Below are 48986 nucleotides of genomic sequence, written 5' to 3'. Positions count from 1 at the left end.
TGACCCCCGCCATCGAGCGCCGCATCAAAGCCGCTCTTACACATGGAGCGAGCCGCCAAAGGACGAGGCAACATCATCGTCGTCGCAGCCACTCCCGCTAACACAGGTGTTTTGATGACAGTTCCGGCAACGACCACAGCAGCAGGTACACCGTGACCGAGGCCGTCACGGTGGCCAGGACCGCTTGCGGATTCACCACTCCCCGCAGTGCCTCCGCCGTCTCCTCCCACACCGAGTCCATCGCCAACGCCAGGGCCAGCGCATACCTCCCGTCACTTCCAAGCAGCGGCCCCTCCTCCAACAACGAAAGGCAGTCCCGCCCCTGCTTCTTTCGCTCGCACCACCGCCCATAGGCGCGCGTCAGCTCCGCCGACGCATCGTCCAGCAGGTGCAGCTCCCGCGCTTCCGCCTCTCCCAGGGGACGGATCCGATGCGTGCGTGCTTCGTACCCGAACACGCCGCTGCGTTCCGGCATGCCGAACAACGCCCGCGCATCCCGCAGCGGATGCGCGAACGGACGGACCTCCCGCGCGAGCTCCGCAACAGCCCTCTTGAACTCGCCCTGCGTCAGCTCCGCGTCCTCCAGCGGAGCCTCCTCCCCCCGGGGCGTCACGACGACCGGGTCCGCGCGCCCCGTGTCCAGACGCACGACCCGGACGGACGCGCAGCCCGTCAGGAGGACCAGCAACAGCAGGCACTGCCACCCACGACGCAAGCCTACGGGCACTTCACCACGCCACCATCCGTCGCCGCCGCGGCCACGCGGGCGCACGCGGCCTGCACGGTGGCCGTGTCCTTCAAGTCACGCGCGAGCCTCGCGGTGGACAACTGCAGCTCCATGTCCTTCGCATGCCCCGGCTCCGAGCCCAGGCTCGTCAGGATGCGCAGGGCGTCCTGCTTGCGCCCCATCACCGTGAGCAGGTCCGCCAGCTCCTGCATCTCCCCCACGTCCGCGCCCGACACCGTCTCCAGGGCCTTCTGCAGCTCCCCTTCCGCCGCCACGCGGTCGTCCGTCGCCAGGTGCGCTCTCGCGAGCGCCACGTGCACGATGGCGCGGTCCTTCACCTTCAGCGATTCGCCGTAGGCCTTCAGCGCCTCTTCACGCTTGCCCAGCTTGAGCTGGATCTCCGCCACCAGCTCCCACAGCGTTGGATCCTTCGGCGACTTCTTCGCGGCCTCGTCGTACGCCGCCGCCGCCTCCGGCAACCGGCCCGCGCGCACCTCCGCGTCTCCCAGCGCCGTCAGCACCTCCGGCGTGCGCACGCCCTGCCCCGTCACCTTGCGCAACAGCCCGAGCACCTCGTCCTGCCGCCCCTGCTTCGTCAGTACGTCCACCGCCCGCACCAGCAGGTCGGCCTTCGACGCGTCCGGAGCGGCCTCGGCCGCCTGCGTGAAGTCGCGCACCGCCTCGTCGTGGTCGCCTCGCTCCTCGGCCAGCTCTCCCAGCTGCTCCAGCGCGTTGAAGTCCTTCGGATGCAGCGCCAGCGCCTTCTGCAGCGACTGCCGCGCTTCGTCCTTCTTGCCCAGCTGCGCCTGGATGAACCCCAGCCGGCTCCAGTTGGTGGAGCGCTTCGCATCCAACCGCAGCGCCACCTCGAACTCCTTCGCGGCCTCCTCCAGCCGGCTCATCGACAGGAGCACCTCACCCCTCGCGGCGGGCAGGCGCGGATCCGCGGGCGCCAGCGTCTTCATCTCGTCGAAGGACTTGAGCGCGGCGTCGAAGTTGCCCTTGAGGTACTCGGAGTTGCCCTGGAGGTAGAGCCCTTCCGCCTGGTCCTTCGGATCGAGCTTCGGCGTTTCGGTGCAGGCCCCGGAGGCCAGCAGGGCAATGAGCGGCAGGGCACGCAGACGCGAGGACATGAGAGGCTCCGGAAGACTCAGAAGTGATACGCGATGCCGGCGTTGACATCGAAGTTGAGGCCGTCGCCCGCGCCGTCGTCCGCGAGCCCCAGCACCGCCTGCGCGATGTTCGTTCCCAGCTCCAGCTGGAAGCCCACGTGGCCCGCCAGCAGGTACTCCAACCCCACGAATCCCACGACGGACGGCAGCGGGCCCGTACTCTGGAAGATGCCGTAGTCGCCGAACGACAACTGCACGCCCAGGCCGAAGCCCCAGTACGGCCGCAGGTCCTTCTCCAGGCGGTGATAGTGCCGCGCCCCCACGATGCTGGGCAGCACGTTGAGCTCGCCCTCTTCGTCGCCGCCGGCATGCACCCAGGTGAAGCCGACCTGCACGAAGCCCTGCCATTCCGGGTGGAACCAGTAGCCCATCTCCAGGTCCAGGCCCGGATTCAAGGACGACAGCTTGTCGATGAAGCTGTTGTTGAAGCGCAGCCCCAGCGTCAGCCCGCCCCCCGGCGACGACGCGACCGCGCCGCCCAGGAGCGGCCGGGCCGGAACGACCTCACCGGGCGACTCCAGCGCGATGCTCAACTCGTCGGACACGGCGACGACCGCGCGCAGGAGCTCGCCGTCCTCGGAGGCCTCCGTGCGTGGCCGCGCGAGCGTGCGGCCATCCCGCGTGTCCACGAGGCTCGCGTCGAGGAGGTACTGCCCCCCGAAGCGATCCAACCGGCCCGTGAGGACGTAGCGCGCGCCCGTCAGCGAGGACAGCTCCTGGACGCACTCGCCCTTCTCACAAGGGGCGCTGCCCACCAGCTCCTGCTGGCGCTCAGCGCCGACCCGCTGCTGGAGGTCCCGCTGGGACAGCACGCGCAGCCGGGGCGACTCCGCGAGCCGGCCCGAGATGAGCAACGTGATGCCCTGCGCGGCATCCCTCCCCGCCGCGTTGGCGGCCAGAGGCAGCACCGCCACCGTGAGCGGCTCGGCGACGGCCGCCCCCTCCTGGGCGAAGACAGGCGACGACAGCGCTACGAGGCACGAGATGAAGAGCCGGGGGAGGCGGGACACGGCCGACACTCTACCCTCCTCCCGGCCCGCGCCCAGGCCTTCCGTGGCCGCTTCCCTGCCCGCTCACCCCTGATGGTTGAGCTTCGCCGCCAGGGAACGCACCACGACGCGCGGGCTGACCCGCACCGAGAAGGCCGCCAGCCAGTTGAGCACGCCGTGGATGGAGACCACCCGCCCCTTCATCATCGCCGCGTAGGCATGGCCCGCGACCTCGGGCGCCTCCGCCACGCCCGGCCGATTGAACAGGCGAGACTCCGCGTTGCCGGCGCGCCCGGCGAACTCCGTCTTCGTGGCGCCCGGGCAGTGGCAGGTCACCGTCACGCCCGTGCCCTCCAGCTCGACCGCGAGCGCCTCCGTGAACGACAGCACGAACGCCTTCGTCGCGTAGTACGTGGCCATGTACGGCCCCGGCAGGAAGCCCGCGGTGGACGCGATGTTGAGGATGCGCCCCTGCTTGCGCTCGCGCATGGGCCGCGCGAACAGGTGCGTGAGCTTGAGCAGCGCAGCGCAGTTGACCTCCACCATCTCCGCCTCGCGCCCCAGGTCCTGCTCCAGGAACGGCCCGGAGGAACCGAACCCCGCGTTGTTCACAAGGAAGTCCACCGCGAGCCCCAGCTCCTGCACGCGCGCGAAGAGCTGCTCTGGCGCGGAGGGCTGTCCCAGGTCCGCAGGCAGCACGTGCGCCTTCACACCGTGCGCCTGCTCCAGTCTGCGGGCCAGTTCCTCCAGCTTCGCCACGCCGCGCGCGACGAGGATGACGTCGTGCCCGTCCTTCGCGAACTGCTCCGCGAACTGCACTCCGAGCCCCGCTGACGCGCCGGTGATGAGCGCCACTTTCCGCGACATGGTGATGCCTCCCGGCGCGCCGATATAGCAGCACTACGCGAGCAGAAGGCCCGGGCCCGCGCACAAAGCGGTTGCCCCTGGGGATCCACGGCCATATTCGGAAGAGGACCCCGAGGACGTGGAGCCCGGCATGGAGCGGATGGACACCCTCGAAGCGCTGCTCGCACGCGGACGGACGGAGGACATAGCGCTCGGTGCGCCCGGCAGGCAGGGCATGACGTACGGCGCGCTGCGGGACCTCACCGCGAAGGTCCGCGAGCAATTGAATGCGTGGGGCCTGGGACAGGGAGACCGCGTCGCGCTGGTGCTCCCCAACGGGCCGGAGATGGCGGCGGCCTTCCTCGCCGTGGCCAGCGCCGCGACGACCGCGCCGCTCAATCCCGCCTACCGCGCGGATGAGCTCACGTTCTACCTGGACGACCTCAAGGCCAGTGCCCTCATCGTGCTCGAAGGAGCGGAGGGACCGGCCCGCGAGGTCGCGCGGGCACGCGACCTCCCGCTCATCGAACTGCGTCCGACACAGGAGGGGCCCGCGGGGCACTTCACGCTCGTGGCCGGGCAGCCCTTCTCGGGCACGGCGCATCGCACCGGCCCCGCCAGCGCGGACGACGTCGCGCTGGTGCTGCACACGTCGGGCACGACCGCGCGGCCCAAGCAGGTGCCACTGACACACGCGAATCTCCGCGCCTCCGCGCGGCACATCGGCGCGCAGCTGGGGCTGGGGCCCACGGATGCGTGCCTCAACATCATGCCGCTGTTCCACATCCACGGGCTCGTGGCGGCGGTGCTGTCCAGCCTGGGCGCCGGAGGCCGCGTGGTGTGCACGCCCGGCTTCAACGCCCTGCGCTTCTTCTCCTGGTTCGAGGAGGTCCGCCCCACCTGGTACACGGCCGTGCCCACCATGCATCAGGCGCTGCTGGAGCGCGCCCACCGCAACGCGGACAGCCTGAAGGACCACCGCCTGCGCTTCATCCGGTCCTCCTCCGCGTCGCTGCCGCCGCAGGTGATGGAGGAACTGGAGCGCGTCTTCGGCGTGCCCGTCATCGAGAGCTACGGCATGACGGAGGCCGCGCACCAGATGGCCTCCAACCCGCTGCCGCCGCGTCCCCGGTACGCGGGCTCAGTAGGGCTCGCCGCCGGACCGGAGGTCGCCATCATGGACGACGCGGGCACGCTGCTGCCCTCGGGCGCGACTGGCGAAGTGGTCATCCGGGGCCCCAACGTCATGTCCGGCTATGTGAACAACCCCGACGCCAACGCACGCGCCTTCACCCACGGGTGGTTCCGCACGGGCGACCAGGGGACGCTCGACGCGCAGGGCTACCTGCGGCTCACCGGACGGCTGAAGGAGCTGATCAATCGCGGCGGGGAGAAGGTGAGCCCGCTGGAGGTGGACACCGTGTTGTTGGATCATCCCGCCGCGCAGCAGGCCGTGACCTTCGCCCTGCCCCACCCGAAGCTCGGCGAGGACGTGGCCGCCGCCGTCGTCCTTCGTGAGGGCCACACGACCACCGAGCGCGAGCTGCGCGACTTCGTGGCCTCACGCGTGGCGGACTTCAAGGTGCCCCGCCGCATCGTCTTCCTCACGGAGCTGCCCAAGGGCCCCACTGGCAAGGTGCAGCGCATCGGGCTCGCGCAGCGGCTGGGGCTCACGTCATGAGGATCGCCATCTTCGGCGCGGGCGCCATCGGCGGCTTCCTGGGCGTCAAGCTGCTCCAGGCCGGCGCGGACGTCACCTTCATCGCGCGAGGCGCCCACCTGGACGCGATGCGCGCCCACGGCGTCACGCTCACCAGCGGCGGCGAGACGGTCACCGTGCGCCCGCATTGCACGGAGTCGCCCGACGACGCGGGCCCGCAGGACTACGTCTTCCTCACGCTCAAGGCCCACGCCCTGCCCGCCGCCGCGCCTCAAATCGCCCGGCTGCTGGGCCCGGAGACGGCGCTCGTCACCGGCATCAACGGCGTGCCCTACTGGTACTTCCACGGGCTCGAAGGCCCGTACGAGGGCCGCCACGTCGAGAGCGTGGACCCCGGCGGCGTGATCCTGCGCACCCTGCCTCCCGAGCGCGTCATCGCCACCGTGGTGTACCCGGCCGCGGAGGTCGTCTCCCCCGGCGTCATCGTGCACACGTACAACGACCGCGTGACGCTGGGCGAACCCGACGGCAGCAAGAGCCCGCGCGTGCAGGCCCTGTCGCAGCTCATGATGAAGGCCGGACTCAAGTCCCCCGTGCGCCCCCGCATCCGCGATGAAATCTGGGTGAAGCTCTGGGGCAACCTCGCCTTCAACCCGCTGTCCGTGCTCACCGGCGCGACGCTCGACGTCCTCGCCCGCCAGCCGGACCTGCGCGCCGTGGCCCGCACGATGATGCTGGAGGCGCAGGCGGTGGCGGAGACGCTGGGCACGCGCTTCCTCATCGACGTGGATCAGCGCATCCAGGGCGCGGCCCAGGTCGGCGCGCACAAGACGTCCATGCTCCAGGACCTGGAGCGCGGGCGGCCCATGGAGATCGACGCGCTGCTGGGCGCCGTCGTGGAATTGGGCCAGCTCACCGGCAAGCCCATGCCCACCTGCGAGAACATCCTCGCCCTGGTGCGCGAGCGCGCCCGACACGCCGGTGGCTATCCGCCGCGCGCGACGCCACCCGCTCCCGAAGCAACCTAGTCGGACGCGGACGGCATCACGCCCAGGTACTCCAGCGGATCCGCCGGCTTGCCGTCCACGCGCACTTCAAAGTGCACGTGCGGGCCGGACGTGCGGCCGGACTCACCCACCGTGGCGATGACCTGCCCGCGCCGGACCTTCTGCCCCGTCTTCACGCGCAGGTCGCGGTTGTGCGCGTAGAGCGTGATCAGCGGCGACGCGTGCTCCACGATGACGATGAGGCCGTAGCCCTTCTGCTCGCCCGCGTAGAGGACCGTGCCCTCCTGCGCCGTCTTGATGGGCGTGCCCGCGGGCGCCGCCAGGTCGATGCCGTCGTGCGGCTCCTTGCCCTTCTTGCCGAAGCGGCCATACAGCACGCCCCTCAACGGCCAGTCGAGCATCCCCTGCGTCGCGAGCCTCGGACGCGACGGCGCGCCCGGACGCCCCGACACCACGCGCGCACGCGGCGGATCCTCGCGGCGCGACACCGCCGGCACCGAGCGGCGCGGCGTGGACACCGGCGCCTGCCCCGGCTTCGAGAGCACCAGCTCCGGCTCCTCGTCGGACAGCGGCCCCGGGTCGCCGTACTTCGGAGGCTCGCTGCCCGGAATCAGCAACTCCTTGCCCACCGCCAGCTCGCGCGGATCCTTGATGCCGTTGGCCTGGGCCAGCTCGTCCACCGTGATGCCGTACGTCTTGGCGATGCGGTACATCGTCTCGCCCGCCGCCACGCGGTGGCGCACCGCCACCAGCTCCGGCTCCTCGTGCGTGGGCCTCAGCGCGAAGGACAGCGGCTTGCCGTTGCTCGTCGACTCGGGCCGCACGCCGGCCGTGTCCAGCTGGGAGGAGGAAGCGGCCTGGGTGCCCACGCAGCCGCTGAACAGCGCGGCCGCGAGCAACACCCAGAGCGCCCTGCCCGCTCGGCTGGAGCCGCCCGGCCCCAACCTCAGGCACCGCCGCCCGAACCGTGCCGCTTGAAGCCCTGCAGGTTCCACCCCGAGAGCTCGGGGATGCGACCGTGGTCGGTCATCTCGAAGTGCAGCGGCGTCACCGACACGCGCTTCTCGTCGATGACGGTGTTGCAGTCGCTGCCCGGGATGTCGTCGTGCGCGTACTCCGTGCCGCCAATCCAGTAGTACTTGCGGCCGCGCGGGTCCTCCTTCTCCACGACGTTGCTGCCGTAGGAGTGACGCCCCTGCTTGGTGATGACGTAGCCGTCCGGCTCCACGCCGCCAGGGATGTTCACGTTGAGGAGCATCCGGGGCGGCAGGGGCCGCGACAGCGCCTCCGTCACCAGCGCCCGCGCGAAGCGGCCCGCCGGCCCGAAGTCGAACGGCCCCCGCGTCACCAGGCTGAACGCGATGGCCGGGACGCCCAGGAACGCGGCCTCCATGGCCGCCGCCACCGTCCCGGAGTACATGATGTCGTCCGCCAGGTTCGCGCCGTGATTGATGCCGGAGACCATGAGCTGGGGACGATTGTCCTTCAGCAAGTGGTTCACCGCCAGATACGAGCAATCCGTGGGGGTGCCGTCCACGGCGAACCACCGCTCGCGCACCTCCTTGATGCGCAGCGGCCGGTGCAGGCTGATGGCATGGGAGGCGGCGCTCTGCTCGCGGTCAGGCGCCACCACCCACACCTCGCCCAGGGGGCTCACCGCCTCCACCAACGTCTGCAGCCCTTCGGAGAAGTAGCCGTCGTCGTTGGAGACGAGGATGCGGGGGCGCGAAGTGCTCACGGTCACTGCTTCTTCGCGAGCGAGCGGAAGGCGGTGCGGCCCGCGTACCGCGCACCGGCGCCCAGCTCCTCTTCGATGCGCAGGAGCTGGTTGTACTTGGCCACGCGGTCGGAGCGCGACGCCGAGCCCGTCTTGATCTGCCCGCAGTCCAGCGCCACCGCCAGGTCCGCGATGGTGGTGTCCTCGGACTCGCCGGAGCGGTGGCTCATGATGGACGTCATGCCCGCCTTGTGCGCCATGCGCACCGCGTCGAACGTCTCCGTGAGCGAACCAATCTGGTTCACCTTCACCAGGATGGAGTTCGCCGTGCCCGTCTCGATGCCCCTGGACAGCCGCTCCACGTTGGTGACGAAGAGGTCGTCACCCACCAGCTGCACCTTGTCACCCAGCGCGTCGGTGAGCTTCTTCCAGCCCTCCCAGTCATCCTCCGCCATGCCGTCTTCGATGGAGATGATGGGGTACTTCTGGGACAGGCCCCGGTAGTACTCCAGCAGGCCCTGCGAGTCGTACTCCTTGCCCTCGCCCTTGAGCTTGTACTTCTTGGAGCCCTTGTCGAAGAACTCGCTCGCGGCGACGTCCAGCGCCAGGAACAGCTGCTCGCCCGCCTTGAAGCCCGCGGCGTCGATGGCCTCCATGATGAGCTTGAGCGCCTCTTCGTTGGCCGGCAGGTCCGGGGCGTAGCCGCCCTCGTCGCCCACGCCCGTGGCCAGCTTGCGGCCCTTGAGGATCTTCTTGAGCGCGTGGAACACCTCCGCGCCCCAGCGCAGGCCCTCCGCGAACGTCGTCGCGCCGGCGGGCACCACCATGAACTCCTGCACGTCCACGCGGGTGTCCGCGTGCGCGCCGCCGTTGAGAATGTTCATCAGCGGCACGGGCAGCGTGCGCGCCTGCAGACCGCCCACGTAGCGGTACAGCGGCAGGCCGTGCGCGTCAGCGGCGGCGCGCGCGGTGGCCATGGAGACGGCGAGGATGGAGTTGGCGCCCAGCTTGGACTTGGTGGACGTGCCGTCCAGCTCGATCATCCGCTGGTCCACGGCCACCTGGTCCACGGCGTCCATGCCGATGAGCGCCGGCCCGATGGTGTCGCGCACGTGGTCCACGGCCTTCTTCACGCCCTTGCCCAGGTAGCGGCCCTTGTCGCCGTCACGCAGCTCGTGCGCCTCGTGCTCGCCGGTGGAGGCGCCAGAGGGCACCGTCGCGCGGCCACGCGAGCCGCCCACGAGCAGCACCTCGGCCTCCACGGTCGGATTGCCACGGGAATCGAGCACTTCACGCGCCAGGATTTGAGCGATCTCGGTCATAGGGCGCCGGTTCTACGAAGCACGGGCGGAACGGGCAAGCACGCTCGCACTGGCCGCCTGCTACAGTGTCCAGCCGCCGAATGCCTCCTCCTCCCAAGCGCCGCGTCACGGGCCCCGACCCACTGCCCGGCCAGCGCGCCCGGGGCGCCCTCCTGGGCCTCGCCATCGGCAACGCCCTGGCCGTCCCCACCGCGGGCAGGCCCTTCTACGCACCAGCCTTCCCCCAGCTCGCCGAGGGGCCGTACCAGGGCATGCACGGAGGCGGCCCGCACGACCTGCGCAAGGGGCAGGTGACGGAGCCCACCCAGCTCGCGGTGGCGCTGGCCCTGAGCCTGCGGGACATGAAGCGCTACGACGCGGGGGACGCCCTCAAGCGCTACCGGGCCTGGCAGTCGCACGCCATCTCCGTCAGCGGGCCCATGAAGGAGCTGTTCCAGGAGTGTGACGCGAGCCTCCCGCCCCAGCTGAAGGACGCCGGCAAGCGCGTGTGGCAGAAGAACCTCCGGCGGCTGGCCCCCGCGGGCGCCCTCCCGCGCGTGGTGCCCCTGGGCGTGCACCTGGCGAGGGACTCCTTCGCCCTGGCGAAGGCGGCGCTGGAGGACACCGCCCTCACCCACTTCGACCCACGCAGCCAGCTGGCGGGCGCGGGGCTGTGCGCCGCCATCGCCAAGGCGGTGACGGGCGGACCGAACCTGAAGGCCGCGGACCTGCTGCCCGCCGCGGAGGTGGGCATCTCCCTGGCGGCCGCCGCCCTGGGAAAGCTGGAGAAGGACTACGTCCAGGAGGTGGCCTTCGCCGCGAAGCTCCTGCGTGAGGACCTGGCCCTGGCGGCCCAGGACGACCCGCAGCTCTATGGCCCAGAGCTGCACATGCACCGGCCCGGCAATAACGCGGTGCGTGCAGCGTTCCGGCTGGCCTTCTGGGAGCTGCTCCACGTCCCCACCGCAGAGGCGGCGCTCCTGGACGTCGTCCACCGGGGCGGCGACACGGAGGTCCACGGCTCCGTCACCGGGGCGCTGGTGGGCGCCTTCCACGGCGAGGGCGCGCTGCCAGAGGAATGGCGCCAGAAGGTCCTCCTGGCCCTCCAGCCCTACAACCCCCTCCAGAAGGGAACGGTGCTGTGGGAGGTGTACCACCCCCGGCACCTGCTGCTGCTGGCGCCGGGGTGAGGAGGCCCGCAAGTGCGAAGCCCGCGGGGGCTGTCCGTTGAGGGACAGCCCGGCCGCGGGCTCCGGGACACGCCGTGGCGCAGGGGCCACGGGTGGGATGGGTCATCAACCGAGCAGGTCGATGACGACGACGCCTCGTGACGGCTTCTCTTCCTCGGTGTCCGTCCTCCGGTGGGGACGGTCATCGGGTGCAGGCAGTGGGAGCTCCACCACCGGCCGCTCGTAATCCTCGCGGCGGAGCCGCTCGCGGCGCTTGATTTCTTCAATGATGAAAGCGTCGAGCATGGGTTCGGTTTCTCCCTCAGCCTACGTACCCCGATGTACGCCCGCCGTCCCGCCCCCTTACCACTTCCACATCTCTTTGATGCAAATTAAGAACCCCGGTTTCTTTCTGGGGATGGCACCCTGATTCCGCATGGCTGCTCGTCCACCTCCCGACATCCGGGACACAGCAACCGTGCCACGGATGTCAGGGAAGTGTCCGTGGACGTTCAAAATTCGCCTGATCCTAATGCGTTCGCCGCGCGCCGCAACACGACTCATTTCAGGTGGCCCCCCTCCGCTCGCGTGGCACGGCTCCAGCCGAAAAGGGCCCGCCCGCCCCCCTGCTCCCTTGCACGGCATGGGCCGTGTGGGATGACAGGCAGGCGGGCGGAAAACTGACGCGGGTCGTCAGTGGTGACGAAAGCCGTCGACGAAAGCCGTCAGGGGGCTTCCGCGCGGCGCTTGAAGGCCTCCAGCATCTTGGGGAGCTGGGTTTCCGTCAGGGTGTTGATGATGGCCTTGGGGATGAGGGCGCCCAGGGCCATCTCCACGTTGTAGGTCGCGCGCGTCTTGCCCTCGCCCTCGGGCTCCAGCGTCCAGCTGCCCTTGTTGTCCTTCATCACCTCGCCCTCGACGAAGGTCCAGGACATGCGCTTGGGGCGCTCCTCGGTGACGCGGATGGTGTAGCGGATGCGCTTCACCACATCGACCTCGTAGTGCACCTGGACGGTGTTCCCCTGGCGCTGGGAGGTGGAGACCTTCTTCACCTCCGGGAGGAACTCCGCGTAGCGGTCGTAGTTGGTGATGATGTCGAAGACCTTCTCGACGGGGGCGTTGATGGTGATGGTGCGCGTGGCGCCGGCCATGGCGGTGTCTCCGAAGGAGTGAAGGACGGACGAGGCTGACGGACAGCTTACGGCGCGTAGCCCGGCTTCTTGTCGAACTTGTGGTTGGACTGGATGAAGCGGACGGTGCCCGTCTTGCTGCGCATGACGACGGAGTGCGTCTCACAGCCGCCGCCGAAGAAGCGCACGCCCTTGAGGAAGTCGCCGCTCGTCACGCCCGTGGCGGCGAACATCACCTCGCCGCGGGCCAGCTCCTCCGCGGTGTAGATCTTGTGGATGTCGGTGATGCCCATCTTCCTGGCGCGGTCGATTTCCCCCTGGTTGCGAGGCACCAGCCGCCCCTGCAGGTCGCCGCCCGTGGCGCGGATGGCGGCCGCGGCGATGACGCCTTCCGGCGCGCCGCCAATGCCCATGAGCACGTCCACGCCGGAGCCCTCGAAGCAGGTGGCGATGGCGCCCGCCACGTCACCGTCCTCGATGAGGCGCACGCGCGCGCCCGCGGCGCGGACCTCCTTGATGAGGTCGGCGTGGCGCTCGCGGTCCAGAATCATGACCGTGAGGTCCTCCACGTAGAGCTTCATGCGCTCCGCGATGGCGCGCAGGTTCTCCGTGGGGGACTTCGTCAGGTCGATGGCGCCCCTGGCGCGCGGGCCCACGGCGAGCTTCTCCATGTACGTGTCGGGCGCGTTGAGCAGGCCGCCCTGGCTGGACATGGCCACGACGGAGATGGAGCCCGGGCGGCCGTAGGCGCACAGGTTGGTGCCCTCCAGCGGGTCCAGGGCGATGTCCACCGCGGGGGCGCCGTCGTCGCGGCGGCCGACCTTCTCACCGATGTAGAGCATGGGCGCCTCGTCGCGCTCGCCCTCACCGATGACGACCGTGCCGTCGATGTTCAGCGCGTCGAAGGCGCGGCGCATCGCGTCCACGGCGGCCTGGTCGGACTCGTCCTTGTTGCCGCGGCCCATGAGCCGGGCGGAGGCGATGGCCGCCATCTCGGTGACGCGCACGACCTCCATTGCCAGGTTGCGATCCATTGTCGGGTGCTCCTCGTTCGGGAATTCGGGAAGGGAAAAAGTCAGGTGTCGGAGTCGTCCGCGGCCTTCAGGCGGGCGATGGCTTCGGGCAGCCGCTGGGGTTTGCCGTCACGCCCCACGCAGGCGTGCATGGTGCGGCCGGTGCACAGCAGCGTGGGGGAGTCACCGTCGCGCAGCAACTCGTAGGTGAACACGAGTGACGCGCGGCGCAACTCTCCCAGGGTGGCGCGGATGAGGAGCATGTCGTCATAGCGCGCGGAGGCCTTGTAGTGGGCGCTGGCCTCCACCACGGGCAGCAAGAGCCCGGTGCTCTCCAGTTCGCGGTAGCTGCCTCCGTGGGCACGGAAGAACTCACTGCGGGCGAACTCGAAGTAGCGGAAGTAGTTCGCGTAGTAGACGACCCCCATCTGATCCGTGTCGCCGTAGATGACGCGCAGCCGTGCCTCGACCATTGAGGCGGCCATATCAGGGCGGGGTGACGTGTCCAAGCGGTGGGCGCGCATGTTGGTTGCTTCTGTTCATCCGGCCGGAGAGGCTGCCGCACCATGTCGCGCCTGATTGCCGCCCTCCTCGTCCTGTTCGCCCTGCCCGCCTCCGCCAAGGCCCCGAAGCTCACGCTGTTCATCAGCGTGGACGCCATGGGCAGCGACGTCCTGTTGAGAAACCGTCCGCGCCTGACGGGGGGCCTGGGCCGGCTGCTCTCCACGGGCGCGTACTACCCCTACGCCCGGTATGCCTACGCGGAGGCCCGGACGGCGCCAGGGCACGCCACGCTGGCCACGGGCGCGAACCCCTGGCGCCACGGCATCGTGGACAACGACATCTACGACCGCGCGGCCGGACAGGCGGTGCAGGTCTACACGGACCCGACGCATCCGGTGCTGAATGGGGAGACGCCTCCCGGGTCGGACACCAGCCCGGTGAACCTGATGGCGGAGACGCTGGCGGACCGGCTGCGCGTGTCCACGCAGGGCCGGGGCAAGGTGGTGGCGCTGTCGTACAAGTCGCGGGCGGCCATTCCGCTGGCCGGGCGCCAGGGCCAGGCCTGGTGGTTCGACGAGGCGACGGGCCGGATGGTGACGAGCACCTGGTACGCGAAGGCGGAGCCCACGTGGATGCAGGCGTTCAACGCGCGCAAGCTGCCGGACGCGGCGTTCAGCAAGACGTGGGAGCTGTTGCGTCCGCGCGCCGAGTACGTGGGCGAGGACGACCGCCCCATGGAGCCGGAGGCCTACGGCATGGGGCGTGTGTTCCCACACGTGTTGAAGGGCGGGCAGCAGGCGCCCGGGCCGGCGTCGTACCGGGCGTTCGCGGTGTCGGGGTTCTCGCATGACCTGCTGGTGCAGGCGGCGAAGGCGGCGCTGGAGGGCGAGGGCCTGGGCAAGGACGACGTGCCGGACATCCTCGCGGTGAGCTTCAGCGGCACGGACGCGGTGTTCCACGCGTTCGGGCCGTACTCGTGGGAGATGCAGGACACGATGCTGCGGTTGGACGTGGCGATGGGGGAGCTCATCGCCGCAGCCGAGCGCGCGGCGGGGGGCAAGGCGAACCTGGTCATCGCGTTGTCGGCGGACCACGGCGGCGCGGAGATTCCGGAGGCGTGGGCGCAGGCGGGCGTGCCGGCCGCGCGGCTCAACCCGGTGGAGGCGGCGAAGGGCCTGGCGCAGGAGCTGAAGGCGAAGTTCAGCGTGGACGTGACGGTGAAGCTGTTGGAGCTGGACGTGTACCTGGGCGGCAAGGCGCTGGAGTCCGGCCAGGTGGACGCGGTGGCGGTGCGGCGCGCGGCGGCGGTGTGGCTGGCGAAGCAGCCCTATGCCGTCTGGGCGGTGGCGAAGGACGACCTGGACACGGCGCCGGACCAGGGAGGGCTCATGGCGGCGATGCGCCGTGGCTACTACCCGGTGCGCAGCGGCGACGTGCTGTTCATGGCGAAGCCGTTCCAGGTCGTCAGCGACTACCCGCGCGGCACGAACCACGGCACGCCGTACTCGTACGACACGCAGGTGCCGGTGGTGTTCGCGGGCAAGGGCGTGAAGCCGGGGCTGTACCTGGAGGAGATCAACCCCGTGGACGTGGCCCCTACCCTGTCCGCGATTCTGGAGATGGGCATGCCCGCGTCGGCGGAGGGCAAGCCGCGCGTGGAGGCGTTGGGAAGATAATAGGGTCGCAAGAGCCGACCATTTGAGTCGGGGGGGCTCTACGCTTGGCAATATTGGGCGCGATCGTCTGAACGCCACCTTGCCTCAAGCCCGAGCCCTGCGGTTAGCCAAGATACCGGAGACGTCGCGCCGCGGCCCCACTGGCGTCGGCGCATTCAGACCGAACTCTTGAGCGTCGTGGACGTGCGGCGCCTTGTCTTCCTCGACGAGGCCTTCTGCAATACATCCATGGCACGCGAGTATGGCTCGGCCCCGGGCGCCCGAGGAATTCGCCCAAGAGGCCGCTGGACGCCCCTGACGCGGGTGGGTGCCATCCGTGTCAACTGTCTGCCCAGGCGCACGGCGCACCGAGGGGCCAATAACGGCCGCCTCTCGTGCGCTTCGTGCTCCAGTAGCCGTGCCCCTGGATTCACCCGGGAAACGTCGTGGTGCTGATGGCCCTGCGCTCATCTTCGCAGTCCCGGCCCCCACAGAGGGGGCTGTGCGCCGAATTGATGCCTGGAGGCACAAGACAAGCAGCACACACGACATGACGCAGCGAATTCAGCTCATTTCGGTAGTCAGCACCGATGAGTTGAAGACATCCGGATGCTTGCTCGTCCAGTAAACAAACCCGCCATGCGCCGTCTCCAGGAAGACAGCCACCTCAAACGCCTTTGCCTCCCTTCCAACGCGAAGGGCCTCCTCCAACATCTCGCCTTCATAAACCTTCAACCATCGCCCCCCTCGCTGCTCTTTCCTGGATACATAGAACCGATACCCTCTTTGGCGTGCCAACTCAGCATCAGTCAACATGAAATGACACCTCAATGCGAGAGATTCCCATCAGGAGCAACGTTGATATATTTCACCTTTCCAAGCCAGTCCCTGAAATGAGCCCTACCAGCCGCGGAAAGCTGAACATCCCATTCAAATTTAAACCCTCTTGATGGATCTCCATGGTATGGGCCTTTGACCCACTCATTACCGTGCCGATCAAGGTATCCCCCTCCTGGTCCCCTTGGCAGCGGGTTTCCAGGGCGGTAGCCCTCAGGGGGCCGGTAACGTAAATGTCCGTCCCGGGGAGTGGTCCGTCGTCCGCCAGGCAAACCCGCATCCCTCAAGCGAGATCGGATGCTTGGTACTGTCTTCGTCAAGTAGGTTCGAAACGCGCCAGCGCCAGGCAGAGCGATTCCCGACAAGGAACCCCCAAATGTCCGCGCAGAGCCGGCCAGTTCAACCTCTATCGAGGCAGCTCCAAGACCTCTCCCTCCCCCAGCCCCCCCCTTTGCACTACCTGAAGCCAAGAGAATGGTTTGAACAGCATAAACAGACGCATAGAAACCGTGTGCGCCAGCCGCATAACTGTCCCCGGAGTCATACGCCGCACTGGCAAGCCACCCTTCCTCCATCGCCTTTCCCGCAGGGTTGAACGTATCAACCAATCCCCCTAGAACGCCGTGCTCCTTGGTGCTGGCCCTCAACTGATGCAACGTGTCGATAGACCGAAGCGCGGACTCATAAGGGTTAAAAGGGCCCGTGAGTGAAGACACGTAGGCGGCCGGCAAGTCCGCCAGCATCGCCCCAGCAGCGTTTGCCGCACCGTCAATCCAGCTCCCGGTTGGGGTGCTGACGCGCGATGACGCATCACCGCCGCTTCCGCCATAGAGATTGGAGATAGGCGAAATCCGATTCGCCTGATAATAGTATCGCGAACCATTGGGAGTCGTGGAGGGCTTCGTGCTCTCCCCTGTATTGACAGAACCAGTTCCTCCGCCGCCACGGGAACTCCCGTAATTCCAATCCACGGAGTCATAATGGCCTGGGATGGGATTGGGATTGAGCCCTCCTCCCGCCATGCCACCTCCGCCCAAAATCGTCCTGAAGATACTCAAGCCCGTACCGAACACGCTAAAGCCCGTTGGGTCGGTATTGGCGAAAGGGTTGTTCAGGCCGAAGCGATACCGATTGAGCGAACCCGTTGCGACAGGGTCAGGCGTCAAGAACGATCCAAAGCCTGGATCGTAAAGCCGCCCGCCCATGTCAACCAGACCGGTTTCCTCATCCACGGGGTGCCCCTGGAAGGACCTCCCCAGCAGAGGCGCAGCGGCCATGACCTGGGCAAGGTCCTCCGGGGTCTGCCGTGTTCCAAACGGAGCGAACTTCAGGCGTTCAATGACGTACCCCTCGGCATCGGTCACGACGGACGGCGTGCCCAGGAGGTCTGAATGCACGTAGGAGACGCGCTCACTCACGAGTGTCCCATCCGCATTCTCTTGCCAGTGAATCTGAGCGACAAGGCCCCCTTCTGCATTCACGTTGAACGTGTGCTCCACCACGTCTGAAACGCGCTTGCGTTCGTAGATGCCGCGAAGGCTCAAGACCTCGTCGCCGTTGGCCTGTGTCTTCAAGACCCGGCGCTGAGCACCGTCGTACTTGAAGGACGTCGTCTCCTGGTTCAAGGCAATCTGCTTTGGCAGATCAAACGCCGAATACTGCACGGTGCGGCCAAGCCCATCATCCACCTGGTTCCCCACAGCGTCGTATTGCAGGAACCGGGTCACCCCCTTTTGCGTCCGACTGTTGGGGGCATGCGACTGCGGCCCACTGTAGGTGAACGAACTGGTGAATCCAGGCCCGGCGGAAATCTGATGGGACTCCAGATTCCCGATTGAGTCATAATGGAACTCCTGCCTGGAAATGGCACCATTCTGGGTCACCTGCCAATGCGTCAGCCGGTCGAGTTCGTCGTAGTTGAAATCCTCGGACGTCCCCGCGATCAGGTCGTGGCGCTCCTTCAAATTGCCATCGGGCGCAAAACCGAATGACATTCGCTGGACAGGAACCACTCCGGTGGCCTCCATGAACCGAAGCGTGCCGACCTTGTCGAAGATACGTTGCGTGACAACGCCATTTCCTGACATTTCACGCTTGATCTGGCCAAGAGAATTGCTCTCCAGGACCTTCCAATACTCCGTCCCCGTCAGCGGATTCCGGATGGAAGCCAGACTCCCCGAACCGTCATAGGTCTTCTGGACCACCAGCCTGCTGGGATTCTCCACGGGACCGGCTTCGGGATACGCGAAGGTCAACGGCCTTCCGTAATCGTCATATGAAACATCTGTCGCGAAGCGCCGGCCGGAGATGGTCCAGGCGGTCTCCGAGGGCCGTCCCAACACGTCGTAGGCGAACTCCGTCAGCACGCCATCCGGACTCGTCACCGTGGCCAGGCGCCCCAGGCCTTGTGGCCCAGGCGAAGTGTCCCAGGTGTAGGTCGTCGTCCCATCCGGGGACACAACATTCAACGGTCGGCCAAAATCATCTCGCTGAATGTCCGTTACGCCCAGCGCGTCGGTCCGATGAACAACTTCGTCGAAGGCGTTGAATCTCACCGAGGTGCGTCCCTGATCCGCGTCCACCAAGGCGGTTTGCCTGCCCAGGGAGTCGTACTCCAGGGTCGTCAAATTGCCTTTTGGATCCCAGACCCGGGCAAGCCCACCCAGCGCGTTGTACTGGAACGTCGTGGTGTGGAGCACACCACCAGGCAGCACGTTCGCGGTCGAGGCCACCTGACCCAAACCATTGTAGTGGACTCGGGTGTGCCTTCCACCCTCGTCCACGGAGTCCGCCTGAAGGATCGAATAGTTCCAGGTCCTGAAGCGCCCATCCAAGTGCGTCAGCTTGACCGGCCGCCCAAGCCCATCCGTATCTAGATACGTGTACGCGGGGGGTTCATTCGCCGTGTGCGGCTGGCTGACGCGCCAGACCTTGCCGTCTGCCTTATATTCCGTCTGGACATAGACATACTCGGGCTGCGGTCCAGCTCGAACCCACCGTTCAAGGAGAGGGCGCCCCAGGGCATCCATCTCAATCTGGCTCTCCGACCCGCCTCCCACCAGGGAAGAGATGATCCAACCCCCTTCGGCACCAGCCCTGCGCTGGTACGAGGTCGATTGATCGCCCAATCCCGGGACGTCCACCCGTCGTCCTCTGCCGAAGCCGTCATAACTGAAGGTCGTTTCCCCTCCGGTGTTATCACGCGCGCTTAACAGGCTACCCAACCCAGAATGGTACAGGGACTCCCTGCGAATGGCTCCCTCTTGCTCCCATTCCGGGAAGATGGAATCCGGCGGTGCATACCCGAGCGTCCGCCTCCTGATGGAACCCGACAGGCCGGACAATTCTATTGCGGTAGGCAGCCCCAGCTCATTGTAGAAGAATTGCGTTGTCAGCCGTTCCGACGCTGCGCCCTCTGGAGAGCGGATGATCCGCTCTACAAGTCCAGTCAATGGATGAGTATGATACTCAACCGCTTGACTGACGGTCCCCAGTGAATTGGACCACTGGCTGTCGACCCGCTGCGGACGGGAGACCAGCCACCGGCCTGTATCTGGCGGCTCATAGAGATGCTGGACCACGCTGGATGAACCCTCGTTTAGAGTCACACCCCAGAGCTTGTTAGACTGAGTCGAAGTCGGATTCCCGTAGGCATCGAATTCTTGCTCATTGACCACCACCTGGAAACAAATCTGGCTTCCGTACTGCAGATTCCGGTCGCAAGTCTCTCCAGTCGAGACAACCTTCTCCAGATTAATTAGAGGTCCCGAACGAAAGGCATAATTCCACGTCTGCCGTTCAATCCGAACGATTCCATCCAATGGTGTCTCGACAAGCACGGAAGCAGGCAGCGCCGCACGTCCCGGCGCACCGCGGGAAACGGAGGACGTCGTCCGGCTTCCTGTATTTTCGTCTGTGACAATCCGCTCGCCGAAGCCCAGCCACCCTCGTCCTTTCGCAACGAGGCTGCCTGCATACTGATAGTTCAGGGCATAAGCTGGCAATGCACCTACGCCTCCAAAAGCCCGTTTGACGACCCAGATGCCGCGATGCATGGGGGTTGTGTCGGGAATGGGCAATGCAGGCTCCGTGGGAGTGTAGACGATCCGGTCTCCCACGTGGCTGTACTCGAACGAACTATAGGCAGCGCCATTTCGGACAGACACCAAGAGCGGTTGCTGTGCCCCCTTGGAAACATCCACCTCCACGCTAGAGCCGCTGCAAGAATAGAAATCCGGAACGCCATCTCCGTTCACATCCGCCTGATTCTCGATGCGCCGGATGGTTCCAATTGGATACAACGCATCGGTTGGGAGCGGCACACTCCTGACGAACCAGTCAGACCAAGCATCACCCGTCTGCCAAAGCGCATAGAGACCGAACCCAGTGCGGAGTTCAGCCCGGCCATCTGCATTCAGATCGGTCACCAGAAGGCGTCCTTCTGAATCGAAGCCATTCAAGGTCGAAGCGCAAACAGGCTCTTCGTATCCATTCCCCGTGTTGATCGCGTAACAGGTCTTCTCCCTGACCCCATTACCATTCATCGGCGGGATTGGGTGGGTGATGAGATAGTCTTGCAGGCCATCACCATTGACGTCCGCGGGCGTGAGGTAGTCTTCGGGCGCGCGCCGGCCGTCATAACCACCTGTTCCGGGAACACCCGCAGGCGAGAAGGTCGCGAACCGACCGTCGCCATACCCAGAGCGGATTTCACGGCCCAACTGGAAGACCTTGAAGTTGCGCCGAGGCGACTCAGGCTGCCAGGGGGCCAGTAGCGTCAAGGGTCCAAACCCTGTCGGATTGAACGTGCGATAGACAATTCCCTGGTGCGCAGGGCTGTAGGCAACGTATTCAGGAAGCCCGTCCCCGTTCAGGTCGGTGACCCGCCAGTCCTGCAACTCACGCGGGTACGCAAGCGGTTCCTGGTACGCCAGCATGAACTCAACATCGCCCTGGGCATTCTTGTAGTTGCGATACAGCAGGTTGCCAACATTCGCGCGCCGCTCATTGGGCAAACCGCCGCCTACAACCACCCAGTACCATTGGTACTTCGTCAGCATGAACTCCGAGCGCCGGTCTCCATCAAGGTCAAAAAGCGCATTGCTTTCCGCCTCAATGGTATCCAGTGGTGGCAGTGACGAGTCGTTCTGCGGCTGCCTTACAATCTCAGGCAGTCCCTTTGCAAGAACAGGCGCCCCAAACCCCACGCCCTGGCTCAATCGATAGTAGTACCGATTATCACTTGCCCCATAGACAACATCGTCGCGCCCATCTCCGTCGAGATCTCCGAAGTAGCACTGGTTGCGCCCGGCAACTCCCGAGAACGTGAACTTGACCGTCTCGTTCCGCAATCGCATCGGAGGAATGTCGTATTCGAAGACAAGGTCCTCCTTGCAGACACCCTGACCATCGCATTCGGACAGTGTTCTCAGGAGGCTGGCGGACTCCCGAACGTGATAGCCGGTCCGATACTTGAAGTGATAAGTCTTGAGCTTGCCTTCGACACTGGGTGCCGGGCCATACATCTCCAGCGATGCAAGCCTCTTGGCTCGGCGCATCTTGTATCCAGAAATCCATCGATCCGTGGCGAATGGATCGTCTTCGTAGACGAACTCGATCCTGCGCGTCGGCGCAAGTGCGGGTGCGCCCGCGAACCCCGTATACCGGATTGTCTTCGGAAGAATCTCGAAGCCTGCCTGAGAACTCCCGAGAATCGAGTAGTCGATGGTCATGTAATTTCCCATCGTGTCTTCGACCCGAGTCAATCCCCACTCAAACTTGATGTACTTCTCCACGTTGCGAACATACGTGTCCGTCTGCGGCGTGTACGTGACCTTCGTCTTGAAGCCGGGCGCGATCGGGCCGTAGGTACGGATGGAGCCATCGGTCTGATACACCCGGAAGGTACTCGGCCCCATGTCAGAGACACCGAGTGCCACGATCTTCTCGTGCCCGTTGAACTCCGCGCGGTATTCGGAGCCCTCCGTTCCGTAGGCCCCTGCAACATTGATCAACCGTTGCCCGTCGAGGCAATAACGGTCTCCGTTGGGGCCATCATCCAGGGTGGGGTCCGCTTCGACTCCGTCCAAGGCAAGGGACTTGCCACAACGGGTGATGCGGGAGATGCCTGATACATCCCAGCCCATGCCCGCCATTCCCACCCCTGACTGACTGCTGTAGTTCAGGGACAGCTCCGGTCCGATTCCGGCTCGAGAGGGCGGCGTCCATAGCGGGATGTTGTAGAGCGCGGCGCCATTCATCGAGACGCCCGCCGAGCCCGCGACCGGTCCAGCGGCAAGGCCCGTCGCATCCACCTCCGTGGGCAGAATGGTGCCTGGTGCTGGAGGGGTGAAGCCCGCATCCAGGTTCATGCTCTGACGCACTGGCCGAGCATCTTCAGACTGGAGCGCATTCATGCACCCAGCCATCAGTCCATTGAAATAAAACAACAGAAGGACGGCAGCTCCCCATTTTTTTGTTTTCACGGAAGGAGCTGTGATTTCTTCACGACGCGACCAAGTCCGCTCAGTACGCTTTGCCATCTGCCGCCCCCAGCAATCCCGAATACCGTTCCCCACCCTACTGCACGGAGACGCAAGAGTTTGATTGACACACCCGGCCCGCGTCGCAGGTCCCGCAGTACAGGTTGCCACCACAGCCATCGCTGATCGAACCGCAAGCCGCGCCCTGGGTCTCACAGGTGGTTCTCACGCAGGTGCCGGTTCCGCCAGCCTGAGCCCTGCACACCAGTTCGTCGATGTTTCCGTCACAGTTATCGTCAGCGCCGTTGCATGCCTCAGGAACATTTGAGACACAGGTCCCATAACGGCCTGGAGCGCAGTAGTTCGTCCCGGCCACCGTGCATTCACCGTTTGAAATGACGCAAGCCTCAGTCAAAGTGTGACTTTGGCTGGCTCCAAGCGCGTTGTCGATAAACCCATCAGCGTTGTCGTCACAGGCGTTGCATACTTCTGGACCGACATTGCAGTTACCCTGGCTTACCTGGCAGAAGTAGGTGCATTGTCCTGTTCCCTGCTTGCCACCACAGCCCGTGCACGGCGCTGTGCCTGCACACCCCCAGCATAAGCCGTCCCAATAACCATTCGGACGGCTACAGGTCTGGGTGGGCTTGACCGAGCAGGGGCTCTCACACGTGCGGATCAACGGGTTGTCGGTTCCCGGAATGTTGTCGATGCGTCCGTCGCCGTCATCATCACAGGCATTGCAGTCCTCTTCGCCCACGACGCAGTTTCCCAGGTTGCAGGAGGCGTCACAGATTCTAAGCCCGGTCTTGTTGCAGTTGGTGCACGCGACGCGCCCACCACATCCCGCGCAGGCGCTCCACGATCCGGTTGTGCAGCTCTGGGTGCCCGAGATCGGACACGGCGTATCTGTCCGGTTACAACTTCGCGTCAGGCTTCTTGCACCCTGCCCCGGGGCATTGTCGATAACTCCGTCGGCGTTGTCGTCGCAGTTGTTGCACAACTCCGTTTCGGATGTCTTGCACGCAAGGACTTGGCCACTGTCGCCGCAAACGACCTTGCCAGTGGCACCGCCACAGCCTGTACAAGTTCCTGCTCCAATCCCTGCCATGGGCTGGCACTTTCCCCAATAGCCCGCACCAAAGCAGGTCATCGTGCCAGGACAGCCATTGCTCATTGAGCAACCCGCCTCATCGCCGGCACTGCAAACAGCGCCCCATGCACGAGATTGGGGGAGCAGCAACACCAGAACTGCAAGGACAAGCCAGTACTTCGAGAAACCATTGGGCATGATGGGCACACTTCGGCATGAGCCCTTTGCGGGCTCGCTCGAACCATTAGGGGTGGATGGGGAGCGCCGGAACCTGCATTCGTACAGGGCCGCATCCCAGACGGTCAATCCCCCATTCCTTGAGGACAATCTCGTTGCCGAGGGCAACGATCTCACTGCCCCGGAGGGTAACTGGGCCTGCGAGCTGGCACGCGCAGAGGAGGCGTAGTCCTTCCAAAAGAAAATGGGCAGGCCGGGTCAGTCTTCCCTGACCCGCCTACCCATTCTCGCAGCCTGGAATGTCGTTCGCTTCAGCCCTACGCGGAGCGGGGCTTGCGCGCGGGCTTCTTCTTCGTCGTCGCGATCTCCAGCGACAGGTCCATGGCCCGCGCCGAGTGCGTCAGCGCGCCCATCGACACGAAGTCCACGCCCAGCTTCGCCAGCCGCGGCAGCCGATCCAACGTCACGCCGCCCGACACTTCGATGGGCACGCGGCTGGCCGTCAGCTTCACCGCTTCGCGGATCTGCGCGTCGTCCATGTTGTCCAACATGATGACGTCCGCGCCCGCGGCGATGGCCTCCTCCAGCTGCTTGAAGTTGGTGACCTCCACTTCAATCTTCACAAGCCGGGGACCGTTCAGCTTCGCGCGGCGGACCGCTTCGGTGATGTCGCCGCCCACCGCCGCGATGTGGTTGTCCTTGATGAGGATGCCGTCGAAGAGGCCGAAGCGGTGGTTGGACGCGCCGCCCATGCGCACCGCGTGCTTCGCGAGCCCCCGCATGCCCGGCGGCGTCTTGCGCGTGTCCAGCACCCGCAGCTTCGAGCCCCGCACGGAGGTCATCGCCTGCTGGGCCAGCGTCGCGATGCCGGCGGCACGCTGCACCAGGTTGAGCGCCGTGCGCTCCGCGGCCAGCAGCGAGCGCAGCTTGCCGTGGACGCGCGCGGCGACCACCTTCGGTTTGATCTCCTCGCCGTCGCGCTTGAGGACCTCCACCTCCACCTCCGCGTCCACCATGTGGAAGACGCGGACGAAGGCGTCCAGGCCGGCGACGATCATCTGCTCCTTCGCGACCAGCTCACCGCTGCCCTCCGCGTCGGCGGGGACCACTGCCAGCGAGGTGACGTCCCCCGCGGCCCCCAGGTCCTCGTCGAGGGACAGCGCGATGAGCCGATCGAGATAATCCTGCTGCACTTCCGCCTCCTACCGGCGCGCCTTGCGAGCCGGCTTGCCCCGAGTGGTCTTCTTCGCCGCGGCCTTCTTCGCGGCGGTCTTCTTCCCCGCCGCCTTCTTCGCCGAAGCCTTCTTCGCAGGGGCCTTCTTCACCGCCGCCTTCTTCGCGGCCGTCTTCTTGCCCGCCGCCTTCTTCGCGGAAGCCTTCTTCGCCGGAGCCTTCTTCGCGGCGGACTTCTTGCCCGCCGCCTTCTTCGCGGAGGCCTTCTTCGCAGGGGCCTTCTTCACCGCCGCCTTCTTCGCGGCCGTCTTCTTGCCCGCAGCCTTCTTTGCGGCCGTCTTCTTGCCCGCAGCCTTCTTCGCCGGGGCCTTCTTCACCGGCTTCGCCGAACCCTCCGGCGCCTCGCGGGTGTCGCCGCCCTCCTTGGCCCGGTCGAACTCGCGCATCGCATCGTCCACGAGGCCCATGCTCATGTACGCGACGCCCAGGTCGTGGTGGTCCGCCGGAGACAGCCCTTCTTTGGTGCCCTCGCGCAGCTTGTTGAGGGCCTCCTCGACCACCGGATCCGCGGCCTGGGGCGCCTGCGAAGCCTCTTCGGCTTCAATCTCGCCCTTCAGCTCCTGGCCCAGGTTCACCGCTTCGTCCTTCGGTGCCTGCGGCTCGGCGGCCACCTTCACCTGGGCGCTCTCGGGCGCGGGGGACTCGGACGCTTCAGGGGCTTCGGACTCGGTGCTGCCCGGCAACGGCGACGGCGTCTCGGACATGGGGGGCTCCGGGGCGATGCGCTGGAGGTGATCCTGCAGCTTGACCGTGCGCTCCTGGAGCTCCGTCACCCGGGCCTTGTCCTTCTCCACCACGTCCGGCGGAGCACGGGCCACGAAGTTCGGGTTGTCCAGCTTGCGCTGCAAACCGGCGAGTTCCTGCTCGGCGCGGGCGATCTCCTTCTTCAGGCGGTCGCGCTCCGCGTCCAGGTCCACCAGGCCCGCCAGGGGCACGTAGATCTCCAGGTTGCCGCTCACGAACGCAGCCGCCTGCGGAGGCTTGGCGCCCGGGGGGCCCACCACCACCTCGGACAGGCCCGCGAGCGGCATCAGGTACGCGCGCCAACGCTCCAGCAATTCGCGCGTCGTCGCGTCCGGGCTCTGCACCACCGCCTTCACCTTGGCGGACGGCGGCAGGTTGCTCTCGCCGCGCAGCGTGCGCAGGCCCTCGATGGCCGCGATGACCGGCGCCATCTCGCCTTCCGCGGCCGCGTCCACCCACGCCGACTCCGGCTCCGGGTACGCCGCGATGCAGATGCTCTCCGTGGGCCGGGACATCGGCAGCTTCTGCCAGATCTCCTCGGTGATGAACGGCATGAACGGGTGCATCAGCCGCAGGATGCGGTCCAGGCACGTCACCAGCACCGCGCGCGTGGTGTCCTTGGCCTCCGCGTCCTCGCCGTACAGCGAGCCCTTCGCCAGCTCGATGTACCAGTCGCAGAACTCCGCCCACAGGAACTGGTACAGCGTGGACGCGGCCTCCGCGAAGCCGAACGCCTCCAGCGACGCGCGCGTCTGCTCGGTGGCCTTCTGCAGCCGGGAGAGGATCCACCGGTCCGCCAGCGTCAGCTTGCGGCCCTCCAGCGGCGTCTTGTCCAGGTTGAAGTCGCCCATGTTCATCAGGGCGAAGCGGCTGGCGTTCCACAGCTTGTTGCAGAACGCCTTGTAGCCCCCCAGGCGGTCCATGGACAGCTTGATGTCTCGGCCCTGCTGCGTGAGCGACGCCAGCGTGAAGCGCAGCGCGTCCGCGCCGTGCGCGGGCATCCCCTGCGGGAAGCGGTTGCGCAGCGACGGCTGCAGCGCTTCCGCCTTCGCGCCCAAGATGACGTCCAGGGGATCAATCACGTTCCCCTTCGTCTTGGACATCTTCTCGCCCTTCTCGTCGCGCACCATCGCGTGCAGGTACACGGTGCGGAAGGGCACGTCGTTCATGAAGTGCAGGCCCATCATCATCATCCGGGCGACCCAGAAGAAGATGATGTCGTGGCCCGTCTCCATCACGGACGTCGGGTAGAAGGTCTGGAGGTCCGCCGTCTGCTTCGGCCAGCCGAGCGTGGAGAACGGCCACAGCGCGGACGAGAACCAGGTGTCCAGCACGTCCGGATCCTGCGTCAGGTCCTTGCCACCGCACTTCGGGCAGGACTCCGGCGGCGTGCGCGACACGATGACGTCCGCCGTGTCCTTCGAGCGCTCCTCCGCCGGGGTGCACGCCGCGCAGTACCACGCCGGAATCTGGTGGCCCCACCACAGCTGGCGGCTCACGCACCAGTCGTGGATGTTGTTCATCCAGTGGAAGTACGTGTTCGTCCAGGACTCGGGGACGAACTTCGTGCGGCCCTCCTCCACGGCCTGGATGGCCGGCTTCGCCAGCGGCTCGATCTTGATGAACCACTGCGGCGACAGGCGCGGCTCCACCACCGTGGCGCAGCGCTGGCAGGTGCCCACGTTCAGCTTGTGCGGCTCCTCCTTCTCCAGCAGGCCCTGCTCCGTCAGGTCCGCCAGCACCTGCTTGCGCGCTTCGGCGCGATCCACGCCCGCGTACTTGCCGGTGTCCTTCGTCATCCGCGCCGCTTCGTCCAGGATGGACAGCATCGGCAGCTTGTGGCGCAGGCCCGTCTGGTAGTCGTTGAAGTCGTGCGCGGGCGTGACCTTCACCACGCCGGTGCCGAACTCCATGTTCACCAGCTCGGCGTCCGCGATGACGGGGATCTCCCGGTCGGTGAGCGGCAGCGCCACGCTCTTGCCGATGAGGTCCTGGTAGCGCGGATCATCCGGGTGCACGGCGACGGCCGTGTCGCCCAGCAGCGTCTCCGGGCGCGTCGTCGCCACGGTGAGGAAGCGCTCCGTGCCCTTCACCGGGTAGCGGATGTGCCAGAGCGAGCCGTTCTTCTCCTCGTGCTCCACTTCCAGGTCGGAGAGGGCCGTGCGGCAGGACGGGCACCAGTTGATCAGCTTCTGGGCCCGGTACATCAGGCCCTCTTCGTACAGCCGGACGAACACCTCGCGCACCGCGGCCGAGGACTGCTCGTCCATGGTGAAGCGCTCGCGGCTCCAGTCCAGCGACGCGCCCAGGTAGCGGTGCTGCTCGCCGATGCGCGCGCCGAACTTGCCCTTCCACGTCCAGACGCGCTCGAGGAACGCCTCGCGGCCCAGGTCGTGGCGGCTCTTGCCCTCCGTCTTCTTGAGCTCCTTCTCCACCACCATCTGCGTGGCGATGCCCGCGTGGTCCGTGCCCGGAAGCCAGAGCGCGTTGAAGCCGCTCATCCGCTTCCAGCGCGTGAGGATGTCCTGGATGGTCGCGGTGAGCGCGTGGCCGATGTGCAGGCTGCCCGTCACGTTGGGCGGCGGCAGCACGATGCTGAACGGCGGCTTGGAGGAAGGGGCTTCGGCGCGGAAGTAGTCGCGCTCCAGCCAGTGGTTGTACCACCGCGCCTCCACCTCGGAGGGCTCGTAGGCCTTGGACAGTTCAGTCGTGTCAGTCATTGCAAGCGGCCGGCCCCCGACGGGGCCGGCGGGGAATCAGAGGGGACTGCGAATCAATGCTGGGTCTCGCGGTCCTTGATGAGCCGCTCCAGCTCTTCCCGGATGATGGTCTCCGCCAGCTGCGGTACGACCTCCCAGGCAATCTTCTCGATGACCTCGCGGGACGCCTTCGACAGCGCCTCGCGCAGCAGTGCCTCGCCGCCATCCGCGGCCGGACGGGCGCGCGCGGGCGGAGTCGCCGGCGAGGGGCCGCCGATGTCCAGGGAGATCTCCTCCGCGCCGGTGGGCTCGGGCAGCGAGTCCTCGATGCGGATGCTCTCCGTCCGGGCCTGCGCTGCGGGCGGCGCGGCCGGAGCGCCCAGGCCGAACGGATCCCGGGCACGGGCGGCCGGAGGCACCGCGGCGGGCGGGGGCGCGGCCGGCAGCGGCGCGGCGCCCGGAGGACGCGGGAAACCACCCGGAATGTTCGGGGCGCCAGGGCCCGGAGGACGCGCGGCCATGCCCGGAGGCGGCGCACCCGGAGGACGCGCGCCCGGCGGCATGGCACCCGGCGGAGGACGCGCACCCGGCGGCATGGCGCCCGGAGGCGGCGCACCCGGAGGACGCGCACCCATGCCCGGAGGCGGCGCACCCGGCGGAGGACGTGCACCCGGCGGAATGGCGCCCGGAGGCGGCGCACCCGGAGGACGCGCGCCCGGCGGCATGGCACCCGGCAGTGGACGCGCCGCGCCCGGAGGCGGCGGCACACCCGCGCCCGGAGGACGCGCACCCGGCGGCGGCATACCCGCGCCCGGAGGACGCGCACCCGGTGGAACAGCGCCCGGAGGCGGCGCACCCGCGGGACGCGCACCCGGAGGCGCGGCGGCGGCGGGCGGCGCACTGGCCGGGGCAACCGGAGCGGCGGTCTGGGGCAGCACGCGCGTCGCGGCGGACGCGGGCATCGTGTTGGACTTCTGGCCCACCAGCGCCTTCACCTTGTCGAGGAGGATCTGGCTCTCGAAGGGCTTGGTGATGTGGTCGTCCGCCCGGGCGGCCTTCGCGCGGTTCTCGTCGAACGCCTCGAAGGTGCCGGCCAGCAGCAGCACCGGGATGGCCTGCGTGGAGGGGTCGCTCTTGAGCGCCTCGCAGACCTCGTAGCCGCTCTTGCCCGGCATCATCACGTCGGCGAGCACCACGTCCGGACGCAGCTCGCGCGTGCGGGAGATGGCGTCCAGCCCGTTGTCCACCGCGGTCACCTGGAAGTCTTCCGTCGCGAAGATCATCCCGATCACCTTGCGGATGGTGAGCGAGTCGTCGGCGATCAGTAGATTCTTGGGCATCGGCTCCGGCCTCGGGGGGCGCATACCCCCCTGAATTCGTTTGAGATTTCGGGCGAGCAAGCCTGCCTGCACGCCCTGTGTCAATCGGAGAAGCTTAGGATTCGCGCGTTGGGCCGATCAAGAAAACATGCGCTGCAGGTCCAGTAACATCACCGGATCCGGCAGCCCCGGCGCCCGGAACGTTCCGAGAAGCTCGGCCGGCTTGAACTTCTGCAGCACACCAAGCACCCGGGTGGCCGCCAGCCCCACGTTCCGCCCCGCCAATTCCGTGAGGACGAACAGCTCCTCCACCCGGGCTGGCGCTCCCAGCAGCGCTGGAATCGAACAGATGGGCCACAGCGCCTGCGCGTGCGGATAGACGCCCGCCACCGGCCCACTCTGCACCGGGAGCACGCTGAACGCCTCGCCCCGGGGCACCACCTGGGAGACGCAAGCGAGGGGGACGCCGAACAGCACCCCCTGGGACTCCAGCACCAGCGCCCGCTCCGGGGGCTCGTCCGCCCAGTGAACGGGCCGGGGCTCCGGCGGGGTCGCCCGGGGGCCCGCCCGGTGCGGCAGCGCCTCCACGATGAGCTCCAGGTACAGCCGGTCCTTGTGCAGCACCGCGCCCCGGCTCAGCGGCGCCAGCGAGTCCGCCAGGCCCGGAGGCAGCAGGAAGAACGGATCCCTCGCGACATCCGCGACCTCCACCACGGAGCGCACCCGCACCGCGAGCGTGGGGCTGACGTCCAGGACCACGACCATGCCCGGCACGTCCTCCGGCAGGCCGCCGAGCAGCGCGGAGAGGTCCTTCACTTCCAGTACGCCGCGCAGACTCGCGCCGCGGGCGCCCGGCATCGCGACCTCGATGACGGACGTGGCCTCCACCGCGTAACGCGTCTCACCGGCCTCCACCAGCAGGCAGAGCCGCCGTCCGCTTTCAAAGGGCACGGCCTGGGACCCTAGCAGCCTTCCAGCGTTGGGTGCTAAGCCCTGAACAGTCATGGCGCGACTGCTCCTCGTCGACGACGAAAAGATCGCCCGCAATCTCTACGGCGACTACCTCACGGCCGCGGGACACCTCGTCACGGCGGTGCCCACCGTGGCGGACGCAAAGGCCGCCCTCTCCGCGGAGCGGTTCGACGCGGTGGTGACCGACCTCATCCTCCCCGGCGGCGACGGCATGGAGGTGCTGCGCCACGTGCGCGAGCGCTACCCCGGCGTGGAGGTGCTGGTCATCACCGGCCTGGACAAGGTGGCCCCCGCGGTGCGCGCCATCAAGAGCGGCGCGGCGGAGTACCTGGTCAAGCCCGTGGCGCCGGAGGCCCTGGAGCACGCGCTGCGCCGCGCGCTCACCACGCGCGACCTGATGCGTGAGAACGCGTCCCTGCGCCAGCACGTCGCGCTGCTGGAGGCGGGCCAGCGCATCGCCACCACGCTCGACCGCGAGCGGCTGTCCATGGCCGCGTCGGACGCGCTGGAGTCCATGGCCAACGCCTCCGCGGTGATGCTCCTGGAGCGGGAACCCAGCGGCACGGGCTTCCGCTCACACGGCATGCGCGGGCTGCCGGTGGACCTGCACGAGGCGTTGGTCCCGCAGCTCATCGAGCGGCTTTCGGGCACACGCACGCCCGTGGAGCTCGACGGACTTCAAGTTCCCTGGCCGCGCACCCTCTCCTTCCCCGCCGTGGACGGCGAGCTGGTGCTGGGCCACGCGGTGCTCTTCCACGACAACGCGCCCGCGGAGCACCACGCGGAGACGGTGGGCTTCCTCGTGCGCAACTGGGCGCTGGCCCTGCGCAACCTGGGCCGCTTCGCCGCCGTGGAGGACCTGGCCTACGTCGACGACCTCACCCGCCTGTTCAACACGCGCTACCTGCACCTGGTGCTGGACCGCGAGGTGAACGAGGCCCTCCAGACGGAGCGCCCCTTCTCCCTGCTGTTCCTGGACCTGGACCGCTTCAAGGCCATCAACGACACGCACGGGCACCTGGTGGGCTCGCGCGTGCTGGTGGAGGCCGCGCGCGTGCTCAAGGGCTGCGTGCGCGACCCGGACGTGGTGGCGCGCTTCGGCGGTGACGAGTACGTGGTGCTCCTGCGCGGCACGGACTCCGGCGGGGCCCTCAAGGTCGCCGAGCGCATCCGCCGCACCATGGAGACCCATCAGTTCCTGGGCCGCGAGGGGCTGGCGCTCAAGCTCACCACCTGCATCGGCGTGGCCAGCTTCCCCGAGCACGCCCAGGACAAGGACCACCTGCTGGACCTGTCCGACCGGGCCATGTACCGGGGCAAGCGTGGCACCCGGAACGTCGTCTACATGGCGGCGCAGGACCTGGAAGCCACCCCGGCCGAGCGCCGTCAGAATCCCCCGCCCCCGCAGGGCCAGGGCTGAAAGCCGGACCGCGCGCTACTTGCGCAGGCTGCCCACGGTGAGGTGCTTGGGCAGCTCCACCTCCGCGGGTACGCTGCCGCCGCCCTCGCTCACCGCCTCCACCTCTTCGTGGGAAGCGCCGGTGGTGATGAGGCGGTACTTCTGGGACGCCTCGCGGTCGTGCTGGGCCTGCTCCGGATCCAACCGCGCGATGAGCTGCCAGAAGAGGGCCGCGTGCTCGCGCTCCTCGTCCATGACGTGCCGCAGGATGGCCTTCGCCTCCTCGTTGTCCGTCGCGTCCAGGTGCGCGGCGTAGAGGTTGATGGCGTCCAGCTCCGCCTCGATGTTGAGCCGGATGGAGCGGGCCAGTTCGGAGTCCGTCAGCTTCCGGGGCACCAGCGAGTGGAACGGGTTCGTCTGCGGCATGAGGACCTCAGCGACAGGGAGAGTCCCCAGCGGGCGAGCGGGCAGCAGCATTTTCCGTCAGGCCGGGCTGGAGGGCGTGCGCGAGCATCCGTTCGGCCGCGAGCGCGGTCAACCGAATCCCGCGGGGGGTGCGTTGCGCGTGAACACCCGCCTCCGCCATGCTCCCGCGCATGGAGACCCCCTCGCCGCTCGCGCAGCTGCTCCAGGCCCTGGACGCGGGGGACCTGGAGAAGGCACGGCTCGCGGCCGTGGCGCTGCAACGCGCCAACGCCCACACCCATCAGGTCGCCGCGGAGGTCCTCCACGAGCTGCGTCAGCCCCTCCTGGGCGCGAAGGCCTACGCCCAGCTGCTCGCCGAGGAAGCTGGCTCCAGCGGCCCGCTGAAGCTGCTGCTCGCGCAGGTGGAGCGGATGGAGCAGATCGTCTCCGACTTCATCCGCCTGGCCAGCGAGCGGCCGGCCCCGCAGCAGCGGCTGTCCCTGGCGGCGCCCATCTGGGCGGCGGCGAAGGTGTTCAGCGTCAACCCGGACTCGGCGCGCATCTCCCTGGAGGTGGAGGCCCCCGAGGACCTCACCATCCAGGGCAACGCGCGGCTGATTGAGCAGCTCACGCTCAACCTGCTCAACAACGCCCGCGACGCCATGTCCGGCCGGGGCCGCGTGAAGGTGACGCTCGCGCGCGACGGCGCCTCCGCGGCCCTCTACGTGTCCGACTGGGGACCGGGCATCCCGGACGAGCTCAAGACGCGCATCTTCGAGCCCTACGTCTCCGCCAGCAAACGCGGCACGGGCCTGGGGCTCGCCGTCTGTCGCCGCATCGCGCAGGAGCACCACGCGCAGATTGCCCTGGTGCCGCCCACGACGCTGCGCGAGGTGCCGCCCCCGGCCACGGTGTTCCGCGTGCTCTTCCCGCCCACGGACGCGCCGCGCCCGCCGCGCAAGCGCCTGCTGGTGGTGGACGACGAGGGCATCATCCGGATGGTCTTCAAGGACCTGATGGACAAGGAGTGCGAAGTCATTGAAGCGGCCACGGGCGAGGCCGCGCTCGAAATCCTCCGCTCGTCGCGCGTGGACCTCATCGTCACGGACAAGAACCTGCCCGGGATATCCGGCCTGGAGCTGGCCCAGCACGCGCGGAAGCTGGACCCCGCGTCGCGCGTCATCCTGATGACGGGATACCCCTCGCTGGTGACGACGCAGCAGGCGCTCCAGCTGGGCGTCGTGGACTACCTGCTCAAGCCCTTCGACGACATCCGCCAGGTGCGCGCGCTGCTGCGGCAGGCGCTGTACACGCCGGCCGCGCCGCCCGTCCCGGCCCCCAGCGCCGCCGTGCGCCGGGTGGACGTGCTGGAGGACAACCCGGCCACCGCGCGGCTGATTTCGGAGGCGCTGACCCTCCTGGGGCTGGAGGCGCGCGTCGTCGCGGGCGCGGAGGTGGTCACGATGGAGCCGCCCGTGGGCGTGGTGGTGTCGTGGGACTTCGCGCCGGCCTACGGCAAGAAGGCGCTGGAGCTGGCCCGGGCCCTGAGCCAGGGCGCGCCCTTCGTCGTCCTGGCGGAACACCTCACCATGGACACTGCGCTGGCGTCGCTGCGCGCCGGGGCCGCCGCGTGCCTGCCCAAGCTGCTCTCCGACACCGCGGCGCTCAGCCGCGAGCTGGGCCTGGCCTTCAAGAAGACCGCTTCCTGAAAAGACTCCGGCCCCGGGCGCCCCGCTTTCGCGAGGCCCACCGGGGCCGGAAACCCTTACGGAGCTACGGAGCCTTCAGCCGGCTCAGTAGTCCATGTCGTCGCCGCCGTACTCCGGCATGGCGCCGCCGCCCGCGCCGCCCTTGGCCTTCTTCTTCGGGCGCTCGGCGATCATCGCCTCGGTGGTGAGCAGCAGGGACGCCACGGAGGCGGCGTTCTGCAGCGCGGTGCGCTCGACCTTCGTCGGGTCGATGACGCCGGCCTTCTCCAGGTCCTCGTAGGTCTCCGTGCGGGCGTTGAAGCCGAACGCGCCGGTGCCGTCCTTGACCTTGTTGATGACGACCGCGCCCTCGACGCCGGCGTTGCTGGAGATCTTGCGCAGCGGCTCCTGCAGCGCCTTGCGGATGATGTCCACGCCGAAGTTCTGCTCGCCGCCCAGCTTCAGGCCGTCCAGCGCCTTGAGGCTGCGGATGTAGGCCACGCCGCCGCCAGGGACGATGCCCTCTTCGACGGCCGCGCGGGTCGCGTGCAGCGCGTCCTCCACGCGGGCCTTCTTCTCCTTCATCTCCACTTCGGTCGCCGCGCCGACGTTGATGACCGCCACGCCGCCCACGAGCTTCGCCATGCGCTCCTGGAGCTTCTCGCGGTCGTAGTCGCTGGTGACCGTCTCAATCTGGGTGCGGATGAGCTTGATGCGGCCCTCGATGTCCGCCTTCTGGCCGGCACCGTCCACGATGGTGGTGTTGTCCTTGTCCACCGTGATGCGCTTGGCGCGGCCCAGGTCGTTGAGGGTCAGGTTCTCGTACTTGTGACCCAGCTCCTCGCTCACCACCATGCCGCCCGTCAGCGTGGCGATGTCCTTGAGCATCTCCTTGCGGCGGTCACCGAAGCCCGGCGCCTTCACCGCGGCCACGTTCAGCACGCCGCGGATCTTGTTCACCACCAGGGTGGCCAGGGCCTCGCCCTCGATGTCGTCCGCGATGATGAGCAGCGGCTTGCCCGAGCGCGCCACCTGCTCCAGCACGGGGATCATGTCCTGCATCGACGAGACCTTCTTCTCGCTGATGAGGATGTAGGGGTCTTCGTGGACGACCTCCATGCGGTCGCGGTTCGTGACGAAGTACGGCGACACGTAGCCACGGTCGAACTGCATGCCCTCCACCACGTCGAGCGTCGTCTCCAGGCCCTTGGCCTCCTCGACGGTGATGACGCCCTCCTTGCCCACCTTCTCCATCGCGTCCGCGATGATGGTGCCGATGGTCTCGTCACCGTTCGCGGAGATGGTGCCCACCTGCGCGATGGCCTGCTTGTCGGACGTGGGCTTGGAGAGCTTCTTCAGCTCCGCCACCACCACCTCCACCGCCTTGTCGATGCCGCGCTTGAGGTCCATGGGGCTGTGGCCGGCAGCCACCAGCTTCAGGCCCTCCTCATAGATGGCGCGCGCGAGCACGGTCGCCGTCGTGGTGCCGTCGCCGGCCTTGTCGGAGGTCTTCGACGCGACCTCCTTCACCATCTGCGCGCCCATGTTCTCGAAGCGGTTCTCGAGATCGATCTCCTTGGCGACGGTGACGCCGTCCTTGGTGATGGTGGGCGAGCCGAAGCTCTTCTCGATGACCACGTTGCGGCCCTTGGGACCGAGCGTCACCGCGACCGCATCCGCGAGGATCCGGACGCCGCGCAGGATGGAATCGCGCGCGGACTGGTGGAAGAAGATTTCCTTCGCTGCCATCGTAACCTCCGATAATACTTGGGGAATTTCTACAAATGGGGATGGCCGTTAGCACTCGGCCATGTCGAGCGCCAACATAAGGGCCGCATCGACGATGTCAACGGAAAGGGGCAGGCGTGTGGGCCTGAGGACGCCTTCCGGCCCGCCCGGGTGGGGGGCCCAGGCAGCCTCAAGGAAGGCCCTACTCCGCGAAGCGCACGAGGTTGAGCAGCTGCCCCATGTCCAGGGGCTTCTGCAGGGTGATGGCGACGCCCTTGCGCAGGCCCCGGTCGGAGATGTTGGCGTCCGTGCTGGCGGTCATCATCAGGACGGAGATGTTCTGGAAGCGGGGGTCCGCCTTCAGCATCTCCGTGAAGTGGATGCCGTCCAGGTGGGGCATCAGGTAGTCGGTGATGACCAGCCCCACGGGGTGCCGCTCCATGATGTCCAGGGCCTGGAGCGCGTCCGACGCCGAGAACACGGTGTAGCCATGCATCTCCAGGTAGCGAGAGAGCATGGTGCACAGCTCGTAATCGTCGTCGACGACCAGGATGTTCACGGGGTTCGGGCCGAAACGGGGCGCTGGAAGGTAACAGCGACGCCGGTCGTTGACAACGCGAAGGGCGGCTTCTTAGCTGCCGGCCCGTATGGCGAAGCGCATGGCGAAGCAAGGGGAGGCGCGGGACATGGACGCGCGGCTGGAGGGGGTCGCGGACGCCTTCGAGGCGAGGGACTTCGAGGCCGCGCTCACCAGCGCCGACGCCCTGCTCCGGGACGTTCCCGACTCACCAGAAGCCCTGCACTACCGGGCCGCCGCGCTGGTGGAGGTGGGCCGCCTGGAGGACGCGGGCAAGGCCTATGGCGCCGCCCTCAAGATGGCCCCGGAAGACCTGGAGATCCTCTTTGGCGCGGCGGAGTTCCTCGTGTGCCGCACCGGCGAGGACCGCGAGGCGGTGGAGGAAGGGCTGGAGTGGTGCGGCCGCGGGCGGAAGCTGGCGCAGCGGGACGACGACGTGGAGCTCGTCTACGAGTTCCTCCTCCTGGAGGGCATGGGCCTCAACCAGCTGGGGGAATGCGAGTCCGCGCTGAAAATCCTGGACCAGGCGCTGACGCACATGCCGCGCTCGCCGGACGCGCAGCTGGAGCGGGGCATCGCGCTGTTCGAGCTGTGCCGCTTTCAGCCCGCGCAGGAGGCCTTCGAGCGGGTGTTGAAGGACGCGCCAGACGAGGCGTGGGCGCACCACTACCTGGGGCTCGTCGCCGAGCGGCGCCAGGATGCGAAGGAGGCGAAGAAGCGCTTCTCCCGGGCGCAAGCGCTGGCGCCGGAGGAGCTGCCGCCGCCGGTGGCGCTGGAGGAGGCGGCGTTCGACCGCGCGGTGGAGGACGCGATGCGCGCCCTGCCCTCGCAGGTGAAGCAGTACATGGACAACGTGACGCTGGCGGTGGAGGACCTGCCGTCGGATGAGGACCTGCTGGGTCAGCAGCCGCCGCTGTCGCCGTGCATCCTGGGCGTGTTCCGGGGCACGCCCGTGGGCGAGCGCAGCGTGATGGACGCGGCGGATCACTTCCCGCCCTCCATCGTGCTGTACCAGAAGAACCTGGAGCGCTTCGCGCGCACCCGCGAGGAGCTCATCGAGCAGATTGGCATCACGGTGATGCACGAAGTCGGTCACTTGATGGGTCTGGATGAAGACGACCTGTGGGAGCGGGGGCTGGACTAGCGCCGTTCTCCCCTGCCCTGATGCGCGCCATGCATGCATGGACGAAGCTGGGGCTGATGGCGGTGCTGGGCCTGACGGGCTGCCTGGGCGACGACAACGAAGAGCCGCGCACGTGTCCGCAGGTGGTGGTGTTCGCGCGCTCGGACAGCGAGACGTGCAAGTCCTTCCCGACGCCGTGTGACGTGCCGGAGGGGTATGTCGAGTGCTGCGGCGGGCTCTTCGGGGGCTGCGCGGGGAACGTGTCCGGGAACACCTGCGTGGATGATCCGTCCGACACGTGCCAGCCCGGGGGCAGCGCGGACTGTCCGGGCATCTGCCAGTAGGCGTCAGGCGGCGCGCGAGCCCTTGTCCTCGAAGTAGGCGCGGCGGGCGCGGGCGCAGGCGGGGCACTGCCACTGCACCAGGGTGAGGTGGCGGTCGCCCAGGACGATGGTCTCGTGGCGGAGCGAGTCCCGTGGGGCCTCGCTGGTGGCCCCGCAGGCGCAGCGCAGACGGCCCAGCGTGGACAGCAGCTCCTGGGGGCTGGTGATGGGGATGGCGGACCCGGCGCTGTCGCCCCGATGGTCGGCGTCGAACTTGCGTGCGAAGGCGCGGCGCCGGCCCCAGGCGCGGCCCTTGCGCCAGAGCTCCAACGGGCCCCCCTGCGCGATGACGAACCACAGCACGAGGCACGTCGTGATGATGCCCAGGAGGAGGGTATCCGCCTCGCCGGACGGAGCTCGCGAGGCCCGGCGGGCAGGACGGCTCCCGAGCTGGACGTAATAGCCGCGATGATCGTCGGTGGTGCGCACGGCCTTCACGTACTCCGCGATGCGCTCCGGCGGGACGGAGTCCGCGAGGCTGCGGTAGCGGTAGTCGAGCACCACCGTCTTGCCGTCGGCGCGTGTGTCGGCCTCGAAGCGGAAGGCCGGATCGTCCACGGCGCTGTGCTCCTTGCCACCGGGAAGAGGCTCGCTGGACTTCAGCGTGATGCGGTGGCGGGCGAAGACGGGGTGCCGCACCTCCAGCGGGAAGGCGCGGCGGGAGTAGCTCGGCTCGGTGAGGTACTCGCGGAGGGTGTGCGCGCTGAAGTCCCGGCGGCCGTCGGAGGACCAGAAGTCCTCGATGCGGTAGTGCTCGTGCAGGACGAGCACGTTCTTCGCGGTGTCGTCGTCCACCGTCATGGGCTTCTCGACGGTGATCTTCGCGTCCTTCTTCGCGTAGTAGTTGACGTAGTAGCGGGACAGCTCGGACAGGGACGTGCTCGCGAGCATGCGGCGCATGGAGTTGGCGGATTCGCCCGTGCGGGTGGTGACCACGTCGAGCGTCGCGGGCCCGTCGCGGTCCTTCGCGACGTAGGTCTCGTCCACGAAGACGGAGGGCTCCTTCAGCGTGGGCGCGGGGATGACGGAGAGCGCCGTGGTGCCGGGGGCGACGATGAGGGCCCGGCCGTAGGGAGGCGGCTCGTAGCTGTCCAGTCCTCCCCGCTCCAGCGTCGACGTGGGATCCACCCACAGCTCACGGCCGGCCACGGTGGCGTGGACGATGGCGTGGTCGAACGCGGTGGAGGTGGGACGCCAACCGTCCAACAGCTGCGTGAGGTCCGTGTTCACGAGCGCCGGCCGCGCGTCGATGCCCAGGCCCTTGAGCAGCGCCACCAGCAGCAGGGACTTGTCCTTGCAGTCGCCGAAGCGGCGCTGGAGGACTTCGTCGGGCGGATGGGGCTGGTGGGAGTTGGGGCCCATCTCGATGCCCAGGTAGCGAACCTCGTCCTGGACGAAGCGCAGCGCGGCGAGGAAGCGCGCCTCGGGCGTGGGCTCCTTCGCGAGCCGGCGGACCTCCTGCTCCAGCGCCTTCGAGCGCGTGGGCACCTGGAAGAGCGAGGAGGCCCAGCGCGCGACGTCGTTCCAGTCCTTGTATTCGCTCAGCTGGACCCAGGGGTAGACGGGCTGCCATCCGGGGACATGGTCCTCGGAGCGGACGGAGGGCACGTCGCGGCGCTCCAGGACGATTTCCCGTTCGCCGTCCAGCATCGACTCCGAGCGCGACAGGCCCGGCGCGGCGAAGTCCCGGATGAAGAGCGTGCGCCCCCGCCCCTCCGGCCACAGCAGCCGGTAGGCGAAGTGGACCACAGGGAAGGGCTGGCCCGCGACGACGGCGTCGGAGAAGCGGCCGCCGAAGACGGGGTTGGCCCCTGCGAGGGAGTACGCCACCTCCACCGTGTCGCCGACGCGCACGTCGCGCAGGAACGGCACCACGGAGAGGGTGCCGTTGTAGAGCCGGTTCTGGAGCTCGGTCTCCTGCTGGATGACCCGGGCTTCGGAGGCCTGGAAGACGTCCTCGCGGCGGCCGTCGCGGATGCGCCAGATGCCGTGGACGGTGAGCTTCTGGTAGGTCGGGTCGAAGCGGATCTGGATGTCCGTGACGCGCTCGATGCCTTGCGGCGAGAGGACCTTCCGGGCCGCGTGCACGTACTGCTCGCGCGAAGGGCCAGACACGCGCACCTGTTTATCCGTCAGCAGCCAGGCGACGCTCGTCTCGTCGTCACCCGCTGCTTTCGGGTGGGAGTCCGGAGGAATGGGGAGCGGCTTCACCCACCTGGAGGGAGGCCCGACCCGGAAGGGCAACGCCGTCGCCGCATGCGCGCTCAAGGACAGACACAGACACAACAGCAGGACGGACACCGGCAGGAAGCCCGGTGCCAGGAGGACGGAACGGAGGGTTCGGCGCATGGCGGAAGGGCGCCCATCATGGAGCCCGGATGACGCGCCGGGCAAGGCGCCCCCTGGGACACCGGGCGAGCGTCCCCGCTCCATTCACCAGTGAAAACCGACATGCGAGCCAGGCCTGGAATTGCCGTGACACGGGCTAGGGTTCCGGCCATCGGTTGGGAGTCCAAGGAGGCTTGGGATGGTCAACGTGAAGCAGGTCGCGACGCGGCTGAAGAGTGCGTTCCTGGCGGACCCGGAGCGCTTCTACACGAACGAGACAGGGGCCTGGGTGGCGGGGATGCCGACGCCGCGGGACATCCGGGTGACGACGGGCCGGGAGCCCTTCTGGATCAACCTGGGCTACTGGAAGCACGTGGAGAAGGTGGACGACGCCAACGTGGAGCGCGTGGGGGAGCTGTTCCGGTCCGCGCAGGCGGAGATGGCGCGCCTGCTGGCGAGGACGGCGAAGCTGGGGCCTGGGGATGCCGTCCTGGACTGCGGCTTCGGGTACGCGGACCAGGACCTGCTGTGGGCGGAGGAGTTCAAGCCCGCGAGCATCGTCGGGGTGAACATCACGCCGAACCAGGTGAAGGTGGGCCGGGAGCGCGTGAAGCTGACGGGGCTGGAGGGCGTGGTCCGGCTGGAGGTGGGGAGCGCGACGGCGCTGCCGGGGCCGGAGGGAGCGTTCGACGTGGTGTTCGCGCTGGAGTCCGCGATGCACTTCCGGACGAGGCAGGACTTCCTGCGCGAGGCCTTCCGGGTGTTGAAGCCGGGAGGCCGGCTGGTGATGGCGGACATGGCGCAGAAGACGGACCGCGAGTCGGGCGCGGGGCTGCGCGCGAGGCTGCGCTACCGCTACTGGCGGGGGCTGATTGCGTTTCCGGAGGAGAACGTCTGGTCGACGGAGCGCTACCGGGAGGAGCTCCGGCGGGCGGGGTTCCAGGACGCGAAGGTGGAGTCCATCGCGGATGACGTGTACCCGGCGGTGAACACGGCGCTGGTGGCGCTGCGGGGCATGACGCAGCTGGAGCGCAGTCCGGGGAGCACGTCCCTGCACCAGGTGCGCGCGGACGTGCACAAGGCGATGCGGATGACGCCGGAGCAGCTCCAGTGGCCCGCGCTGTTCAACTGCGACGAGTACGCCGTGGTGTTCGCGCGCAAGCCGTGACGGTGGTTGACGGACCAGGCCGGAGCGGCGGTAATCGGAAGCGGTAGGGCCTCCGGACCTGGTGGCCGGCCCGGTCTTCAAAACCGGTGAGGGGCTGCGAGAGCAGTCCCTGGCGAGTTCGATTCCCGTGCCCTACCGCCAATACTTCCGAGGGGTTACGCCCCCGTACTGCCACCCTGGCAGCACCGGACTCGTCCACACGCGTCCCCACGAATCTACCCGACGTCGTTAGCGTGTCGTTAGCGCAAGACGCTATGGGAACGTCACGTTGCCGAGGGTGACTGTGCGCGGTCCGGTCTCCTCCCACAGCTTGAGGGTGAAGGTCGCACGGGATGACGCAACAGTGGATTCAGCCTCCACAATGACGCTGCCTGGAACAACGGGCGTGATGGGCTCCCTCTGCCACACTCGCAGAATCCTCAACTCCTCACCGGCCTTGCTCTTGAGCGTCGCGCCCTTTGCCGTCCAAGGCAATGCACCGGCCTTCACGGAAAGCCCGACCTCCACCGCCACCCGCGTAGTGGACCGGTAGGACTGGAACATGGTTGCGTCAACCCCACTGCCAGACACCTGGGGGATGGCATTGGTCATGATGCGTACTGACACACCTTCAGCATCCATGGCCCCTGTAGAGATCAGCCCGGTCAGCCCCCCCGGCGCAGCACGTTCAGCAATCAATCGGGCATTCTCTTCCTGATAGCGCAACGCAACCGCGCGAGCCTCCCGCGCTTCCTGCTGATACGTCTCTATCGTCCTCTTCTCGCGATACACTTCGACAAGGGGCTCCGCTTTCGCAGGATGCACCTTCAGCAGGAACGACGCGCTCGCAGGCGCTGCACCATCCCGGAAGCGCACCGTCAGAAGAAACCGCTCGCCAGGAGCGACCTGCGATGAAGGCATCACTCGAATGACCGTTTGCCCGGCATCCAAAATGGAGAAGGACTCACGGCCATCTAGCGCCACCGCATCGCGCACAAGCTCAGCATCGAAGAACAAACCGGTTGAGAGGCCAGGGCTCACAGTAATTTCCGGCGTCGCCTGACCACCTTCCGGCATCAACTCAATACGGCGGATCGCCTGCGCCGAAACCGCAGGTTCAGCCTGTGCGAGGGTCGCGCCACTCGGCAGAAAAAGCCCCAGGAGGAGTACCCATGAACAAGAAGACACGCTGCGGTTACTCCTGAGTGAACGTGCTACTCGAACTCGCTGACGGCTCTGACAGCGGCAGTGGAGAAAATACGAGCACGAGAAGGAGAGTCATCACCGGCTTCTCGCTCCATCCCCTTGACTCCCTCTACACTGAGCAGTTCAAAACACACTGGAAAGCCATCCCCCTGCAGAGGAGTGGCCCAAGTGAAGCGGCCATAAACACGGTCACTCACGACAGCACGACCCGACAGCACCGTGCCCCCTGGCATACCCGCCTCGGTAAGGAGATGAACTTCAACGGGTCCATCTCCCACAGAAATAATTCTGGGTCGGCCTTGGACAAAAAGCGCATGGAGCCTGCGTCCGACCTTAACTTCCCGTTTCGCCATGGCCTTCACGGCCCCCTCCGGGCACTGCTCGGGAGGAGGTGCCGGGCGCACCTGCGGCCCCGGGCACGCGAGCGCCGAGCATGCCGCCGCCGTGCCGACAGCACGGGCCATGACGCTCATGCCCTTCTTCGCGGGCTTCGAGGGGAGCTGAAGGGGCTGCGTCTCTTTCGGCTGCGTCGTCACGGTGGCTGAAACCTCCTGGAGCGTCGCGGGGAGAGCGACGGCCGCAGCGGTGGCCTCCGGCCCGGTGGGAGCTGCGGCGCGGTCAGCTTGAGTCGACTTGTCAGAGGGCGCTACTTCCTGACGGGTGGAGGCCGGCCTCGCGATGCGTGACGTCCCGAGTCCCCACGCGGCCCCCGCCAAGACGAGCATCACAGCGAGCGCCGCCCAAGCACGGAAGGCCCCACGCTTCTCGGGCGCCACACGCACGGTCGTCGCGGGGGGCGGCATCTCGCTCGCCGCACCATCCGAGTCCTCAGCTGGCACTGGCTTCGGGGAAATGCGTTTGCCTCGTCGGGGACGGTGCCGGGGTTGGTGCCGCCACTGCTCGAAGCTGTCGATGTCCTCTCCCTCCGTCGTCGCGGAGTCCTCGGCGTACGCGTCGCAGAGCGGCACGTCCCACGTCACGTCCGCGCCGCGTAGCGCCTGCTCCAGCGACTCGCAGAGAGTCTGGGCGCTGGGCGTGCGGGCCTCGGGGGTCTTCTCCAGCAACCGCAGGCACACGTCGCTCAGCACCCGAGGCACCCGCTCGTTCTCCTCATGCGGCGGCGTGGGTGCACTGGAGAGGATCGCCTCCGTCAAGCTGGCGCCGTCCTCGCCATCGAAGGGGAAGCGCCCCGTCAGCAGCCGGTAAGAGACGAGCCCCAGCGCCCACAAGTCGTCCGCAGGCCCCGCCGTGTAACGGGCATCCCGTTCCTCAAGGTGGGCTCGCAGGAAGCGCCATGCCTCCGGGGAGCGGTAGTCCACCGTCCCGGGCGGGAGGATGTCCGCCGTCAGCTCGCGCGCGCCCACGTAGTCGCCAATGCCGAAGTCCACCAGCTTGGCCAGGCCGTCCGAGGCTCGCACCATGACGTTGGCCTCCTTCACGTCCCGGTGCACCACCCCATCTGCGTGGGCAACGGTGAGCGCCCGTGCCACGCCCAGCAGCACGCGCGTCACCTGCCGCCCTGTGGGGTTCTCCGCCTCGGCCCAGGCGTCCAGCTGACGCCCTTCCACGTACTCCATGACGATGACGACGAATTGCGGCTGGGCCACCGGCCAGTAGCCATGGCCCAGAATCCGCACCACGTTGGGGTGGTGCAGGCGAGCGAGGATGGAGACTTCGCGCTCCGCCCTCTCCCCCACGCGCGGCACGTGAAGCAGCTTCAGGGCGAAGCGCTGACCCTCGCAATGCGCGAGGTACACCGTGCCGAAGCCGCCCTGCCCCAGTTGGCGCGCCACCGTGTAGCCCAGCACCTGGGCCCCAGGAGACAGCACAGCCGGAGGTGGCCCCCGCATCATGGCGACCTTCTTTCGGGCTCCCAGGTCTCTCGCATGCGGCGTCCTCTCAGCGGGGCGCGGACCCTACCAGAAGCGTGAGAAGCCCGGGAATCCCTCCCTCTGGCTGCACCCTCCAGAAAGGACTCGTGGAGTCTATCCAACTTCACCTGACCTCCAGCATTCACCCTTGGCCGACCTTTGTGCTGCGCGCTGGGCGTCACCCCGGACGAACTGATGGGCCACGCGCCCGCTTCCAGCGACCTCCCTGCGCGGCACCAACTCCTCCTGCGTGTGCGCACCCTGGAAGAGCCCCGGGTGCGGGCGCTGCTCCTTCTCCTGCCCGAGTCCCGGTAAGCGGCCCGGCCGCGCACGCCCTCGGCTACGCTGCGCGCCCGCCATGAATGAAGAACTCGGCATCACCATCGGCAAGGAGGCCCGCGCGGCCCGCCAGCACCTGGGCCTGACGCAGGCCGAAGTCGCGGAGCGCATTGGGCTGGTGCACCCCGTCTACAATCGCCTGGAGCGCGGGAAGATGCTGCCCAGCGTCCCCTCCCTCTACCGCCTCTGCCGGGAGCTGCGCGTCTCCCCCGAGAAGCTGATGGGCCTGACGCCCACGGGCGACGTGCGCAAGGGCACGAAGCCCAAGCCCAAGGAAGAGGATGCCCCGGAGCTGCGGCGTCTCCTCCACCTCGCGAGCAAGCTGGACGCGGTGGACCTCGCGGCCCTCCTCCACGTCGCCTCGGCCCTGGCGCGCTGAAGCCCTACTCCCGCTTCAAGCCCTCCAACTCGTGGGACTCCAACCCCTCGGGGAAGAAGCCCTCCTCACCGAACTCCACCTCGTCGCGAAGGACGCTGCCCTCCGCCAGCACCTGGGCCCACTCCGCTGCGGCTTCCTGCCGGCCGTAGCCCGGGTGGCGCCTCGCCAGGGCGACGCGCATCGCATCACGCATGTCCGCCGCCGTGGCGAATCGCTGCTCGGGTTTGGCGCGCAGCGCGACATGCAGCATCGCCTTCACGTCCGGGGAGAGTGAGGCCACGGCCTCCTCGACGTCCTCCGGCCCAAAGCTGGCCAGCAGCACCTGCATTTGCGTCAGCGGCAGGGAGGGGATGATTTCAGGCTGGAGGTGGACCATCCCCTTGAGCGGGCCCGGCACGTCCTCCACGTCGAAGAGGTGCTTGCCGGTGAAGAGTTCCACCAGCAGCACGCCCAGGCCGAAGACGTCGGAACGCGGCGTCAATGGTTTACGAGTCAGGTACTCCGGCGAGGCGTAGGCCACGTCTCCACGCACGAGGCTGGCGGGTGACTCCTCGCGCCCCACCACCAGCGAGTACGCCGCGCCGAAGTTCGTCAGCTTCACCTCGCCTTGCGTCCCTACGTAGACATGCCGAGGGTTGACGTCGCGGTGGATGACGCCCAGTGCCTTGCCGTCCACGTCCGTCAGCGTGTGCGCGTGGTGCAAGGCCTCCGCGATTTCCGCGCCGACATAGAGGGCGAAGGCCTCGGAGACGGGCCGGCCACGCGCCACGCCCGCACTCACCAGCGTCTCCAGCGAGGGGCCATCCACGTACTCCATGACGGCGTGCAGGGCGCCTTTGTGCACCTTGCGGTGGAAAACCGTGGCGATGGCCGGGTGGCGCAGACGGAAGGCCAGCTGAATCTCCTCCCCCAGCCGCGTGCGCTGCATGAAGGTGGAGGGGTTCGCCAGCCGCCGCACGAAGCAGTAACCGGGCAGCTTGTTGCCGCGCTCCGTGAAGCGCTGGGCCAGCATCAGCACCTCGCCCGTCTCCATCCGCACCAGTTCGCGGACGGCCTCGTAACGGATGCCGTCAATGGTGAAGAGGCGCAAGGGCCGCTCAGGCGTCGGCGGGAGCTGCCTGCGGCGCGCGGAGGCTTCGGTGCGCGCCAGGTCATCGGTTGTCGTGTCGGGCATGGCTCCTCGGGAGGCGGGAGAAAGGCGCAACGGCGCCTCCCGAGAAGTTTGAGTCCAGTTAACTTTTAAAGTCTACAACCACGAACTCTAAAGGGTAATCACCTCACCTGGGCGAGGGTGAAGCCTGCCCCGGCGCCGAGTACCACGGCCAGCACCACAACCAGGACAGGGACGGGGCGCGGCTGCTGACGGAGCACCTCGTTCTCCGCCTGGAGGCGGCGCAACTCGCGGGCCGAGAGGATGCAGCGCTCAGTGGACAGCCAGCACCCCTCGGACACGGCCACCGTGCGCCCGTCCTGAAGCGTCACGGTGGCGCGGGCTACGTCCAGCACTTCGCCTTCGGCACGTGCCCTTCCCGCCATCAGCAGGGCCAACGCCAGCACCAGGCCCCTCACCGCCTGTCACCCGGATGGAGCGCGTCGAGCGCGGCCACCGCCGCCGCCTTGCCGGCAATCTCCCCGGCCGCCACCTCCACGGCGTCACCGAACAGGAGCGTCTTCACCACCGTGAAGCCACCCGCCGCACCCAGGCCGATTGTGAGTGCCTTCAGCAGCAGGGCGATGGTGAAGGGCTCGCCAGCCAGGAGCGCGTTGGACACCGCACCCGCGACGGACAGCAGCAGCGCCAGCACCGCGCCCGCCCGCGCCGTCTCGTCCTCCACGATGGTGAAGAAGACGGTGGCGTCGCTCTCGAAGGCATCCCGCAGGACCTGCTGGGGCGCGCTGCCCTTGAAGACGTGGCCGGACAACGGGATAGAGAAGGACTTCCAGGTGCCCTTCGTGCGCTTGTACCCGTCTCCGCCGAAGCAATTGGCATCCACCGTGTCCTTGGCCCGGTTAACGGGCGCCTCCAACACGCCATCCAGCGCGTCCGCTTCCACGGGCGAGGTGTCGGGGGCGCGGATGTAGAGCTTGTCGAAGAAGGCCTCTCGGGGTTCGGGCATGGTGGTGGTTCCAGTCAGTGGGAGGGAAAGCGCTGCGCCAGGAAGTCCCTCAGGACGGCGGCAACGCGGCGGCGAGCACTGCCACGGGCGCGACGGAAGGATTTGCGAAGGAAGTGCGGCGGAGGGTTGAACAGCTGCGAGCCCCAGTGCCAGCCCTCGTGAATAGGACCTGCGGACCTGAAGGATCCCCTCATCTAGCGAGTTGATCAGCACACGCTCGCTCGGCGGCTGCGTGCGAAGGCGCTGGTATCCGCGCAAAGAGGCAGCCACCATGACGCGCAAGGTGGCCATCGACGAAGAGCAGGTGCGGGCGTTCCTGACGGAAGTGTTCGAGGAGGACCTGCACGTCCAACGAATCCTCTCCCTGTCGCACGCGACGCTGGGGGCTGTGCAGGCGGCGAGCCTGTCGGTGGCGGCCATCGGCAAGGCCATGGCGTGGGCGCGTGGAGAGGACGTCACGTCCAAGCACGCGGTGAAGCAGGTGGACCGACTGCTGTCGAATGGGGGCTTCGACGTCTGGAAGCTTTTCGCGTCCTGGGTGCCCTTCGTGCTGGCGGAGCGGAGCGAGGCCGTCATCGCGCTGGACTGGACGGACTTCGAGCAGGACGACCAGGAGACGCTCGTGGCCAGCCTCATCACCCGGCATGGGCGGGCCACGCCGCTCTTGTGGACGACGCTGGTGAAGTCCGCCTCCGTGGGTAACCGGCAACTGGTGGAGGACCAGACGCTTCAGCGACTGCGCGAGATAATTGCCTCCGAGGTGAAGGTGACGGTGGTCGCGGACCGGGGCTTCGCGGATGCGAAGTTCTACGCGCTCCTGCGGCAACTGGGCTTCGAGTACGTGGTGCGTTTCCGTGCGGACATGCTTGTCACGTCCGAGGATGCGGAGACGAAGCGCGCGGCCGAGTGGGTCCCCGAAGGCGGACGCGCGAAGGTGCTCCGAGGCGCACGCGTCACCGCAGCCATGGCGCAGGTGGGGGCCGTGGTGTGTGTGAAACGCAAGGGCATGAAGGACTCCTGGTGCCTGGCCACCAGCCTCACGGAAGCCACGGCCCAGGAGGTGCTGGACGTCTACGCCCGGAGATTCACCATCGAGGAGACGTTCCGGGACGTGAAGGACCTCAAGTTCGGCATGGGTCTGAAGCAGGTGCGCGTGAAGACACCCGAGCGTCGAGACCGGTTGCTGCTCATCAGCGCCCTGGCCCAGGTCCTTCTGACGCTGCTGGGAGCCGCGGGGGAGGCACTGGGGTACGACAAGCATTTGAAGGTGAATACGGTGAAACGGCGTACGCACTCGCTCTTCACCCAAGGCACCTACTATTTCATGGCCATGCCGCGCATGAGCGATGAACGACTCCGCCCGTTGGTGGAGCGATTCGCACAACTCGTTCGCGAGCACGCCGTCTTCCGAGAAGCCTTCGGACTTATCTGATTCAGATGAGGGGATGCTTCAGAGGTGGCGGCCCTCTTCTACTCGCTGATTGAGACGGCCCGCCTGCTCGGTGAGGACCCGGGGCGCTACCTGCTGCACGCTGCGCTCGCCGCCATCGAGACTCCCGGCACCGTCACGCTCCCGTCCAGCTCCGACTGACACCACCGCGCCCATTGAAGCCGGGCGGGGGCTCATCCACGCCCCGTCCAGATGGGGCACGGCGAGCTGTTACCCATGGGCTTCCCTGGTGGTCTCCGCATTCCCGTAGTTGAGTCAGTCCATGCGAAAACTCCTCCTCCTCTGCTTGCCGCTGTTCGCCTGTGTGACGACGAAGTCCGTCCCGGTCCCGGCTTCTGCCGACTCCAGCGCGTTGCATCAGGTGAAGCGGGTGAAGGTGGCCGAGGGGGTCGAGCTCGAG

General features: G+C 67.6%; 38 protein-coding genes and 1 tRNA gene. 13 read left to right on the top strand and 26 right to left on the bottom strand.

Annotation, left to right across the window (positions count from 1 at the left end; translation table 11 throughout):
* Positions 1-97 precede the first annotated feature (97 nt).
* From D7X30_RS40385 to D7X30_RS40370, 4 genes are all read right to left on the bottom strand, one after another.
* Positions 98-715: a hypothetical protein gene (locus D7X30_RS40385; RefSeq protein WP_199724694.1), complete on the bottom strand. Its 618-nt coding sequence runs from the start codon at positions 713-715 to the stop codon at positions 98-100.
* 2 nt (positions 716-717) lie between these two features.
* The gene (locus tag D7X30_RS40380) at positions 718-1860 is read right to left on the bottom strand and encodes a lipopolysaccharide assembly protein LapB (protein ID WP_120568300.1); all 1143 of its coding nucleotides are present in this window, start codon (positions 1858-1860) and stop codon (positions 718-720) included.
* A 17-nt stretch (positions 1861-1877) separates the two neighbouring features.
* Entirely contained in the window at positions 1878-2909 is a 1032-nt protein-coding gene (locus D7X30_RS40375; RefSeq protein ID WP_233592100.1) for a CsgG/HfaB family protein, read from the bottom strand.
* A 63-nt stretch (positions 2910-2972) separates the two neighbouring features.
* Positions 2973-3755, bottom strand: coding sequence for an SDR family oxidoreductase (locus tag D7X30_RS40370; RefSeq protein WP_120568298.1), 783 nt, complete (start codon positions 3753-3755; stop codon positions 2973-2975).
* A gap of 139 nt (positions 3756-3894) precedes the next feature.
* Here D7X30_RS40370 and D7X30_RS40365 point away from each other — a divergent pair, with 139 nt between their 5' ends.
* On the top strand, positions 3895-5415 hold the full coding sequence (locus D7X30_RS40365) for an acyl--CoA ligase (RefSeq protein ID WP_233592099.1): 1521 nt from the start codon (positions 3895-3897) through the stop codon (positions 5413-5415).
* A complete protein-coding gene (locus D7X30_RS40360) occupies positions 5412-6422 on the top strand; it encodes a 2-dehydropantoate 2-reductase (protein ID WP_120568297.1) in 1011 nt (336 codons plus the stop codon). Before D7X30_RS40365 ends, D7X30_RS40360 begins: the two co-directional genes overlap by 4 nt.
* On the opposite strand, the gene D7X30_RS40355 is transcribed toward D7X30_RS40360, so the two are convergent.
* The 3 genes from D7X30_RS40355 to eno are packed head-to-tail and all read right to left on the bottom strand — an operon-like array spanning position 6419 to position 9440.
* A complete protein-coding gene (locus tag D7X30_RS40355) occupies positions 6419-7303 on the bottom strand; it encodes a peptidoglycan DD-metalloendopeptidase family protein (RefSeq protein ID WP_233592098.1) in 885 nt (294 codons plus the stop codon). The two genes, D7X30_RS40360 and D7X30_RS40355, sit on opposite strands and share 4 nt — an antisense overlap.
* A gap of 44 nt (positions 7304-7347) precedes the next feature.
* Positions 7348-8139, bottom strand: a complete 792-nt coding sequence (gene surE / locus D7X30_RS40350; protein ID WP_120568295.1) for a 5'/3'-nucleotidase SurE — start codon at positions 8137-8139, stop codon at positions 7348-7350.
* Positions 8140-8141: 2 nt separating this feature from the next.
* On the bottom strand, positions 8142-9440 hold the full coding sequence (eno, locus tag D7X30_RS40345; RefSeq protein ID WP_120568294.1) for a phosphopyruvate hydratase: 1299 nt from the start codon (positions 9438-9440) through the stop codon (positions 8142-8144).
* 80 nt (positions 9441-9520) lie between these two features.
* Between eno and D7X30_RS40340 the strand changes: the two genes are divergently transcribed.
* Positions 9521-10609 (top strand): ADP-ribosylglycohydrolase family protein, encoded by a 1089-nt coding sequence (locus tag D7X30_RS40340; RefSeq protein ID WP_120568307.1) that lies wholly within the window; start codon positions 9521-9523, stop codon positions 10607-10609.
* 105 nt (positions 10610-10714) lie between these two features.
* Here the strand turns inward: D7X30_RS40340 and D7X30_RS40335 are convergent, their stop codons facing one another.
* The 4 genes from D7X30_RS40335 to D7X30_RS40320 form a co-directional block, all read right to left on the bottom strand.
* Positions 10715-10894 (bottom strand): hypothetical protein, encoded by a 180-nt coding sequence (locus D7X30_RS40335; protein ID WP_043321424.1) that lies wholly within the window; start codon positions 10892-10894, stop codon positions 10715-10717.
* 419 nt (positions 10895-11313) lie between these two features.
* Positions 11314-11739, bottom strand: a complete 426-nt coding sequence (locus D7X30_RS40330; RefSeq protein ID WP_014396139.1) for a type II toxin-antitoxin system RatA family toxin — start codon at positions 11737-11739, stop codon at positions 11314-11316.
* A gap of 47 nt (positions 11740-11786) precedes the next feature.
* The gene (glpX, locus tag D7X30_RS40325; protein ID WP_120568293.1) at positions 11787-12752 is read right to left on the bottom strand and encodes a class II fructose-bisphosphatase; all 966 of its coding nucleotides are present in this window, start codon (positions 12750-12752) and stop codon (positions 11787-11789) included.
* A 41-nt stretch (positions 12753-12793) separates the two neighbouring features.
* Entirely contained in the window at positions 12794-13204 is a 411-nt protein-coding gene (locus tag D7X30_RS40320; RefSeq protein ID WP_120568292.1) for a thioesterase family protein, read from the bottom strand.
* Between the two features lie 93 nt (positions 13205-13297).
* Between D7X30_RS40320 and D7X30_RS40315 the strand changes: the two genes are divergently transcribed.
* Positions 13298-14911 carry an alkaline phosphatase family protein gene (locus D7X30_RS40315; protein ID WP_120568291.1) on the top strand — a complete coding sequence of 538 codons (1614 nt, stop codon included), beginning with the start codon at positions 13298-13300 and terminating at the stop codon, positions 14909-14911.
* A 543-nt stretch (positions 14912-15454) separates the two neighbouring features.
* On the opposite strand, the gene D7X30_RS41810 is transcribed toward D7X30_RS40315, so the two are convergent.
* The 6 genes from D7X30_RS41810 to D7X30_RS40275 form a co-directional block, all read right to left on the bottom strand.
* Positions 15455-15706, bottom strand: a complete 252-nt coding sequence (locus D7X30_RS41810) for a hypothetical protein (RefSeq protein WP_147443431.1) — start codon at positions 15704-15706, stop codon at positions 15455-15457.
* Between the two features lie 11 nt (positions 15707-15717).
* Positions 15718-22269, bottom strand: a complete 6552-nt coding sequence (locus tag D7X30_RS41805) for a polymorphic toxin type 17 domain-containing protein (protein WP_158619471.1) — start codon at positions 22267-22269, stop codon at positions 15718-15720.
* 1527 nt (positions 22270-23796) lie between these two features.
* Positions 23797-24672: a carboxylating nicotinate-nucleotide diphosphorylase gene (gene nadC, locus D7X30_RS40290; RefSeq protein ID WP_199724693.1), complete on the bottom strand. Its 876-nt coding sequence runs from the start codon at positions 24670-24672 to the stop codon at positions 23797-23799.
* A 9-nt stretch (positions 24673-24681) separates the two neighbouring features.
* Entirely contained in the window at positions 24682-28176 is a 3495-nt protein-coding gene (locus tag D7X30_RS40285; RefSeq protein WP_120568290.1) for a valine--tRNA ligase, read from the bottom strand.
* Between the two features lie 53 nt (positions 28177-28229).
* Positions 28230-29495 (bottom strand): PleD family two-component system response regulator, encoded by a 1266-nt coding sequence (locus D7X30_RS40280; RefSeq protein WP_120568289.1) that lies wholly within the window; start codon positions 29493-29495, stop codon positions 28230-28232.
* A gap of 117 nt (positions 29496-29612) precedes the next feature.
* Positions 29613-30479 carry a chemotaxis protein CheW gene (locus tag D7X30_RS40275; RefSeq protein WP_120568288.1) on the bottom strand — a complete coding sequence of 289 codons (867 nt, stop codon included), beginning with the start codon at positions 30477-30479 and terminating at the stop codon, positions 29613-29615.
* Between D7X30_RS40275 and D7X30_RS40270 the strand changes: the two genes are divergently transcribed.
* A complete protein-coding gene (locus D7X30_RS40270) occupies positions 30478-31866 on the top strand; it encodes a diguanylate cyclase (RefSeq protein ID WP_120568287.1) in 1389 nt (462 codons plus the stop codon). The genes D7X30_RS40275 and D7X30_RS40270 overlap by 2 nt on opposite strands.
* 15 nt (positions 31867-31881) lie before the next feature.
* Here the strand turns inward: D7X30_RS40270 and D7X30_RS40265 are convergent, their stop codons facing one another.
* Entirely contained in the window at positions 31882-32271 is a 390-nt protein-coding gene (locus D7X30_RS40265; protein ID WP_120568286.1) for a demethoxyubiquinone hydroxylase family protein, read from the bottom strand.
* A gap of 170 nt (positions 32272-32441) precedes the next feature.
* Here D7X30_RS40265 and sinK point away from each other — a divergent pair, with 170 nt between their 5' ends.
* Entirely contained in the window at positions 32442-33959 is a 1518-nt protein-coding gene (gene sinK / locus D7X30_RS40260; RefSeq protein ID WP_158619470.1) for a hybrid histidine protein kinase/response regulator SinK, read from the top strand.
* A gap of 84 nt (positions 33960-34043) precedes the next feature.
* On the opposite strand, the gene groL is transcribed toward sinK, so the two are convergent.
* Both groL and D7X30_RS40250 read right to left on the bottom strand, forming a co-directional pair.
* A complete protein-coding gene (gene groL, locus D7X30_RS40255) occupies positions 34044-35687 on the bottom strand; it encodes a chaperonin GroEL (RefSeq protein WP_120568284.1) in 1644 nt (547 codons plus the stop codon).
* A gap of 181 nt (positions 35688-35868) precedes the next feature.
* Positions 35869-36225, bottom strand: coding sequence for a response regulator (locus D7X30_RS40250; RefSeq protein WP_120546639.1), 357 nt, complete (start codon positions 36223-36225; stop codon positions 35869-35871).
* A gap of 88 nt (positions 36226-36313) precedes the next feature.
* On the opposite strand from D7X30_RS40250, the gene D7X30_RS40245 reads away from it, so the two are divergent.
* Together D7X30_RS40245 and D7X30_RS40240 are read left to right on the top strand one after the other, a co-directional pair.
* Positions 36314-37387: a metallopeptidase family protein gene (locus D7X30_RS40245; RefSeq protein ID WP_199724692.1), complete on the top strand. Its 1074-nt coding sequence runs from the start codon at positions 36314-36316 to the stop codon at positions 37385-37387.
* Positions 37388-37416: 29 nt separating this feature from the next.
* Positions 37417-37710, top strand: coding sequence for a hypothetical protein (locus D7X30_RS40240; protein WP_120568303.1), 294 nt, complete (start codon positions 37417-37419; stop codon positions 37708-37710).
* Positions 37711-37713: 3 nt separating this feature from the next.
* Here the strand turns inward: D7X30_RS40240 and D7X30_RS40235 are convergent, their stop codons facing one another.
* Positions 37714-40098: a DUF3857 domain-containing protein gene (locus D7X30_RS40235; RefSeq protein ID WP_158619469.1), complete on the bottom strand. Its 2385-nt coding sequence runs from the start codon at positions 40096-40098 to the stop codon at positions 37714-37716.
* A gap of 178 nt (positions 40099-40276) precedes the next feature.
* Between D7X30_RS40235 and D7X30_RS40230 the strand changes: the two genes are divergently transcribed.
* Complete coding sequence (locus tag D7X30_RS40230) at positions 40277-41245, top strand: cyclopropane-fatty-acyl-phospholipid synthase family protein (protein ID WP_120568282.1); 969 nt, start codon at positions 40277-40279, stop codon at positions 41243-41245.
* Positions 41246-41287: 42 nt separating this feature from the next.
* Positions 41288-41386 (top strand) — tRNA-Sec (locus D7X30_RS40225).
* Between the two features lie 111 nt (positions 41387-41497).
* Here the strand turns inward: D7X30_RS40225 and D7X30_RS40220 are convergent.
* Positions 41498-42412, bottom strand: coding sequence for a DUF2381 family protein (locus D7X30_RS40220; protein ID WP_120568281.1), 915 nt, complete (start codon positions 42410-42412; stop codon positions 41498-41500).
* Between the two features lie 26 nt (positions 42413-42438).
* Positions 42439-44283 carry a serine/threonine-protein kinase gene (locus D7X30_RS40215; RefSeq protein WP_370052101.1) on the bottom strand — a complete coding sequence of 615 codons (1845 nt, stop codon included), beginning with the start codon at positions 44281-44283 and terminating at the stop codon, positions 42439-42441.
* Positions 44284-44659: 376 nt separating this feature from the next.
* Here D7X30_RS40215 and D7X30_RS40210 point away from each other — a divergent pair, with 376 nt between their 5' ends.
* Positions 44660-45019 (top strand): helix-turn-helix domain-containing protein, encoded by a 360-nt coding sequence (locus D7X30_RS40210; RefSeq protein WP_120568280.1) that lies wholly within the window; start codon positions 44660-44662, stop codon positions 45017-45019.
* Positions 45020-45023: 4 nt separating this feature from the next.
* Here D7X30_RS40210 and D7X30_RS40205 read toward each other — a convergent pair whose 3' ends face one another.
* The 3 genes from D7X30_RS40205 to D7X30_RS40195 all read right to left on the bottom strand — a co-directional run bounded on the left by D7X30_RS40205 (position 45024) and on the right by D7X30_RS40195 (position 47136).
* The gene (locus tag D7X30_RS40205) at positions 45024-46193 is read right to left on the bottom strand and encodes a serine/threonine-protein kinase (RefSeq protein ID WP_120568279.1); all 1170 of its coding nucleotides are present in this window, start codon (positions 46191-46193) and stop codon (positions 45024-45026) included.
* 98 nt (positions 46194-46291) lie between these two features.
* Entirely contained in the window at positions 46292-46576 is a 285-nt protein-coding gene (locus tag D7X30_RS40200) for a hypothetical protein (RefSeq protein ID WP_233592095.1), read from the bottom strand.
* 8 nt (positions 46577-46584) lie between these two features.
* Entirely contained in the window at positions 46585-47136 is a 552-nt protein-coding gene (locus D7X30_RS40195; protein ID WP_120568278.1) for a phage tail tube protein, read from the bottom strand.
* A 271-nt stretch (positions 47137-47407) separates the two neighbouring features.
* On the opposite strand from D7X30_RS40195, the gene D7X30_RS40185 reads away from it, so the two are divergent.
* Together D7X30_RS40185 and D7X30_RS43510 are read left to right on the top strand one after the other, a co-directional pair.
* On the top strand, positions 47408-48568 hold the full coding sequence (locus D7X30_RS40185) for an IS4 family transposase (RefSeq protein WP_120568276.1): 1161 nt from the start codon (positions 47408-47410) through the stop codon (positions 48566-48568).
* Positions 48569-48592: 24 nt separating this feature from the next.
* Positions 48593-48727: a hypothetical protein gene (locus D7X30_RS43510; RefSeq protein WP_255424231.1), complete on the top strand. Its 135-nt coding sequence runs from the start codon at positions 48593-48595 to the stop codon at positions 48725-48727.
* Positions 48728-48986: the final 259 nt, after the last annotated feature.

This window comes from Corallococcus sp. AB011P (assembly GCF_003611605.1).
GTDB classification, from domain to species: Bacteria; Myxococcota; Myxococcia; order Myxococcales; family Myxococcaceae; genus Corallococcus; species Corallococcus coralloides.
The sequence above is the reverse complement of the archived record's forward strand: the minus strand, read 5'-3'. Positions and strand labels throughout refer to the sequence as shown.

Bases quoted from the DNA above. Each gene is read 5' to 3' on its own strand.
- D7X30_RS40210 (WP_120568280.1), top strand. From the start codon at position 44,660: ATGAATGAAGAACTCGGCATCACCATCGGCAAGGAGGCCCGCGCGGCC.
- D7X30_RS40270 (WP_120568287.1), top strand. From the start codon at position 30,478: ATGGCGCGACTGCTCCTCGTCGACGACGAAAAGATCGCCCGCAATCTC.
- D7X30_RS40230 (WP_120568282.1), top strand. From the start codon at position 40,277: ATGGTCAACGTGAAGCAGGTCGCGACGCGGCTGAAGAGTGCGTTCCTG.
- D7X30_RS40280 (WP_120568289.1), bottom strand. From the start codon at position 29,495: ATGCCCAAGAATCTACTGATCGCCGACGACTCGCTCACCATCCGCAAG.
- D7X30_RS40315 (WP_120568291.1), top strand. From the start codon at position 13,298: ATGTCGCGCCTGATTGCCGCCCTCCTCGTCCTGTTCGCCCTGCCCGCC.
- glpX (WP_120568293.1), bottom strand. From the start codon at position 12,752: ATGGATCGCAACCTGGCAATGGAGGTCGTGCGCGTCACCGAGATGGCG.
- D7X30_RS40335 (WP_043321424.1), bottom strand. From the start codon at position 10,894: ATGCTCGACGCTTTCATCATTGAAGAAATCAAGCGCCGCGAGCGGCTC.
- D7X30_RS40215 (WP_370052101.1), bottom strand. From the start codon at position 44,283: ATGATGCGGGGGCCACCTCCGGCTGTGCTGTCTCCTGGGGCCCAGGTG.
- D7X30_RS41810 (WP_147443431.1), bottom strand. From the start codon at position 15,706: ATGTTGACTGATGCTGAGTTGGCACGCCAAAGAGGGTATCGGTTCTAT.
- D7X30_RS40380 (WP_120568300.1), bottom strand. From the start codon at position 1,860: ATGTCCTCGCGTCTGCGTGCCCTGCCGCTCATTGCCCTGCTGGCCTCC.
- D7X30_RS40320 (WP_120568292.1), bottom strand. From the start codon at position 13,204: ATGGTCGAGGCACGGCTGCGCGTCATCTACGGCGACACGGATCAGATG.
- D7X30_RS40185 (WP_120568276.1), top strand. From the start codon at position 47,408: ATGACGCGCAAGGTGGCCATCGACGAAGAGCAGGTGCGGGCGTTCCTG.
- D7X30_RS40285 (WP_120568290.1), bottom strand. From the start codon at position 28,176: ATGACTGACACGACTGAACTGTCCAAGGCCTACGAGCCCTCCGAGGTG.
- D7X30_RS40360 (WP_120568297.1), top strand. From the start codon at position 5,412: ATGAGGATCGCCATCTTCGGCGCGGGCGCCATCGGCGGCTTCCTGGGC.
- eno (WP_120568294.1), bottom strand. From the start codon at position 9,440: ATGACCGAGATCGCTCAAATCCTGGCGCGTGAAGTGCTCGATTCCCGT.
- D7X30_RS40370 (WP_120568298.1), bottom strand. From the start codon at position 3,755: ATGTCGCGGAAAGTGGCGCTCATCACCGGCGCGTCAGCGGGGCTCGGA.
- D7X30_RS40265 (WP_120568286.1), bottom strand. From the start codon at position 32,271: ATGCCGCAGACGAACCCGTTCCACTCGCTGGTGCCCCGGAAGCTGACG.
- D7X30_RS40365 (WP_233592099.1), top strand. From the start codon at position 3,895: ATGGACACCCTCGAAGCGCTGCTCGCACGCGGACGGACGGAGGACATA.
- D7X30_RS40275 (WP_120568288.1), bottom strand. From the start codon at position 30,479: ATGACTGTTCAGGGCTTAGCACCCAACGCTGGAAGGCTGCTAGGGTCC.
- D7X30_RS40235 (WP_158619469.1), bottom strand. From the start codon at position 40,098: ATGCGCCGAACCCTCCGTTCCGTCCTCCTGGCACCGGGCTTCCTGCCG.
- sinK (WP_158619470.1), top strand. From the start codon at position 32,442: ATGGAGACCCCCTCGCCGCTCGCGCAGCTGCTCCAGGCCCTGGACGCG.
- D7X30_RS40340 (WP_120568307.1), top strand. From the start codon at position 9,521: ATGCCTCCTCCTCCCAAGCGCCGCGTCACGGGCCCCGACCCACTGCCC.
- D7X30_RS40205 (WP_120568279.1), bottom strand. From the start codon at position 46,193: ATGCCCGACACGACAACCGATGACCTGGCGCGCACCGAAGCCTCCGCG.
- D7X30_RS40195 (WP_120568278.1), bottom strand. From the start codon at position 47,136: ATGCCCGAACCCCGAGAGGCCTTCTTCGACAAGCTCTACATCCGCGCC.
- groL (WP_120568284.1), bottom strand. From the start codon at position 35,687: ATGGCAGCGAAGGAAATCTTCTTCCACCAGTCCGCGCGCGATTCCATC.
- D7X30_RS41805 (WP_158619471.1), bottom strand. From the start codon at position 22,269: ATGGCAAAGCGTACTGAGCGGACTTGGTCGCGTCGTGAAGAAATCACA.
- D7X30_RS40330 (WP_014396139.1), bottom strand. From the start codon at position 11,739: ATGGCCGGCGCCACGCGCACCATCACCATCAACGCCCCCGTCGAGAAG.
- D7X30_RS40240 (WP_120568303.1), top strand. From the start codon at position 37,417: ATGCATGCATGGACGAAGCTGGGGCTGATGGCGGTGCTGGGCCTGACG.
- D7X30_RS40245 (WP_199724692.1), top strand. From the start codon at position 36,314: ATGGCGAAGCGCATGGCGAAGCAAGGGGAGGCGCGGGACATGGACGCG.